The sequence below is a fragment of the Pantoea sp. CCBC3-3-1 genome, assembly GCF_007981265.1.
Taxonomy (GTDB): Bacteria; Pseudomonadota; Gammaproteobacteria; order Enterobacterales; family Enterobacteriaceae; genus Erwinia.
The window spans coordinates 1,090,333-1,148,003 of the sequence record NZ_CP034363.1 but is presented as its reverse complement, the minus strand read 5'-3'; the positions used below and the strand labels follow the sequence as shown (position 1 = coordinate 1,148,003).

Genomic DNA, 57,671 nt, shown 5'->3' with positions numbered 1-57,671 from the left:
ATGCGCGGCTTGAAGAACTGTTCTGGCAGTTTTATCCCGAAATGATGGCGAAAGCCGCCCGGCAGGCACTCTGATTCATTAACAGCAACATCATTACTCTTGCCCTTTTGACAGAAACGGTTATTGTATGAGGCTGCCTTAATAATCATCTACTTTGATAGTTATTACCTATCGGAGTAATTGGCGCTTTGCGCTGGTTCATCCCCGAAGGCCGCTCGTATACTAGCGGCTTATCTCATTAATCTAGCTACCTTTACAGGAGTGACTATGGTCCTGGTAACGCGTCAAGCCCCAGACTTTACCGCTGCAGCCGTTCTCGGCAATGGCGAAATCGTTGAAAACTTCAACTTTAAAAAACACACCGCTGGTAAAGCCACCGTTGTGTTCTTTTGGCCAATGGACTTCACCTTCGTCTGCCCTTCTGAACTGATCGCTTTCGACAAGCGTTATGAAGAGTTCCAGAAGCGCGGTGTGGAAGTGGTTGGTGTTTCTTTTGACTCAGAATTCGTTCACAACGCGTGGCGTAAAACCCCAATCGATAAAGGCGGCATCGGCGAAGTCAAATACGCGATGGTTGCTGATATCAAGCGTGAAGTGCAGAAAGCCTACGGCATTGAGCACCCGGAAGCGGGCGTTGCCCTGCGCGGTTCTTTCCTGATCGACAAAGCCGGTGTGGTTCGCCACCAGGTTGTTAACGATCTGCCGCTGGGTCGTAACGTTGACGAGATGCTGCGTATGGTTGACGCGCTGCAATTCCACGAAGAGCACGGCGAAGTGTGCCCGGCTCAGTGGGAAAAAGGAAAAGAAGGTATGGGCGCCTCTCCGGACGGCGTGGCTAAATACCTGTCTGAGAACGCTGGCAAGCTGTAATTTAGCTTTGCAAAAAAGGCTCGCTTCGGCGGGCCTTTTGTTTTTTCGCACCAGGGCTAAAGTGCTTTTTCGAGCAGGACCTTCACCCGATATATCGGATTACTGCCGGTCAGCAGCAAGCGGTTATCAGCAATCCGTTCATCATCTACCCAAAGCTGGTACTCGCCCGTTCCGCGCAGAAACGTTATTTCATAGCGGCTCTCACCTTCTTTGTAGCTCACCCGCACTTCCGGCCAGTCTGCGGGTAAACAGGGATGGAGCGTCAGATAATCTGCGTGTCGCCCAATACCCAGCAGTGAGCCGATAATCAGCTGATAAGCCCAGCCAGCCGAGCCGGTGTACCAGCTCCAGCCTCCTCGCCCGGCGTGCGGTTCTGCGGCATAGATATCGGCAGCCATGACGTACGGCTCTACCTTGTAGCGGGCCACCGCACTGGCGGTCAGGCTGTGGTTAACCGGATTGATTAATGCGAATAACGACCAGGCGCGTTCTGCTTCCCCCATCTGCGCAAAAGCCATGATTGCCCAGATAGCACCGTGCGTGTATTGCCCGCCATTTTCCCTGACGCCGGGTAAATATCCTCTGATATAGCCAGGGTTAGGTCCGGCACCATCAAATGGCGGCGTTAAAAGCTTGATGATGCCATTTTCCCGATCCACCAGCCGCTCATAAAGCGCCGTCATTGCCGCCTGACGCTTGTCCGTTTCTCCGGCCTGGGAGAGCACTGACCAGCTTTGTGCAATAGCATCAATTTGGCACTCTTTACTGATATGCGAACCAAGAGGCTCGCCCCTGTCGAAAAATCCCCGCAGGAACCATTTGCCATCCCAGCCATGGCTGTTGAGGCTGTCTTTCAGCGTCGTCGCCTGCTGCCGACACAAAAGCGCAATATCATCATCATGCAGCCGCCCGGCCAGCGCGGCATAACGTTCAAGCACCGTATAGAGGAAGAATCCCAGCCAGACGCTTTCGCCTTTCCCCGCTGCCCCCACCGTGTTCATGCCGTCATTCCAGTCGCCAGAACCGATCAGCGGCAGGCCGTGCGGCCCATAGCGCAGCCCGTTTTTGATGGCCCGCACGCCGTGTTGCCAGACCGTTTCCGTCATCTGACTGACGTCAGGGCGCTCATAAACCGACTCTTCGCCCGGTGCCAGCAGCCTGCCCTCAAGATAACTCACCGGCTGCGACAGCAGCGCCATATCGTCAGTCGCGTCGATGTACTGGCAAATCGCAAACGGCAGCCAGAGATAGTCATCAGAGCAACGTGTTCTCACGCCGTTACCGCCAGGCGGATGCCACCAGTGCTGCACATCCCCCTCCACGAATTGCCGTGAAGCACACAGCAGGATCTGCGCGCGCGCCCGTTGCGGTTCAGCATGCAGCAGCGCCAGCGTGTCCTGAAGCTGATCGCGAAAGCCAAAAGCGCCACCGGACTGATAATAACCGCTACGTGCCAGCAGGCGGCTGGCAAGCGTTTGATAAAGCAACCAGCCGTTCGTCAGGAGATTGGTGGCTTTGTCCGGCGTGTCTATTTGAATCTTGTGCAGCACCCGCTGCCAGTTCTGTTTGACCTTTTCTACTTCTTCCTGGGCGGTTTCACCGCTCAGGAAATGGTGAATAAGCGCCTCGGCCGCGACCGAATTTTCACCCACGCCCAGCGCAAAAATGAAGGTACGGCTGTCGCTGTCAATCAGTGTGAAAACTCTTTGCAGCGCGCCGCAGGGATCCAACCCTGCGCCAGTGTGGCCTGACAATCCGCGAATTTGCATCATCTCTGGCTGGCGCGTGGTGCCGTTGCGCCCCAGGCATTCCCGTCGGTTGCCGCTTAAAGATCCATTACTGCCATTAACGGCGAAGAAAGCGGTACGTTCGCTTCCCGCGCTGCCATAGTAGTTTGTTGCCAATATCCCTGCGCCTTGCGAAACCCGTGCCGCAGAAGTCGCAACATGCATCGCAGATTTACTTGTTAATTCCCCCAGCACCCACTCCACATAGCCCGTAACGGAGAGATCCCGGCTACGTCCAGACTGGTTGCGCACGGTCAGCACGGAAAGTTTTACCGGCGCGTCCCCGGCAACAAAAACGGTTAACGACGTGACGATACCGTTTTCGCTATGCTCAAACACGCTGTAGCCAAAACCGTGTCGTGTCAGGTAGCTGCCCTCACCTCTGATCGGCAGCGGCGTCGGTGACCAGAAATGTCCCGTCTCTTCATCCCGTAAATAGAACGCCTCGCCGCCGCTGTCACTCACCGGATCGTTTTCCCAGGGCGTTAAGCGATATTCATGCGCATTTTCATACCAGCTGTAGCCCTGCCCGCTTTCAGAAATCACGCTGCCAAAATTGCTGTTGGCGAGGACGTTGCACCAGGGAGCTGGCGGTATTTTCAGCGGATCCAGCACGATTCGATATTCGCTGCCGTCTTCGTTAAAGCCGCCCGTACCGTTAAAAAACTGCAACGGTGCAACAGGAGGAGAAGAGGCGAACAGCACCAGCCTTGGCGAGACTTTCGAAAAAAGCGCTGGTAACAGATGACGACCGGGCTTGTGCAGCGTCTTAAGCTGACTGGCTAAACTGCCGCGTTTGCCTTCAATCACCACCGTCGCCATGCTCATTAACAGCTGCCGATCTTCGGCGGTGAAGTTTTCGCCTTTGCGCACAAAGATGCCGCCAGGCTGGTCAGCCAGCTTCACGCTTTCTCCCGAATCGATAAATCGCATTATCTGGTTATGCAACGCCTGCTGATAGCCGCCGCGGTCGTTGTTGATAATCACCAAATCAATGCTCAAACCTTTATGGCGCAGGTAAGCATGTGCCTGGATCATTGCTCCAACCAGTTCAAGCTGTCCGGCAAGATCGAGGGTCAGGAGAACGATCGGCAGATCCCCGGAAATCGAATGTCCCCACAGTGCGGCCTGACCAAGGCGATTACGCATCATCGCTTTGTTGTCCCCACGCATTTCCGCGCAGGGGAACAGGATGGCGCTGGCCAGCGTATTAAACGTGCTGGCATCCTCTGCGTGCACATTTAGCTGCCGTAGCGCGACCTGACTGTGCGACCACGCCATCTCAAACACTCGATTGGCGTTAATTTTGTTGCGATATTTTTCAATCAGTTTAACCGTGCTTTCCCGCTGCATCGTCACGCCGTAAATAATGTCAATCACCTGCGGCTCGCCGGGCCTGAGCAGAAAGGTTTGCTGCATCGCCAGAATCGGATCCAGTACCGACCCTTCGCTGTTGGAAAGCCTGCCGAGTGGGCCGAGTGCGTGAGGGTTGGCCGGGGTGTTGCCACGACCAATAAATTTAGCGCGATCGCTTTCCCAGGAGGTTGTTCTCTCAACCGCGCCGTGAATAACCATCGCGTGGAACATCCAGGGCGTCTCTTCATGTTCGTCACGGGGGCGACGATGCGCAAGGATCGCTTCATCATCGGCCAGGATTTCTGTTTGTACAAAGAGATTACTAAAGGCGGGATGGGCCAGATCGCTTGCGGCAGGTGCCAGCACAACCTCAGCATAAGTGGTGATATTCACCCGACGCGGCTGACGTCCGCGATGCGTCAACGTAATGCGCCTGATCTCCACATCATCTTCTGGTGATACCACGATATGCGTATGCATCGTCAGCGCCCCGTCACTACAGCTGAACTCGACGCCGGCATCGTTGAACAGCGTTTTGTAGAGCGGACGCTTGCTTGCGCAAGGCTGAAAGGTGTTACCGATCGTCTCGCCACTATCGCTATCGCTGAGATAACAAAAAGCACCACGGTTATCGCTGGTGGCATCGCTGCGCCAGCGCGTCAGGGCAATACCGTTCCAGACGCTATAGCCGCCACCGGCCTGCGTCACCATCAGATGATAATGTGCATTGGAAAGCAGCTGTACCTGAGGAACAGGGGTATCGGCACCGGTAAACAGCCGCAAATCAGGATTTACCGATGACCGCGCGCGCTCAGAGGCGTCGTCAAAATGCCGCCGTGGGGTATACAGCTCAATGGCATCAGGCATTCTCTCCTGAAGCAGCAGGCGCGATGACTGATTCAACGCGCTGGACATAAAGCGCTGCACCATAGGTGCCTGAAACAGCAGATGACCGATAGCCAGCAGCCCCATCCCCTGATGGTGGGCCATATAGGAACTAATGCGGACACATTTCTGGTCTGGCGGCAGCCGCTCAGGCGTAAAGTCCAGCGCTTCATAAAAGCCATAATCGCCTTTTGCGCCCCACTTGATCAGCGTATTAAGATTCTCAATGGCTTCCTGCGGCAGCACCATTAACGCCAGCAGGGTGGCGTAAGGTGCCACCACACGTTCCTCATTTAATCCCCGCTTCAGCCCAAGTTCAGAAAGTCCGAACGCTTTATATTGATAATTATTATTGGCATCGAAAGCCGCATAGCCCGATTCAGAAACACCCCATGGAATATTTAGCGTCTTGCCCCAGGCAATTTGCCGTTGAACGGCCGAGCGCGCCATCTGTTCCAGCAGGGTGTCGGGAAAGACCGGCATCACCAGTTGCGGCATCAAATATTCGAACATTGAACCGCTCCAGGACATCACCGCGGGCTGATTATCTATCTGCGTAAACAGCCTGCCCAGCGCAAACCAGCTTTTAACCGGCAGCTGATTGGTGGAGATGGCAAAATAGTGAGTCAGGCGGATTTCAGAAGGCAGAAGATCGTATTTACCGTTATCCAGCACCCCGTTTTCGCAGTTATAACCGACGCTGAGCAAAGCGGTTTCCGGATGATAAAGGAAACGGAAATCCATTTTTTGATGCGCATCGAGCCGCTGATCCAGCTCCAGCAAAATGGCCAGCCGCTGGCGTGCCGCCTGCATGACGGGTTCGGCGACCGTCCGGGCCAGGCCGGGCCGATGCTGATTCAGTTCGGCCAGCCACAGCAGAGAGGGGATCGTGTCGGGCAGGCTGTCGGCAGGCGTCAGCCAGCTAAAGAACTGGCACCACTCCTGATGGAAGGCGTCAATTTGCTGGCGGAAAGCGCTAATCCAGCGTTCATCAGGCAATGCGCTGCTTTGTCGCTGCAAGGAAAGCGTCAACATTAAATATGCCAGCGCGCTTAACAGCGACGAGGCGGCACTATTCTGTAACGAGGTAAACAGCTCGCGAATGAGCACCAGCTGCTCGCGGTCTGCTTCATGGGCATGTTCTTCGGCGAGCAGCAGCGTGTCATTAAGCCCTTCCAGCAAACAGGCGATCACCACGACCGGCTGGGATTTCCAGGCATGCAGACCGGCCTGAAGCGTAACCAGATGGCCCGCCATATTGCCGCTGTCGACGCTGGAAATATAACGAGGATTGAGCGGGGCCAGGGTTTGGGTGTCATACCAGTTAAAGAGGTGGCCGCGATAGTGATCCATCCTGTCCAGCGTATCCAGCGTCGCGGTAGTGCGCGTGAGCACCTCATTCTGGGTGACATAACCGAAGTCCCATGCCGTTAAGTTGGCCAGCAGCGACAGACCGATATTGGTCGGCGAGGTGCGATGAGCGACAATCTGCTGCGGGATCTCCTGCATGTTATCAGGTGGCAGCCAGTTATCTTCCGCGCCGGCAAAATCAGTAAAAAATGACCAGGTTTCGCGAGCGGTCCGGCGTAAAAACTGCTGCTGGGTCACGCTCAGCGTTGCCGGTTCTGGCGCAGCCGGCTGGCTGATCCTTTTAATAAGCTCAGGGGTAATCGCCCATAACACGGCCAGCGGCAGGCCTGACAGCAGAAGCTGAGGCGCCAGGCCAGCAATAAGCAGCAGCAACAGGCCGCCCGCAAGCGGATTGATCCACATTTCACGATAGCAAGCCCGACGGGTCAGGCGCGTTGCCGCCAGCGCCCCACCGCTTTTCCATTCATGAAGATAACGATGGCTGACGTTTAGCCGCCACAGCGTGAGGACGATCGCTTTTACTGACCAGTAGCTTTCATGAGGAAGCGTCGCCAGATAAAGGCCAGCCCGGCAAAGGCGCGTGAAACTGCCTGCTGCCACAATTTTCAGATGCTGACGCCAGGCGCGCTGCTTGCCTTTTTTAATCGCATCCAGCGCCAGTGCCAGCGTACCGGGTAATATTAACACCAGCAGGATCGCGCAAATCCAGTAGAGCGGGTTAGGCAAGAGGGTAAAAACAGTAAAAAGCAGCAGCAACAGCGAAGGCGCTACCAGGCTGCGGCGTAGGTTATCCAGCAGTTTCCAGCGGGAAAGGAAACTGAGCGGATTTTTTTGTCGGCTGCCGTCGGCCAGATAAACATTAAGCCGCAGCCAGTTCAGCAACTGCCAGTCCCCCCTTATCCAGCGGAAACGACGTGCCACATCAACAAGATAATTATCGGGGTACTGCTCGTACAAAACGACGTTGCTGATAAACCCCGAGCGGGCATAGCAGCCTTCCAGCAAATCGTGACTAAGCACCAGATTTTCCGGGCAGGTATTACGGGTAGCGCGGGTAAAAGTATCCACTTCGTAGATGCCCTTACCAATGTAAGATCCTTCGCCGAACAGATCCTGATAGATATCCGACGAGATAGCAGAATAGGGATCGTTCCCCGGAATACTGCTGCATAATTTTGCATAACGCCCCTGCCCTGAAACAGGGATCTCCTCCGCCATGCGCGGCTGTAAAATGGCATACCCTTCCACTACCCGGTGAAGGCTTTCGTCAAACACGGGTTTATTAAGCGGGTGAGCCATAATGCCAATCAGCTTACAGGCCGTCTCGCGAGGCAAAATGGTGTCGCTATCAAGCGTAATGACGTAGTTAACTTTGCTCAGCTCGGCCTGGCTCGCGCCTGCCGTGATGCTAAAAACGTCCGCTTCATGGCGAAGCCAGTGGTTGAGGGCGTAGATTTTGCCTCTTTTACGTTCATATCCCATCCACACGCCCTGCGCTTTATTGAGCAGGCTGTCGCGGTGGAGCAGCGAAAAGAGCGCAATATTATCCGTGCCGGAAGGATAACGACGGTTAAGTGCCTCGGTTTTGGTGATGGCGTAACGCAACAGCGCCCGGTTTTCGGCACTGCTTTGTTCTGCGCTGTCGGTAAAATCGGTAAGTAAGGCGAAATAGAGGTTGGGTAAGGCATTCCCCAGATAGCAGACTTCAAGCGATCGCAACAGCGCATCAATACTGCTCTGACTGCCTAGCAGGCAGGGGATCGCCACCAGCGTGCTTTTATCATTGGGTATCGCAGCGGCATAATCCATGCTGGCGAGCGGTTCAGGATGACGACTTCGGGTGGTCAACTCACTTAACAGCTGTAGCGCCAGCTCGCTGGTGACGATAATCACCGGCAACAGCAGCAGCCAGAGCCAGCGGCTTATGCCGGCATCAAAGGTATCGACGAAGAGTTCGGCGCTGAAAGCCGCCGTCAGCAATAACAGGCTCCCCAGCCAGGAGAGCAGCGGCATCTGATGCAGCCTGTGTCGCCACTGGGTGATAACGGAATAACGCGTGGCAAGCCGTTTTTCCAGTTCCGCCCGACCTTTATCCAGTAAATAGTAGCCAACATGTTGCTGACGCCCCTGCTGCTGACCGGCCAGTGTCAGTACCTCATGCGCAACATCCTGTTCGCTAAAATCGCTGTGGCGGGCAAGCGTTTCAACGACGTGACGATAATGGTCACGACTTTCGAACTGCATGAGCGAATAAATGCCTGCCGGATCCTGCCGCAGAGTCTGCTCAACCAGGCTCAGGGATTCAATCATTTCAGGCCAGTCGGTTTCGCCTAACTGTCGCAGGCCGGAAATGCTGTTGCTGACGGAAAGCTGACTGATTGAGAGCTGGCGATTGAAATGTTCAATCACCTGTGAGGTACTCAGCCCGATGCCATGAAGATGCTGCTCAAGCCAGTTTATCGCCAGCATATTGCTTTGCCCGCTCATGCGGCGCATCATTTCGGCGACAAAAGCACCCGACAGAACCGGATTTTTCTTTGCCATTTCCGCCACGACCACAATGACTTTGCCGACATCGCCCTGCACCATCATCAGGATCTTACTGACCCACTTTTCGGCCTTCATCCTCTCCTGATGCGCAACGGCCACTTCCGTAGCAATCCGCGCCAGGTTATCAATTAACGCCAGCCGCAGCATGGCAGGCAAAGCCCACAGCTCCCCCAGCAGCAGAGGCGTAACACGTTGATAAGAGGCGATCAGCGCCCACAGCACGTTACTTTCCAGCCTGCCGTCGCTGTGCCTGACCATCTCCTGAGCAATGACCTGAATGCGCAGAAGCTGCCCGGAATCCAACAGCACCGGCAGCCCTTTACCAAATTTGGCAGGCAGCAACTGACGCACCAGACGAATTTGTTCTTCAATCAGGTAGAAATTATCCAGCAGCCACAGACCGGCAGGCGTCAGGCTTTTTTTATCACCGCCGCTGAGGATTTCTGCACTCTGTGTCAGGAGCCGCTCATCTTCATTCAGCCGACCCGACAGGTGCCAGACGGTTTTCCCGTGAGAAAGCTGATGGCTTCCTGCCAGCTTTTCCCCATAGATCGCCATCTGGTCTGCGGAAAATATTTCCGGCCAGACCTGATTATAAATATTCTTTTCGGCCGCCACGGATTTTTCATGCGGCAGGCTGGCACCGCTTTGCGTGCCGAACCACTCGTTAAAATATTTTTTCACTTTGATATTCCCTAAAGGCACGGAAAAGAGAATCAGCGATTAAAAAGTGCATTACCGCCAGTGTACGCTTTAATGAAATGAATGTTAGGAATTATAATGAAAGCCACAGTTTATTTTTCACCCTCCACCAGGAATACGAATTAAATCATCGACATTAGCGTGAATATATTTTTTCATGACGGTAATTCAGGTAATATTTTCTTTAAAAGCTTATTATGCTTAAAAAGCCGGGCCGTTTCGTTGTCCACCACAGCCATTATGAGAGAGAGAAAATCATGTCATACCTTACCGCAATCATGGCGTTTCTGAAAAAAAGCGAAGCCCGCACCAAATGTCCAGTTTGTAACAAATACTCTTCTCAATCAGTAAGTAAGCGGAGTCACGGACAGACCATGCTTTGCCCCTACTGCAAATCTTTATTTATTAAAGAGAAATAAAAAGGCTAAAAAAATTTTAAAATTATCACTTTTACCCGGCATGAAGCTGATGAAAAACTGCCAGTCAATATGCGTAAAAAGAGTGACTCATACGCGTAATCCTCCCGATTAACTGAATGCCAAAAGAAAGCGGTGATGTTGCGCAAATACATTTAAATTATTTCCCTGAAGCATTTGGTCAGGAATATCTTAAAAAGAGTGTCTGTTTTTTGCGTACGCATTTTTATCCCGAAACTTCTTTCGGAAAAAGGGAGTGATTTATCCAGCGTATGCAAGTGACTGCGCCCGGTGAAAAAGCTATAGTTTAGCCGTAAAAATCAGAAGATTAATATTCAACCGGCTACAGAGATCCCCGCTATGCTCAGGCTTTCCCCACTTTCACTCAGGCTCCTTTTCGCTGCTTTTGTCGCCCTTTTTAGTCAGATTGCGCAGGCAGAATCGCATTATACGCTGGAGAAAGTTGTCGAAATCAGCCGGCATGGCGTACGTCCTCCTTCGCCTGATAATCGCCGGGCTATCGAAGCGGGATCCGCCCGTACCTGGGCCAGCTGGCTGACTCGCGATGGCGATCTTACCGGGCATGGCTATACCGCGGCCTGGCTTAAAGGCCGTTACGAGAGCCAGCGCTATCGGCAACTCGGGTTAATCGGCAACGCCTGCCCGAATAATGCCGAATTCTATCTGTACGCCAGCCCAATGCAGCGCACTAAAATGACGGCGCAGGCGCTGGCCGAGGCCGCCTTTCCCGGCTGCGGCGTTACCGTACAGGCTAAAAAAGGGCCGGATCCTCTGTTTCAATATCCGGCCGGTAAAGCCAGCAAAGCCAGCGCGGCGGCAAGCCGTCAGGAGGCGCTTGCCGCGATGGGTGGCGATCTGGCCGCCGCTCAGCAGCGTTTACAGCCGCAAATTAATGCCCTGAAACGGGCGGTCTGCCAGCCCGCTGCGCCCTGCCCGGTTTTCAGTGAGCCCTGGCAGCTCAGCGTCTGGTCAAATGGCACCATTGGTATTAAAGGATTGGACACGCTGGCCGCTATGGCCGAAACGCTGAGGCTGGAATGGAGTGAAAACAAGCCCTTGTCAGAAGTGGCTTTTGGCAAGGTTCGCAGCGCCGCAGAGATCGCGCAGCTAATGCCGCTGCTGAGTTATAAATATGACTATACCAACGATCTGCCTTCTTCAGCCTCGCGGGGCGCCTCGACGTTAATGGATCAGATTGCCAAAGCGCTCCGTGGCGAACAGCAAAATGCTCTGCCGGATACGCGCTGGCTGCTGATTGTGGCTCACGATATCAATATTTCATGGCTGCGCACCCTGCTGGACTTTCACTGGCAGCAGGGACTTTATCCTCCCGGCAATATCCCGCCGGGCGGCAGCCTGGTGTTTGAACGCTGGCGGGATGAGCGTCAGCAGCAATTTATCCGTATCTATTTTCAGGCGCAGAGCCTGGATCAGCTGCGCCAGCTAACGCCGCTTGACCAGCAAAATCCGCCCTTGCTGACGGAGCTGCATTTCAACGGGTGCAAAACAACGGAAGCGGGCACGCTTTGTCCTTTTACTGCTGCCATGCAGCGTATTGAGAAAAATATTAACCGTTCCGTTATTGTTCCGGACCGTTATTGATTGAATCCTGACAAAATTCACACTATTATGCCGCCCTGCTGAATAAAATTCAGGCAGCAGGCGGTTTTGCCTGCAATAAAATTAACGTAACAATCTTCTCATCGGTTTTGACAAGGACTCGTCAATGCTGGATCTTCGCATCCTTTTACTGTCTCGTGGCTTTTGCACGGTGCTTTTCGGCACTTTTCTGCCGCTACTGGTTATCCCAACGGCGCAGGCCAATAACGACCCGTTAATCCAACAACGGCAGAAAGCGCTGGAACAGCAGCTACTGCCCCCCACACCCGATGTGCGCCTTTCAGCACCCGTTTCCCACGCTGGCCCTCTCGCTTTTCCCGCTGAATCACCCTGCTTTGCTCTTTCACAGATTACGCTGGCGGGCGCGGATACGGTGCCGCACTGGCTGCCCTTGCAGCGCATCGCTAATCAGGCCGCTGGGCACTGCCTCGGTGGCAAAGGCATTAACCTGCTGATGAGCACGTTGCAAAATCGCCTGATTGAGAGCGGCTATATCACCACACGCGTGCTGGCTCCCGCCCAGGATCTGAAAAGCGGTGAGCTGAAACTGACAGTGGTGCCGGGTAAGGTGCGTAACGTCACCCTCACGCCTGACAGCGGGCATCATGTCTCACTGTATGGCGCTTTCCCGGTGCACGCTGGTGCGCTGCTGGATCTACGCGATATCGAACAGGGGCTGGAGAATTTGCAGCGACTGCCGACCGTACAGGCCAGTATGGAAATTGTGCCGGGCGCCCAGCCGGGCGAAAGCGATGTGCTGCTGCGCTGGCAGCAGAGCCGGTTATGGCGCATCGATGCTTCGCTGGATGACTCCGGTACGCGCCCGACCGGACGCTATCAGGGCGGGCTGACGCTCTCGCTGGATAACCCGTTTTCTTTCAGCGACCTGTTTTATATTTCCACCAGCAGCAGCCTTGAAAAGCATCACGATAAAGGCACCCGCAACCTGACCGGCCATTACTCAGTGCCGTTCGGCTGGTGGACTGCCGGACTGACCTTCAACCGCTATGACTATCACCAACGGGTGGCGGGGCTGAATCAAGACTACCGCTACGGTGGCGAAAGCCAGAATCTTGATTTCCAGCTCAGCCGCGTTCTGCACCGCTCCGGCAGCCAGAAAACCATCCTGACTTATGACGTGCTGGCAAAAGCGTCGAAAAATTTTATTAACGATACGGAAGTGGAAGTGCAGCGCCGCCGTACCTCTGCGTGGCGCGTTGGCTTACAGCACCGGCACTTTATTGCGCGGTCCACGCTGGATGCTGGCATAAGCTATCAGCGCGGCACCCGCTGGTTCGGGGCTCTCTCGGCCCCGGAAGAGAACCTGGGTGAAGCCACAGCGCTGTCAAAAATTGTGCAGATCTCCACGCAGTTGAATATCCCCTTTACGCTGGGCATGCAGAAATTCCATTACAACGCCCACTATCAGCGGCAGTACAGCAATACCCCACTGACACCCGACGATCGGTTTGCCATCGGCAGCCGCTGGTCGGTACGCGGCTTCGACGGTGAACGTACGCTAAACGCCAACCGGGGCTGGTTTGTGCGCAGCAATCTTGCCTGGGCTACTCCGTTGCCGCAGCAGGAACTGTACGTGGGTGTTGACTATGGCGAAGTGGGCGGCAAAGGCACGGAAGATCTCGCGGGCAACCATCTTGCCGGTGGTGCGATTGGTCTGCGCGGGCAGGCTTTCAGCATGGGCTATGACCTGTTTGCCGCCGTGCCGTTCTCCAAACCCGATGGATTCAAGACCGATCCGGTCTCGCTGGGCTTCAGCCTCAACTGGCAGTATTAAATAAGGATGCAGCCATGAACAAAAACTTCTACCGTATCGTTTTCAATAAAGCCCGCGGCATGCTGATGGTGGTGGGCGAATTTGCCACTTCCGCGCACGGCACCGCCTCCCCCTCTTCCGTGCCCGGCCCGCAGCAACGCCGGATCAGCAAACTCTCTGCGCTGCAATTTGCACTACTGATTGCGCTCGGCTGCGTCAGCGTCTCTGCCAGCGCAGGCATTGTCGCCGACAGCCAGGCTCCCGGCAATCAGCAGCCGGTCATTGTCAGCGCAGCTAACGGTACACCACAGGTTAATATTCAGACGCCCAGCGCGGCTGGCGTTTCGCGCAACGTCTACAGCCAGTTTGACGTTGATAAACACGGCGTAGTGCTGAATAACAGCCACGCCAGCACGCAAACTCAGCTGGCCGGGATGGTGAACGGCAACGCAAATCTGGCCGGAGGCGAGGCGAGAATCATCCTTAATGAAGTTAATGCGCGTAATGCCAGCCAGCTTAACGGCATGATTGAAGTGGCCGGGCAAAAGGCCCAGGTGGTGATTGCCAACCCATCGGGTATTACCTGTAACGGCTGCGGCTTTATCAACGCACATCGCGCCACCCTGACCACCGGCCAGGTGCAGATGAATAACGGTCTGGTCACCGGATATGAGGTAAATAACGGTGAGATTGTGATTCAGGGCGCGGGTCTGGACAGCAGCCGTCAGGACAGCACCGATCTGATCGCCCGCGCGGTGAAGGTGAATGCCGGGATCTGGGCCAGCGAGCTGAAAGTGACCACCGGACGGAACAGCGTCGATGCCGATCATAACCGGATCACAGCCAAAGCCGCCGATGGCAGTACTGCCCCCGTTCTGGCGATTGATGTCGCCGGGCTGGGCGGCATGTATGCCAACAAAATTCGCCTGCTGGGCACTGAAAAAGGCGTGGGCGTCCACAATGCCGGGAACATCGGCGCCTCTGCCGGCGATGTAGTCGTGAATGCCGATGGCAGCATCGGCAATACCGGCAGCCTCACTGCCTCAAAAAACCTGCACCTGATTTCACAAAGCCAGGTGGAGAACAGCGGTAAGATTTTCGCCACCGGCAACACCGATATCACCGCCAGTGGCTGGCTTAACAACAACGGTGTTATCGCCGCCAGCAATAACACCACGCTGAACGCCGCTTCGGTCGCCAGCAGTTCTGGCGGTGCGCTGGCCGCAGGGATGAACAGCGACGGCACGCTGGGTCTGGCCGGTAATTTAACGGTTACCAGCCAGGGCGAGCTAAAGGTTAACGGCCAGGCTTTCGCCGCCGGCCAGCTCACGGCAACAGGCTCGATGCTGGACCTCAGCGGCAGCCAGACCTTTGGCAGCAACGTCTCGCTTCAGGCCAGTTCAGGGAGCATCAGCACGAAAAAGGCCACCCTGGCCGCTACCCATCAGCTCACAGCGTCAGCCCGTGATGCCATTAACAACGACAGCGGAAAAATCTCGGCTGACAGGCTGAACCTCAAAGCCCGCAGCCTCTCCAGCCAGCAGGGGCTGATACAGCAACTCGGCACTGACGATCTGCAATTATCCTTCGCCGACCTGAATAATGCTGGCGGGCAAATTGCCAGCAATGGTCTGAATCTGCTGCTGAATACGGCCTCATTCAATAACCAGCAGGGTTCGCTATTGCACACTGGCGCGGGTGAGCTGAACATTTTCAGTGAGGAAATGAACAGCTCAGGCGGATCGCTGCTGACTGACGGCAGCCTTGATCTGATTGGCGGACAGCTGGTGCTGAATGAGGCAACGGTACAGGCTAATCAGCTTTCGATAAGGGCAGATGCCCTTTCCCATCGTCGCGGTAACACCGTACAGACCGGAAGCGGCGAGATGTCCGTAACGGTTAAAGGCCTGCTGGATAATCAGGCAGGCCGCCTTGCGGCAAACGGCAATATGCTGCTGACGGCAAAAAGCCTGAATAACCAGCAGGGACATCTGATTGCCGCGCAGAACGGTGCGTTGCAGATCCACTCGCAGGAGAAGCTCAACAACCAGCAGGGTATGATGGCCGCAGCCGGAAACCTGTCGCTGGCGAGCACCGGCCTGAATAACGCCGGAGGCCTGCTACAGTCCGGCGCAAATATGGTGCTGGCTTTAGCGGACGGCGATCTCATCAACCGTGACAGCGGCAGCAATGGCGGTATTCTCAGCCACGGCACCCTGTCGGTTCACAGTGGCAACATTGATAACACTGCCGGGTTTATCGCCGCAGGCGGTGATACCACACTGAGTGGTCAGAGTCTGAGTAACCTGCAAGGCACGCTGGCGAGCGATGCGGGCCTGAGCCTGACGACCGGCACACTGAATAATCAGTCTGGCCGCGTCCAGGCGGGAACCAGCCTGAATTTGAACACCAGAGACAACACGCTGACCAACACCGGCGGCGTGTTCAGCGCGGGTCAAACGCTGACGCTGCTGACGGGCGCACTGCTCAATTCAACGGGACAATTAATCAGCTCCGGTACTCTTCAGCTCAATACTTATGGCCAGCTGCTGGATAACAGCAACGGCACGATTGCCATATCCGGCAACGCGCAGCTGGATACCGGAACGTTGTTAAATATCAGCGGGCAGATGCAGTTAGCCGGCAACGCGCTGATCCACGCAACCGGTGCCGCGCTGGACAACACTTCCGGGCTGATTCGGGGTGGAAAAAGCCTGTCACTGACTGCGAATCAACTGTTTAACCGCAACACCCTCAGCGAAAACACCGGCATTGAAGGCCAGTCGGTTACCCTCGTCAGCGCCACAGTCGATAATACAGGCGGTGCAGTCAGGGCGAACAATCTGCTCGATATCACCAGCAGCGCTGCCCTGAATAACAGTGGTGGCCTGATCTCATCCGCCTCACAGCTCAACTTCAACGGCGGTGACTCGCTGGCCTTCACCAACACCGCAGGCACGCTCATTGGCGGCAGCACCCTGAATCTGAGCGCAAATTCACTGAGTGGCGACGGCCGGGTGCTGTCGCAGGACGCGATGACGCTGGTCTTACAGCAGGCCTTTTTCAATCAGGGCGACGTTATCGCTAACGGGGATATGCATTTCACCACGGCCAGCAGTCTGGTAAATCAGTCGCTGATCCGGGCCGGTGGCGTGCTGAATCTGCATGCTGCCGAACTGGAGAATCAGCAGTCCGCGGAAATCAGCGCCGGAGAAAATCACCTGCTCATTGCCGGCAATGTCACCAACCGGGGCCTGCTTGATGGCGGGCTGACGCATGTCTCCTCCTCTGTCCTGACCAACACCGGCACCGGACGTATCTACGGCGATCGTCTTGCGCTACAAACCGGCACGCTGAATAATCTGACGGAAAACGGCACGGCCGCCACGATTGCCGCCCGTGACCGGCTGGATATCGGCGCAGGCCAGGTAAACAACAGGGCGCACGGGCTGATCTACAGCGCTGGCGATATGACCATCGGCGGCGCGCTGGACGACAGCTGGCGGGCCAGCGGCAGGGCCTCCGTGTTCAATAACCACAGCGCCACGCTGGAATCTGCCGGGAATATGACGCTTAACATCGGCGAGATTAACAATATCAATGACCATCTCATCACCGAAGAAGTGGTGGTTGAGCGGTCTTTTCATCATGAAGCTGTTCTCAGCAGCTCCACCGTTCGCTATGACTGGGACGATGTCGATACCAGTACAAAAAATAAATACAATGTTCATGCGGCCATAATGCCTGACGGCACCCGCGGCCGGACCTTCTACGAATATCAGTACGAACGCACCATCACTGAAACCCGGGTTAAAGAGAGCGATCCGGGCCAGATTATGGCGGGCGGCAATCTGACCATTAGCAGCGACCGGCTAAATAACCATGACAGCCGCATCGTTGCTGGTGGCCTGCTCGGTGGCGTCATCGGCGAGCTGAATAATATCGCCACCCTGGGTGAGCGGATCGTTACCGATATCGGCACGCAAATCCGCTGGTATGCCAAAAAGAGCAGTAATGGTCGGGGAGGCACAAAGACGTCACAGGGCAAGGACCGCAGCGTCTACACCCCTGACGACATTATCCAGACCATCGATCTGCAAACCCTTGCGTGGCAGGGAAATGAAGCCATCAGCGGCAGCGGAACAACGCTTGTTGGGCGCGACACATCCGGCACCGGTGCCACCATCATCCGGGCGGGTGATATTACCGCAGAGACCGCACTAAAACCGGTGACGCCGCCGTCAGGCCAGCAGGTTGAAATCATCCAGCCCGGCAGTGATGGCAACGATACCGCAATCAGAATGATTGTTCCGGTTACTACATTACCGGATAACAGCCTGTATCAGCTGCAGCCCGCCAGCGACGTGCCTGTCCTGATCGAGACCGATCCCCGCTTTACCGATAAAAAGCAGTGGCTGGGCAGCGATTATATGCAGAACCAGTTGACGACGGATCCCGGCAATGTGCTGAAGCGGCTGGGGGATGGTTTTTACGAGCAGCAGCTGATCCGTCAGCAGGTGGTGGCGCTGACCGGAAATCGCTACCTGAACGGCTACAGCAGTGATGAAGCGCAGTTCCGGGCGCTGATGGATACCGGCGTCGCTTTCGGTAAGGACTTTAACCTGAAAATCGGCGTGGCGCTGACGGCGCAACAGATGGCGCTGCTGACCAGCGACATGATCTGGCTGGTAAAGCAGACCGTCACCCTGGCGGACGGCAGCACGCAGGACGTGCTGGTGCCGCAGCTCTATGCGCGGGTTAAATCTGGCGATCTCAACGGCAGTGGCGCGCTGCTGGCGGGCGACAACCTCTCGCTGGACGTCAGCAACGATCTGACCAACAGCGGGCATATCAGCGGCCGCGACGTGACGCAGCTGACGGCGGAAAATCTTAACAACAGTGGCTTTATCGGCGGTAGCCGTGTCGACCTCCGGGCGCGTACTGATATCAATAATATCGGTGGAACGCTTCAGGGTGGCAGCAGCCTGACGGCAGTTGCAGGCCGGGATATCAACAGCATCAGTACCCTGGGTGGCAGCCCGGGCAATATCACTTTTGACCGTCCGGCAGGTATTTACGTGCAGAACGACAGCGGCACGCTGAGCCTGCAGGCAATGAACAACGTTAACCTGACCGCGAGCCAGATTACCAACAGCGGTGAAGGCAGCCAGACGCAAATTATTGCCGGTAACGATCTGAACCTGAATACCCTCACCACCACCAGTAGCGAAAAAGGAAGCTGGGGCAAAAGCAATGACCGCACCCTGACGCAGAGCACGGATACCGGCAGCCAGATCGCCGGCAACGGCGAGGTGATGCTACAGGCGGGCCACGATCTGAATGCCAGAGCGGCAACGGTCAGTGCCGGGGAGAGCCTCAGCGTGGTGGCGGGCAGTGATATCAACATCACTACCGGCAGCGCCTCTTTCCATCTCACCGAGAACAGCCATCAGAGCAGCGGTGGCCTGCTGTCGAAAAAATCGCTCACCACCCATGATGAAATACAAAGCCAGCGCGCAGTCAGCAGCAGCTTCGGTGGCGACAGCGTAACCCTGCTGGCGGGACATGACCTGAATATCACCGGAAGCAACGTGGTGGGCACCGGCGACGTGACGCTGGCGGCGGGAAATAATCTGACCGTCAGCACGGCGGCTGAGACCCGCCAGGAAAACCATCTTCGCCGGGAGAAAAAAAGCGGGCTGTCGGGAACCGGGGGGATTGGCGTGACGGCGGGCAGCAGCACGCTGAAAATCACTGATGATACGGTCACGCACAGCAGCCTGGGCAGCACCGTGGGCAGCACGCAGGGCAGCGTGAGCCTGACTGCGGGCAGCGGCCTGACGGTCAAAGGCTCTGAGGTGCTGGCGGCGAAAGATTTGAGCCTGACCGGCAAGGAAGTGAACATTCTGGCGGCGGAGAACCAGAGCAGCCAGAGCCATAAAGTTGAGCAGAAGCAGAGCGGCCTCACCCTCGCCCTCTCCGGTGCCGCGGGCAGCGCCATTAATTCGGCCGTCACCACCGTAAACGAGGCCACGAAAGAGAGCGACGGTCGCCTCGCGGCCTTACAGGGGGTGAAGGCGGCGCTCAGCGGGGTCAGCGCCACTCAGGCGGCCAGGCTGGATGCGGCCAGAGGTGACGACCCGGACAACAAGACGACCGCCGGCCTCAGCCTCTCTTACGGCAGCCAGTCCTCCAAATCACAAAGCACGCTTAACCAGAAAACGCAGCAGGAAAGCAGCCTGACGGCGGGCAGTAACCTGAGCATCACCGCCACCGGCAGCGGCGTACAGGGGGAAAATGGTGATATCAGCGTGCAGGGAAGCCAGCTTCAGGCGGGTAAAGACATGCTGCTGTCGGCGAACCGCGACGTGAACCTGGTCTCCGCTGAAGAATCATCACAGACGCGCGGCAGCAACAGCAGCAAAGGCGGCAGCGTGGGCGTGGGTATCACCGCCGGCAGCGGCGGGACGGGCTTTAACGTGTCCGCCAGCGTCAGCGCAGGCAAAGGCCACGAGAATGCCGACAGCGTAAGCCACCGGGAAACCACCCTGAACGCAGGAAATCAGGTGACGATAATCAGCGGCCGCGACACCACCCTCACCGGCGCACAGGTCAGCGGCGACACGGTGAAGGCAGAGGTGGGCCGCAACCTGACGCTGACCTCAGAGCAGGACCGCGAAACCTACGACTCGAAGCAGCAGAGCGCCAGCGCGGGTGCCGGCTACACCTTCGGCGCGGGAACGGCGACGGCCAGCGTGAACGCCTCGCGCGATAAAATGAACAGCGACTGGCAGTCGGTGACGGAGCAGACGGGCATTTTTGCCGGAAAAGGCGGCTTCGACGTGACCGTTGGCGAACACACGCAGCTGGACGGTGCGGTTATCGGCTCGACGGCAGCAGCGGAGAAGAATAAACTCGACACCGGCACAATCGGCTGGCGCGATATCCGCAACGAAGCCGCGTATGAGGTTGAGCACCAGAGCGTCGGCGTCAGCACCGGCGGCAGCATCGGCGACCAGTTTAAAGGGAACATGGCCGGCAACCTCCTGGCGGGACTGAACGGTTCGGACAGCGCCAGCTCGACCACCCACTCCGCCGTCAGCGAAGGCACGATAACTGTCCGTGACCGGGAAAAGCAGACACAGGATATTGCGCAGCTGAGTCGTGATGTGGAAAATGCGAATCCGGGTCTGGATAAAATCTTCGACGCGGAAAAGGAACGGAACCGGCTGAAGGCGGCGCAGCTCGTGGCGGAAATCGGGGCGCAGGCAATGGATATCGCCAGCACTGAGGGTCAGATAGCGGGCGAGAAAGCGAAGAGAGATCCGGCGAAACTGTCTGAGGCGAAAGCGCAGCTTGAAAGCAAGGGCAAAGCGTTCACGGATGCGGACGTGGCGAAGCAGGCTTACAATAATGCGATGGCGTCATGGGGAACCGGCAGCGCCATCCAGCAGGGAATAAGCGCGGCCACGGCGGCAATCCAGGGTCTGGCAGGCGGGAATATCGCTCAGGCTGTGAGTGGTGCGGCGGCACCGTATCTGGCGGAGCAGATACATAAACTGACCACGGATGCGAACGGTAAGGTTAATACCGAAGCGAACCTGATGGCGCATGCCGTGGTTGGCGCAGTAACCGCTTACGCAGCAGGAAACAGCGCGCTGGCCGGGGCTTCGGGCGCGGTGATGGGCGAGTATATCGCGCAGCAGATGTATCCGGGAGTTGATCGTAAAGATCTGACGGAGGATCAGAAACAAACCATCAGTGCGCTTGGAACGCTGGCGGCGGGGCTGGCCGGTGGGGTTGCTGGTGACAGCACGGCGGATGCTGTGGCGGGGGCACAGGCTGGGAAGAATGCGGTTGAGAATAATGCGCTATCGGATCTGACGGATGCGCTGGCAGCCGGTAAAACGCCACAGAAACAGGCTCAAGAGCGGGTTGACGAGCAGAACGAGCGGTACAAGGCAGAAAACTGTGCGGGCATAAGCGCAGAAGCCTGCTCGGTGAAAATGTACACAGAGCGGCGTGAGCAGCTGAAGGAAATCCTGTCAGCGGGTGCAGATTTTGTGCCGGTTGTGGGTGATATCAAAAGTTTTGCGGAAGCACATTCAGCTCTTGATTACCTGGCTGCGGCGGTTGGGCTGATACCGGGTGCAGGTGATACAGCAGGCAAGATCATCAAAGCGGCGGAAACTGCGCTGAAGAAAGGTGATGTAGCTGAGGCGTCCAGGCTGATTAATAAGGCCAGCGATGAAGTATCTGCCACTCTCCCAATGGGAAGTAAGCGCAATCCGATGAATCAGCCAGGTAACCCATCTTACCAACCTGTAAGAAATCAGCCGGGTACGATCAGTAATCGAGAATATTCAGGGCACGCCTTAGACAGAATGCAGGATCGAGGAATAACCCCTTCTGTTGTCGAAAATACGATTAAAAATGGTAAATCAACGCCCAGCCGAGGCGGAACAACAGTACATTTTGATCCTGAGAGTAAGGTATCCGTAGTAACGAACGAATCTGGTAGAGTGGTCACGGTTAAATATGGCGATAAATGAGAAGAACGATATCTGTGAGTATGCGCTTAATTCATTAAATGATGTCATCAGCTTTGCGAGGTTCGTCAGTTACGCAGAAGATTTGCCTCAGCTATATGAGCTATTTGAAGATGAGCACAATAGAGATAATTACCAGAAAATATGGTTTGAACTAGAAATTATCAACGCACTTGCTCTGTCTGAATGGGAGAATGAAGGCCGTCCCGCAGACTGGCAAACGCGTTGGGAATCAGAATATAAACACGATGCTTCTGAACTAATGGATGAGTTATTAAAGACGTTGAAGTAAATAAGAAATCCCAGCCCGTGAGGCTGGGATCTTTTTACCCGACAGTCCGATCACCCCTCAGCCAGCCGAATGATCAACTGTCCGCGCTCCATCATAACCTTAACCGGCTGCCTGGTATCAAACCCGGCCTCTTCCAGCCAGTTGCCCTTGAGGCTGATGCTGAGACAGCGGCTGTAATAGGTCGTCATGCCGGTAGAACGTTTTTCGTGACGGATGCTGGTATAACCCACCTTCAGCTGCCGTAACACTTTGGAAATACTCACTTCAGGCCTAATATCGTGCGCAGCCATGATCAACTCCTTGCCAGTCGGTTTTGGTCAGCGGAGTTCCGGTGCTGGTAACACCTTAGCTCCGCGCTAAAAAATCGCTGTCACTCTCTCCTAATCAACAGGCCGCACGGCCGTCTCCACCCGGTGCTTCACAATCACCGCACCAATCAGGCAATGGATATTATGAGCACCGAGGGTCAGATAGCGGGCGAGAAAGCGAAGAGAGATCCGGCGAAACTGTCTGAGGCGAAAGCGCAGCTTGAAAGCAAGGGCAAAGCGTTCACGGATGATGATGTCGCGAAGCAGGCTTACAATAATGCAATGGCGTCATGAGGAACCGGCAGCGCCATCCAGCAGGGAATAAGCGCGGCAACGGCGGTAATCCAGGGCTGGCGGGCGGGAATATCGCTCAGGCTGTGAGTGGTGCTGCTGCACCGTATCTGGCGGAGCAGATACATAAGCTGACCACGGATGCGAACGGTAAGGTTAATACCCAAGCGAACCTGATGAAAATTGTAAGGCCAACCCAGAAAGTGAAATTTTTATTATTGAGAAGTACATTAAAATACTGAAAATAAACACCATGTTATAATTATTTATTAAAATTTAACATCTCCAGTCGCGGGTGGATATCTGGATAAAAACTTCCGTATTTTCTATTATTAAATAAACCCACTACTTTCCAGCACAACAAAAACTCATTCCATTCACAAATAATTTTACTTTATTTAAATTTATTAATTATGCACGTCAGTTCAATTCATTACTTATATAAGTAACCGATAAATAACAAATTATCACGGATGAGATCCACCTCACAATATTATTTTTCCGCGGGCTACTTCATTGCTGATTTATCCGATAAAATCCCATCACCCCACAAAATAACTTTACCGGGGTTAATACCGGCATTCCCCCAGGTATTAAATACGTTTAATAAAATACTTTCATTAAGGATGATGTAATGAAAAAACTGCTGTTAACCAGTCTGTTAATGACCTCTGTTGCTTTTCCCCTGCTCGCCTCTGCGGACAATCACACCGTTTCTTTAGGCTATGCACAGAGCAAGGTACAAGATTTTAAAGATATTAAAGGGGTAAACCTGAAGTATCGCTATGAGTGGGATTCACCTGTCAGCATCATTGGCTCCTTTACTTATATGAGTGGTGATGAGAACTATAATTACAGTGATATTGATGAGCAGTTCGATGCCAAAACAAAAGTGAAATACTATTCGCTTGCTGCAGGTCCGGCTTATCGCGTTAATGACTACATCAGCATTTATGGTCTGATTGGCCTGAATTATAACAAAATTGATTACTCTGAAAGCTGGAGTTTCTACGGTTCCGACGGCAATTATTCAAATAATGAAAATAAATCGTCCTTTATGTATGGTGCCGGGCTGCAAATTAACCCACTGTCAAATGTGGCGATCGATATTGGTTATGAAGGTTCAAGCGTAAGCTCTGGCGGCAAGAGCCATTCTATCAACGGCTTCAATATTGGCGTCGGCTATCGTTTTTAGGGCAGAGCGCCCGGGCATTTTAGCAAAAAAAAGGCCGGAAATCTCCGGCCTTCTCTTTTTATGCTGCTACTTTCTTCTTCACAAACCGCCAGCTGACCAGTAGAAGCGCTATCCAGCCCACGCCGACGTAAAGCGATACGCGGGTATCCGGGAAGTAGCCGATCAGGCCGATGATAAAGACCAGGAACAGAATGCCGACCATCGCGGTAAATACGCCGCCAGGCATAGCAAACTTCAGCTCTTTTGCCTGTTCGGGCGTTAACGAGCGGCGGAAGCCAATCTGCGAAAACAGGATCATAATCCATACCCAGACGGTGGCAAAGGTCGCCAGCGACGCGATCACCAGGAACACTTTTTCCGGCATCAGGTAGTTAAGATAAACCGCGATCAGCATCGCAATCATCATTACCAGCACGGTAACCCACGGGATGCCACGACGTGAAACAGTCGCGAAAATTGCCGGTGCATGGCCCTGTTCAGCCATACCGTGCAGCATACGCCCGACGCCAAACACATCACTATTGATAGCCGACAGCGACGCGGTGATCACCACAAAGTTTAGAATGGCTGCCGCCGCTGCAATGCCCATATGCTGGAAAGTCAGTACAAAAGGACTGCCGTTCGTCCCCACCTGGTTCCAGGGATAAATGGACATGATGACAAACAGCGTGCCGACATAGAACACCAGAATACGCAGCGGTACGGTGTTAATCGCCCGCGGGATCGACGCTGCCGGGTCTTTCGCTTCGCCAGCGGTGATGCCGATAATTTCGATGCCACCATAGGCAAACATCACAATCTGCAACGACAACACCATGCCCATTACGCCATGCGCAAAGAAGCCACCATTGGTCCACAGGTTGCTGATGCCCGTCGGCTGTCCACCGTTACCGATGCCCCAGAAGATAATGCCGATGCCTGCCACGATCATCACGATAATCGTGGCGACCTTAAACAGCGACAGCCAAAACTCGACTTCACCAAACACTTTAACCGTGGCGAGGTTGATCGCACCAATGATGAGCACCACGCTCAGCACCCAAACCCAGTGCGGAACATCCGGGAACCAGACGCCCATATAAATGCCGAACGCCGTCACATCCGCGATGGCGACAATCAGAATTTCAAAACAGTAGGTCCAGCCGGTGATATAGCCTGACAGTGGCCCAAGATAGTCCTGAGCGTAGCGCGAGAAAGAGCTGGCCTGTGGGTTATTAACCGACATTTCACCCAGCGCGCGCATGATGATATAGGCGATGGCACCGCCGATAATATAGGCGAGGATAACGCTCGGCCCGGCCATTTTAATTGCGTCGGCCGAACCATAAAACAGGCCGGTACCGATGGCCGAACCCAGCGCCATAAAACGAATGTGGCGGGTACTCAGTCCCTTTTTGAGCGCATTACTTTTCATCTTACTCTTAATACTCAGTCTGAACTCCTGCCTGAAACAGGCAGGAGAATAGTGATGCATTTCGCCAGTATTGAGGTCAACTGACCTTCTGCCGGAAGCGGGCAGAAGAAGGTATCACAAAAATTACTGCTGGTGGGCACTAACCTGCTGACGACCCAGAGTGCGGTCGTAGATCACCGCCACGACCAGCATAGCCAGCGATGGCGGCAACCACGCAAGACCTTGCTCTGCCAGCGGCATAGTCGTTGCAAAAGCAGGCAGCACATCTTTAAACGCGGTAGTTTTGATGCCGTCAATGATGCCGAAAATCAGGCTTACCAGCATTGTTGGCGCAATAATACGGCTGCTTTTGTTCCACCAGCGCAGCGTAAAGCTCAGCAGGATCAGCACGATACAAGGCGGATAAATCGCAGTCAGTACCGGAATTGAGAACTGGATCAGCTGGCTAAGGCCCAGGTTAGAAACCAGCATGGAGAACAGGCCAAGCACAAAGACCAGCTGACGATAAGTCAGCGGCAGATGCTGCTGGAAGAATTCGGCGCAGGCGCAGGTCAGGCCAACTGCGGTAACCATGCAGGCTACAAAAATCAGCGCTGCCAGGAAGAAACTGCCCATTCCGCCAAAGGTATGCTGAACGTAAGCGTGCAGAATAGCGGCGCCGTTTGCGTTCTGATCGACGATGGACGCGCTGTCAGAACCCAGTTTAAACAGGGTCAGGTAAACCAGCGTCAGGCCGATACCGGCAATCAAACCAGCGATAATAGTATAACGAGTCAGTAAACCCGCTTCGCCCACGCCGCGGGAACGTGCCGCGTTGACGATAACAATACCAAATACCAGCGCGCCAAGCGTATCCATGGTCAGGTAGCCATTGATAAAGCCGCTGGAGAACGCCGCATGCTGATAGCTGTCCGTGGCCGGAGCCAGTCCGCCTGCTGGCCACAGCAGCGCAGCGATACCTAATACGGCCAGCGCGATGATTTTCAGTGGCGCAAGAATGTGGCCAACGGTATCCAGTAATTTACCCGGATAGAGGGAAATACCGATAACCAGCGCGAAGTAGATCAGGCTGTAAACCAGCAGCGGCACAGCACCGTCACCGGTCAGCGGTGCGATCCCGACTTCGAAAGAAACCGTCGCCGTACGCGGCGTTGCGAACAGAGGGCCGACGGCAAGATAGCAGACCGTTGCCAGCACGAGGCCTGCCGCTTTGCCAATTGGCGAGCTGAGTGCGTCAATACCGCCGCCCACGCGGGCCAGCGCGATAATAGTAATCACAGGAAGTCCAACGGCCGTTAGCAGAAAGCCAAGTGCAGCAATCCAAACGTGTTCCCCAGACTGAATACCCACCATCGGTGGAAAAATAATATTGCCGGCACCCACGAACAGGGCAAAAGTCATAAAGCCCAGCGCGAGAATGTCTTTGGAAGTTAAACGATTTGTCATAAGAAACGGCTTCGCCTGTACTGGTGTTAAGTGAAATCGTGATGTCAGCTTTATCGCCCTGCCTGCACTAATACGCCTGGCACTTTAATCAAAACGGATGTTCCTGTTCCAACTTAACCGGCGTATTGCGCTTATTTTGATCTTTTTACAGGGGAATAACGTAAAAACGGCCGTAAGTAAAACGTTTATAGCGGAGAAAGGCAATACGGATCCGATAAAGCAGAGTGATATAGCGCAAAAATCCGCTGTGGCAGTTTATCACTTCAGTTTATTTGCAGGATGCCTTACATGATTTGTACTTTTTTTGCACGGGGTGGGGTTAATTTCTGCATGGATCCGGGTGGGGATGCACAAAAGGCGCGTTTATACGCGCCTTTTGCTCATAATGCCGCCTGAATTACCAAACGTCGTTAGCGATATCGACAACCAAACGCAGTTTCGCCCACTGCTGCTCCTCAGTCAGGCTGTTGCCTTCTTCCGTAGACGCAAAGCCACACTGCGGGCTGAGACAAATTTGATCGAGGCTGACATATTGCGCGGCTTCAGCCAGGCGTTTTCTCACTGAGTCCGGGCTTTCCAGCTCACCGTTTTTGGTGGTGATCAGGCCTAACACCACCTGCTGCTTGCCCGGTTTGATAAAGCGCAGCGGCTCAAAGCCACCTGAACGCTCGTTATCATATTCCAGGAAGAAGGCGTCGATGTTCACCGTACCGAACAGGATTTCCGCTACCGGCTCATAGCCACCTTCAGAGATCCAGGTCGAACGGAAGTTACCGCGGCAAACATGCAGACCGACAACCATATCTTCCGGCTTGCCTTCCAGTGCTTTATTCAGCACCTGTGCATAGATGTTAGCCAGCTCTTCCGGATCGTCGCCACGTTCACGAATTTGACGTTTCTGGTCTTCTGAACACAGGTAAGCCCAAACGGTATCATCCAGCTGCAGGTAACGGCAGCCCGCATCGTAAAAGCCTTTGATCGCGTCACGGTAGGTCAGCGCCAGGTCGTTGAAATAGTCTTTCAGGTCCGGATAGACGTTGGCATCAATAACTTTACGCCCACCACGGAAGTGCAGCACGCTTGGGCTTGGAATCGTCATTTTAGGAATCGCGTCGCCGCAGATACTTTTCAGGTAACGGAAATCTTCCAGCATTGGATGATTGCCAAAACCAAGTTTGCCGGTCACTTTTACGCCACGCGCTTTAGTCTGTACGCCGTTGAACTGAATGCCCTGATCGGCTTCGTAACGTTCCACCCCTTCAAGGCCGTCAAAGAAATCGAAGTGCCACCATGCGCGACGGAATTCGCCATCGGTGACCACTTTCAGACCGCTGGCACGCTGGTGCGTGACCACATCGCGGATGGCTTCGTCTTCAATACGACGCAGCGCAACGGCATCAATTTCACCGGCCTGAAACTGCTCGCGGGCCTGTTTGATCGCTGCCGGACGCAGAAAACTGCCAACCACTTCGGCACGGTACTGGGCTGAATCTCTTTGCATTTCAGGTCACTCCTGTCCTGCGCGCACGGCGCATAATTTACCTGGGAAATAATGACGAATTATCATTATAAGACATCTGGATGTCTAAATGGCTGAAGAGAGCATGTCATGAGAAACATTCAGCGGCAAACGAGGAAATTTCATCTGCCATGAAAAAAATTCATGTTCGCCGTTATCCTCGCCAGGCGCTGACCGTACTTTATTCTTCAATCATCCGTCGGGCCTGCCTGATTTGCTCGTCCGACAGCGGCAAATAGCCCGCCTGCGTTACCAGCGCCTGCCCTTCTGCCGACAAAGCCTGGCTCAGAAAAGCCCGAGTCAACGGCTCCAGTGGTTTCTCCGGTCTTTTATTAACGTAAATATAAAGCGGACGTGCATAAGGATAACGGCCGCTGCGGATATTCTCTGGCGAAGGCGTAACCCAGCTGTTGCCATCACGGGAAACCGGTAACATTTTCACCCCGGTCAGATGTGTGCCCATACTGGCGTAACCGATACCATTGAGCGTGTTGGCGACGGCCTGAATCACCGCAGCCGAGCCTGGGTATTCACCGACATCATTACGAAAATCGCCGTTACACAGCGCCTGCTGTTTAAAGAACCCCCAGGTTCCGGAAGCGGAGTTACGCCCAAAACGCTGCATCGGGCGCGCTTTCCAGCTGGCAGGCATTGAAGGCAAATCACCCCACTTTTTTACGAAAGAGAACGCGCCACAACGGCGTGTCACAGAAAAAATCGCATCCAGTTGCCGATCGTTTAATCCCTGTAGCGGATTATCTTTATTCACCACCACCACCAGGGCGTCCATGGCGACCGGCACCGCCAGCGGCGGATAGCCATAATTTGCCTCAAACAGCTGACGCTCCACGGCCTGCATCGGACGGCTCATCGCGCCAAGCTGGGCCGCGCCCGCTGCCAGAGCCGTCGGTGCAGTGGAAGAACCCGCAGCCTGAATCTGTACGTTAACGCCGGGATACTGACGGTTAAAGCTTTCGCCCCACAGGGTCATCAGGTTGCCCAGCGTATCGGATCCGACGCTCGAAAGATTGCCTGACAGCATGCCTTCCTGCGCCTGAGCAGACAGGTTGAACAGCATGATTACGGCAAAAAACAGCTTTTTCATTGATGGCTATCCGATCGTTCAGTGAACCGCATTCTGGGACAATTCATTGTTTACAATCAACCTTAACGGCAGGGAGAAGCTGAAACAGGTCTCTTTGCCGGGCTGGCTGGTAATCTCGAGCCGGGTATTGTGATGGCTGAGCGCATGCTTGACGATAGCCAACCCCAGCCCACTGCCGCCAGTCTGGCGCGAACGGGCTTTGTCGACGCGATAAAAGCGCTCGGTGAGGCGGGGAATATGTTCGGCGGCAATACCCGGGCCATTATCTTTCACCTTAAATTGCGCACCATGCGGCGTCCTGCGCCAGCTAATATCAATGCGCGTGCCGGCAGGCGTATGGTTTACCGAGTTATAGACCAGATTGGAAATCGCGCTGCGTAACTGCTCATCGTTACCGAATACGCGCAGATCGGGATCGGCGGTGAAATGAATTTCATGCCTGCCCTGACTGAGCGTTTCCGCCTCGCGTTGCAGCAGCCTCAGCATCATCGGCACATCAACTTTTTCCTGCAAATCCAGCGCGGGCGCGGCCTCAATCCTGGAGAGCGTTAACAGCTGCTGCACCAGACCATCCATTCGCCGGGTTTGCTGCTGCATCGTATGTAGGGCTTTATCCCGCTGGCTTCCTTCCAGCACCGAGTCGCTCATCATTTCCAGATAGCCTTGCAGTACGGTCAACGGCGTACGCAGTTCGTGGCTGACGTTAGCAAAGAAGTTTCGTCGCGCGCCTTCCAGCTGATGCATTTGCGTCACATCGCGCGCGACCATCAGCCACTGACCTTCGCTGTAGGGCATTACCCGGAACTCCAGATGACGATGATTATTCAGCACCAGCGTTAACGAACGGGTGAAATCCTGCTCGCGCAGATAACGAGTAAATTCAGGATAACGTAATAAATTGAGGATATTCTGGCCGTTATCTTCTGGCCAGCGCAGGCCCAGAAGCTGTTGAGCCAGGCCGTTACACCAGAAAATCGTGCCTTCTTCGGTAGTGAGCACCACCGCATCCGGCAGCGACTCAGCACCGCTGCGAAAACGCTTAATCAGATGCCCCAACTCACGGCGGCGACGACGGTTACGCGCCTGCATCTGATAAAGGCCATAAAACAGCGGTTCCCAGCTGCCGCGACCGGACGGTGGCGTCATGCTACGATCCACCCACAGCCAGTGGGAAAGCCGCAGTAGATTAGCGAAGTGCCAGCACAGCACCGCCAGCACTGAAATCAGCAGCAGCCAGGGTAAGTAGCCCACCAACAGGCCAATGATAAGAGCAGGAAGGCTGGCCAACGCCAGCTCCAGCAGTAATCTCTTCCAGGAGAGGCGTTCCAGCACGGTAAAGGCTCCGGTTACGATCAGAAACGTGCAGAAAAACGATAACCTGTTCCGCGAACCGTCTGCACCATGCGATCGTGCCCGGTCAGCTCAAGGGCTTTGCGCAAGCGGCGAATATGTACGTCGACGGTGCGATCCTCGACGTAAACGTTAGTGCCCCAGACATGATTAAGCAACTGCTCACGGCTGTAAACCCGTTCGGGATGAGTCATAAAGAAATGCAGCAGTTTGTATTCTGTCGGCCCCATTTCCAACGGCTGCGTTTCAGACATGACGCGGTGTGAAGAGGGATCGAGGCTCAGCCCCTGGATTTCAATGACCTCTTCCACCGCCATCGGTGAAATCCGGCGCATCACGGCTTTGATCCGGGCCACCAGCTCTTTAGGGGAGAAAGGCTTGGTAATATAGTCGTCGGCCCCCACTTCCAGACCGCGAACGCGATCCTCTTCCTCGCCGCGTGCCGTTAGCATCATCACCGGGATATCGCGGGTCATCGCTTCACGTTTAAGATGTTTGATAAACTGGATGCCGGATCCGCCCGGCAACATCCAGTCCAGCAGGATCAAATCGGGCCAGGGTTCGATCAGCAAATTAACGGCGCTGTCATAATCTTCCGCTTCGATCGGCTGGTAGTCATTTTGCTCCAGAACAAAACATAACATCTCACGGATTGGGGCTTCATCTTCGACCACCAGAATGCGCTTAGCCATTATTGCTCCTGCGTTTGTGACGGAATGTCACTGGATATGCGGCGACATTATGCGTCAGTTTTATGACATTTTTATGAAAAAAGCATCGGCTTCCGCCCCGTTTTATAACACTTTATCAACAGTGAAATGCCTTTGCGCTGGGGTTTTGCCCCTGACTGTTTATAATCGCCGTCTTGTCCTGGCGCATTCACAGGGAACTCATGCGAATCATTCATACCGCCGACTGGCATCTGGGCCAGTTCTTCTATACCAAAAGCCGCGCAGCCGAACATCAGGCTTTTCTGGACTGGCTGCTGGCGCAGGCAGAACAGCATCAGGTCGATGCCATTATCGTGGCCGGCGATATTTTTGATACGGGTTCGCCTCCAAGCTATGCGCGCGAGCTGTATAACCGTTTTATCGTCAGGCTCAGTCAAACCGGCTGCCAGCTGGTGATGCTGGCCGGTAATCACGACTCGGTGGCCACGCTTAACGAATCCCGCGAGCTGTTGGCCTGCCTGAACACCCGGGTTATTGCGTCCGCCAGCGACAACCTTAATGAACAGGTTTTGCTGCTAAATCGCCGCGACGGCCAGCCCGGCGCCCTGCTTTGCGCCATCCCTTTTTTGCGTCCTCGCGATATCACCCGTAGCCAGGCAGGCCAGTCAGGACGTGAAAAACAGCAAACGCTGGCCGAAGCGATTACTCATCACTATCAGCGCTGCTGGCACGAAGCCGTGGCGCGGCGCGAGCAGCTGGATTTAACGCTGCCAATCATCGCAACCGGTCATCTGACCACCGTTGGCGTCACCAAAAGCGATGCGGTGCGCGATATCTATATCGGTACGCTGGATGCCTTTCCGGCGCAGGCGTTTCCCGCAGCGGACTACATCGCGCTTGGCCATATTCACCGCGCGCAGCGCATCGCCGGAACCGAGCATATTCGCTACAGCGGCTCCCCCATTCCGCTCAGCTTTGATGAGTTGGGCAAAGAGAAAAGCGTATTTCTGGTCGACTTCCTTGACGGCAAACTGAATCAGGTTGAACCGCTGATCGTTCCCACTTTCCAGCCGATGCAAATGATTAAAGGTTCGCTGGAGGAGATCGAGCGGCAGCTGGCAGCAATACCGCCTCGTGATGATGGTAAAACCGTCTGGCTGGATATTGAGATTGTCACGCAAGGCTGGCTGCACGATTTGCAGCGACGAATTGAAGAGCTGACGCAGGAATTGCCGGTAGAGGTCGTGCTGCTGCGCCGCAGTCGTGAACAGCGTGATCAGGTCATCGCCCGTCAGAACAACGAGACGCTGAGCGAACTCAGCGTGGAAGAGGTATTCAGCCGTCGCCTGGCGCTGGAAGAAGAAGAACCGCAGCGGATTGCCCGCGCCACGCTGCTGTTCCGACAGACGCTGGCGGAGTTGAATGATGAGGAACAGCCATGAAAATCCTGACGCTGCGGTTTAAAAACCTCAACTCGCTGAAGGGCGAATGGAAAATTGATTTTACCGCCGAGCCTTTCGCCAGTAACGGCCTGTTTGCCATCACCGGCCCAACCGGCGCGGGGAAAACCACGCTGCTGGATGCGATCTGTCTCGCGCTTTACCACGAAACGTCTCGTCTGGGAAAACTGTCACAGTCACAAAATGACCTGATGACGCGTGACACGTCGGAATGTCTGGCCGAGGTGGAGTTTGAGGTAAAAGGCGTTGCCTGGCGCGCTTTCTGGAGCCAGAACCGGGCGCGTGGCGCGGTTGAGGGTAATTTACAGGCACCGCGAGTCGAGCTGGCACGCTGCGATGACAATAAAATCGTTGCTGACAAAGTGAAAGACAAGCTGGAGATGCTGACGGCGCTGACCGGACTGGATTTTGAGCGCTTCACTAAATCGATGATGCTCTCTCAGGGGCAGTTTGCCGCTTTTCTTAACGCAGACGCCAACAGCCGCGCCGAGCTGCTGGAGGAGCTGACCGGCACGGAAATCTACGGCCGCCTGTCGGCCAACGTCTTCGAACGGTTTAAAAATAGCAGAGTTGAGCTGGACCAGCTGCGCGCGCAGGCAAGCGGGATGTCGCTGCTGGATGCAGAGCAATTACAGCTGCTTAAAACCCAGCTGGAAAAGTTAACAGAAGCGGAGCAGGCGCTTACTTCGCAACATCAGCGGCAACAGCGTTTGTTGCAGTGGCATCAGCAGCATCTGGCAGCTTGCCAGACTCGTCAGACGGCGATGGCAGAGCAGCAGCAGGCGGAAGCAGCCTGGCAACAGGATCAACCGCAGCTTCAGCGTCTGACGCTGGCCGAACCGGCAGAAAAACTGCGCCCAGGCTGGCAGCTGCGCAACCAGTATCAGCAGGATGCTGAGGCGCTAAAAGCGCAGCTTGATCGTTTAACCCTCCAGCAGCAACAGGCCAGCCAGCAGTTGGAAGGCGTGGCGCGGCAGCTAAAAGAAGCGGAAGCAACACGCCAACACCATGAGGCGTATCGCCAGCAGCAGGAAACGTTAATCAGCGACAGCGTATTACCGCTGGATAACCGCATTGCCTCACTGGCCGCACAGCATGAGCAGCTGGCTAAAGAGGTTAGCGAGTACCAACTTCATATTAATGAGCGTCAGGCTGCATTAATGAAAAACCAGCAGGCTCAGAGCGAAACAGTAAAGCAACAGCAGCGGCAACAGCTGTGGGCCGAGGCGAATGGCCGCTTCTCGCGCTGGGCTGAATTACTGCCTTTCTGGCGGGCGCGTTTCGAGCAGCAGCACCAGAGCGAGCTGGCGCTGAATGCGCACCAACAGCGCATCGCCGGGCAGAAAAAAAGCATTTCGCAGTTGCAGGCGCAAATTGCGGGGCTAAAACAGCAGGCCAAACCACAGCAACAGCAGCTGGAAGAGGCGCAGCAGCGTTTTAGCGAGGCCGAAAAAAGCCTGACCCTGCTCCAGCAGCAGCACCCGGAAGAACAGCTCCAGGCGGCGCTAACCCGGCTGAACGAACAGCGGCCGCTGCGCCAAAAATTAACGCTGCTCGCCGCTCAGTGGCAACAAATAACGTTACTTAGTGAGCGCCAGCTAACCAGCCAGCAAGGAGTACACCAGGCGCTGCAACAGGCTGAACAGCAATTGCACAGCCTGCGCAGCAGCTGGAAAGAGAAAAATCAGCACTATCAGGATCTGGAAAAACGCTGTGAGCTGGAGCAGCGTATTGCCGATTTGGAACAGCACCGCGCCCTGCTGGAACCCGACTCCCCCTGCCCGCTTTGTGGCTCCTGCCAGCATCCTGCCATTCACGAATATCAGGCGCTTAAACCTTCAGAAAATCAGCAGCGCCTGATGCTGTTGAAAGCTGAAGTGGAAAAGCTAAAAGATGAGGGCACCACCCGTCGCGAGCAGGTAAAAAACCTGCAACTCCAGGCAGAAAAGCTGCTACAGGAACGCACGGATAGCGAGCGAGAGTGTGCCCAGCTGCGTGCGCAATGGCAGGCCACGACTGAAGCCCTGACAATTTTATTGACGCCGGAAGAGCCGGAGAAAACCACCGGCTGGCTTGCCGCACAGGAGCAGCAGGAAAGCGAGCTTCAGGCTCAGCTGGTCAATCTGCAACAGCATGCCCGCCAGTTGCAGCAGCTTAAAGATCTGTTGCAGCGTCAGCAGAACGAGAGCGCGGCGCTCCAGCAGCAACAGTTGCTGGCAGCGCAACAGTTACAGACGCTGAACCAGGCGCTGGCCGAGCAGGAACAGCTGCTGCTTCAGGAGCAGCAAAGCGTGGAGAAACAGCGCGAAACCTTACGGGACTCGTTGCAGGAACATGCACTGACGCTGCCTGCGCCAGATGAGCATGAAACCTGGCTCACTGACAGGAAAAAAGAGTCAGAGCAATGGGCACAAGCGGAGCGGGTACTAACTGACCTCGCCTCGCAGCTGACAACTCTGGCAACGCAGCAGCAGGCATTGCAAGAGGAAATTGCCCGTGAGCAGACCGGTCAAAACAGTCGTGAAGCGCGTCTCCGTCATGAACTACAAACGCTAACCGCCTGCCGTCAGGAGCGTCAGCAGCTCTTTGGCGAGCAGCGCACTGCGCAGGTTCAGCAGCAGCTTCGCGAGCTGTCTCAGGCTCACACTGAACGCTGCCAGCACCTGCAACAGCAGTGGCAGCAGCAGCAAAGCCAGTTAAATACTCTGACCGGACAGCATAATTCTCTCACTGAGCAGGAAGAAGCGCTGGAGCGTCGGCTGAAAGCGGCGCAGCAGGCGTTTAGCGAGGCGTTAACGGTTACGCATTTCAGCGATGAAAACGCGTTTGCCGCAGCGCTGCTGGATGAAGAACATACCGCCAGGCTGAAAGCGCTTCAGCAACAGCATGAAAGGCGTCGTCAGCAGGCGGCCGTGCTGGTTGAACAGGCAGAAAAAAATCTTGCTGCATTGCTTTCATCACAGCCGGCAGATTTACCGGTAGAGAGAGAAACGCTGAGCGCCACGGCCGAAAGCCTTCCACGGCAGCTGCGGGACAACGCCAGCCAGCAGGGCGAGGTTCGTCAGCAGATATCCAGCGATGCAGCCCGACGCGAACAACAGCAAGCGCTGCTGGTCAGCATTGAGCAAAAAGCGCGTGACGTCGAGGACTGGAACTACCTCAACCAGTTGATTGGTTCAAAAGAAGGCGATAAGTTCCGTAAATTTGCCCAGGGCTTAACGTTGGATCACCTGGTCTGGCTGGCCAACAACCAGCTGGATCGCCTGCACGGCCGCTATCTGTTGCAGCGTAAATCACAGGAGGCGCTGGAGCTTCAGGTGGTGGATACCTGGCAGGCCGATGCGCAGCGCGATACCCGTACCCTTTCCGGCGGTGAGAGTTTTCTGGTCAGCCTGGCGCTGGCGCTGGCGCTTTCCGATTTGGTCAGTCATAAAACGCGAATTGAATCGCTGTTTCTGGACGAAGGCTTCGGCACGCTGGATGCGGAGACGCTGGACAGCGCACTCGACGCGCTGGATGCGTTAAATGCCAGCGGCAAAACCATCGGCGTCATCAGCCACGTTGAGGCAATGAAAGAACGCATTCCGGTGCAAATTAAGGTACGCAAAATAAACGGGCTGGGTTACAGCAAGCTGGAAACGCCCACGGCCTGACTGGCGCCGCGGGAAAAGTGAATAAAATGGGGCGCAGATAGCAGACAAACTCAAAGCGCGCGGGACACATGCCAGCGCTATGTTAACAGGGCGCCGTCTGGCGCCCTGTCCATCAAGGTTTTACTGCCTTCGCACGAGGCCCGGCCAGGATCCCGCCGTTGGTGTTAGCCGTTAGCAACCGCGTGCTTGCCACACCAGCAATAGTGTGCGCCTCATCGGTCACTTTATTGCTGATTTGCTTCACCACAGCCGCCACGAGGATGCCCAGGCCGCTGTTGGTGCTGCTGTTTTCGTTGTCGGACGCCGACGCCATTCCGCTCCAGATCTGCTTGCCGCTACGCAGATCGACCAGCTTCGCGGTAGCCGTCACGGTGGTCACGCTATCAACAAGCACGTATTTGGTCCCGTAATGGGTGACGTCGATATAGAGCGCCGCATCGGCGTTGAAAATGCTGCGAAGCTTAGCCGTACTGACGCTACGAATATCCGTGGCATTGGTCAGGCCGTTCTGCCTGAAGGTTTCTTCCACCACCGCGACCGGAAACACGTAGTAACCCGATTCGGCCAGCGGCTGCGTCACCATCGACACAAAGCTGTGGGCGGCATTGATATCCGTGGTTTCATTTTGTGCAGGCAGTACCAGAATAGAAGCCGGCTTGCTCTCACGAAAGGCGGTGTAGTCATAGGGCGCTTTTTTCGCGCAGCCGGTCAGTGCCATCACCGAAAAGAAAGCAAAAAAGGCCAAAAAGAGTTTCATTATTGTGCTCCCTGCTTATTACGCATCAGGAAATCCATATAGGAAGAAGATTCAGGGAAGGCCATTTTTTCGGCGCTGAACTGCTGAAAGGCCAGGTCAGTTCTTCCGGTGTTAGCATAAAGTAATCCCAGCTGCGCATGCAGCCCCGGCGCGACAGGCTTATTTTTTGCCTGAGCTTCCTGAATAACTTTATTCAGCGTGTCGATATTTTTTTCCGGCGCCGTTCCCTCTTTATAATAACTGTATAAAGAAGACTGATAGTCGCCCCAGTAATAGATGCTGGTCGTTTTTTGCGCGCAGGCAGTTAACATCAGCATTGTGGCGGCCACAACGCTAAATTTAATAATCTTCATAATATTCCCCGTTATTTAACCGGACGCCAGGCGCCTGAATCAATTGCGCTGACCAGATGATTCACCGCTTCGCGAATGGCCAGATCCATCACCTTGCCATTCAGCGTAGAGTCATAGCTGGCCGTGCCGCCAAAGCCGATAACTTCACGGTTAGATAACTGATATTCCCCTGCGCCCTGCACGCTATAAACCACTTCTGACGTCGCCACATCCACCACGTTCAGATTGACTTTCGCGTAGGCGACCTGGGTTTTTCCGCTGCCGAGAATGCCCCACAGCTGCTGGTCGCCAACTTCTTTACGGCCAAATTCGGTGATGTCGCCGGTTACAACATAATCGCCGCCTTTGATTGACTGCGTGCTGTGCTTATAGCCTGCTTCGGCCTTCAGCTCATCCAGGTTGGCGCGATCCAGCACGTTAAAACGGCCGGTTTGCTGGAGATGGGTAATAAGAATGGTTTTAGACTGATTACCAAGACGATCCACACCGTCAGAGAAAATACCGTTCATATAAGCCGAACGATTATCAAATTTACCGACGGCAATCGGACTTTTTATTCCCTGATAGGCAGGCTGGCTGGCTGCGGTCACCTGAGGTGCTTCGATAGTCCGGGAAGATTCGCTGGCACAACCGCTGAGAACAGCACAGTTAATTAACGCCAAAGCAACAAGATTAAAATAAGGTTTCATTCGTTTTCTTTTCCATGAATAAAGTTAGAGCATCCGGCATTCCGCGCTGGAGAATACAATAAGAAAACAGAAAAGTCCTGGAGTATATAACGTGCCACTGCGAATTAATGACTTTCCCTGTTTCAACGCTGCAGGCGAAAAATCTGTAAATCACCTGTTTATGCCGGAATAACCTGTCAGCGGAAAGCTAACGAGGTAGACTATCGGCAGCATTAAGAAATTCTTTAGTTTTCAGGGGTAAAAATGATAGCCGATGCGATAAAGACCAGCCTGGCAGGCGGCACGATACTGCTCACGCTTCTGCTGGCGGGCTGCCAGAGCAGCTCGCCGCCCCGAACCGGCACCGCGCCGCCCACGCAGCAGGAATTGCAGCAGGTGGCAGATAAACAGTGTGCCAGCGCCAAATCAGACCAGCAGGAAACCTGTCGTTATCTGGCGAAAATGCAGTACGGCGTTATCAGAAACTTTTATGACGCCAACAAATATAAGGGGCGTGAATGTGCGGCGACCATCAGTTACGGTCAGCAAGGTCGCTACAACGTGCAGAGCACTGCCGGCGACGAACGGCTCTGTCTGAAAGTCTGGGGCGTTATCAGCAGCGCCACCTGGCTTCCTGCCCCGCCGAAAAATCTGCCGCGTCGTACGGTGATAGATTTTAAACCGCTCTAGCCTCATCCTGTCGCCACTGCCTTGGGCTGATGCCGAACCAGCGGCGGAAAGCCCGGGAAAAAGCACTGACCTCGGAGTAGCCCAGCAGCAGCGCCATTTCCGATATCGGTAGCTGCTTTTGCTGTAAATAGTGCGTGGCCATCTCGCAGCGCACTTTATCCACCAGCGCGCTGAAACTCAGGTTTTCATCACGCAGACGACGCTGTAGCGACCAGCTGGACATGCCCATTTTTTCCGCGACATCTTCCAGCACCGGTTCGCCTTTCATCAGCATCAGATGCACCTGAGCACGCGCCTGATCGACAAGACTTTGCTGAGGCGTCGCGCTGTTCAGACGACGAATCGCGTCCTGCATCACCATCAGCAGCAGAGGATCGCTGTCCGGCATGGTTCGCATCAGATCGCGTTTGGGGATCAGTAAAGAGTTATAAGGCTGATCGAACCAGACCGGCGCGTCAAAAACTTTGCAGTGCTCGTGCCACTGCGACGGTCGCGGATGTTCAAAATGAACCTCTCGCGGTGCCCAGTTCTTTCCCGCTACGTGGCGGATCAGGTTCAAAAACATCCCTAACGTCAGTTCAGCATCCTGCCGCCGACTGAGGATTGCACCATGTCGAACCTGATAATCGAGCCGCCAGCAGTCGCCTTTGTCGGTCAGCCGTGTCAGGGTATCGTGCTGATGCCAGGGAAAAGCGTTAACCACGTTATGCAGTGCCTGCTCAAGCGTGGCGGAACAGAGGCCAATATAGCCGATCAGACCTAATGACTGCGGTTTAAACTGCCTGCCGTAGTGCAAACCGAAGTTATCAAAACCCGAGAAACGTGCCGCTTCTTCCATGACCCGACAGTAGTTGATCAATCCCAAACTTAGCGTTGGACTGCTTAGCTGCTCGGGATCGATGCCACTGACGCCATAAATGCGGTCGATATCGCCGCCTTTATCACAGATAAATTCACTCAGCCCGCTGGCGGCGGCGGCCAGTACACCATGATTGCAGGCAAAGCTGGCTGTCAGCGCTGCCGCCATATCGGGCTGTTTGAGTAGTCCGGTTTCCATCATCATCGCCTCAGCTACAGAGAATATCCTGTAACCCAGCAATTTCCGTACCAGTTCAGACACCCACTGGCAGTTCAGTGGTTTCAAGGTAGCGATGACACAGACGAACCGAATGATCCGCCCACTGCGGCCCAAGACTTTGCGCCATCTCGGTTTGCGCATGGGAACCTACCCATGCCAGCAGCTGGATGCGGCGCTGGATCAGTAGCGTTGGCACCATTGCCATCTCTTCGTCACTGATGTGCGCGACCTGCTCATAGCCTTTGATCCAGTTATCAACCCAATCCGCTGCACGAGGATGGTGCTCCACAAAACTGATCGCTGCCGCAAGATCGTGCAGATACCAGCCCATGCCGCAATCGTCAAAATCGATCACCCGGGTTTCGCCCTTGTGCAGCAGCAAATTTGTCAGACGCAGATCGGCATGGATCAAGCCGTAGCGAGCAGGATCCTTGCCGAACGTCGCCAGCTCGTGCCCAACGCGTGCAATAACGTCTTCAACCGTGTGATGATCTCGCGCTAACAGGCCCGGTGCATCCCGCCAGTCGCCCCAGTGGCTTTGCGGGCTGACCATGGAGTGATGATCCCAGATAATGCGCTGAAATCCTGCGGGTTTCTGCCAGCTTTTGCTGTGCTGATGCAGCCGGGCGGTAATGTGGCCAAGCTGCTGAAACGCCCGCGGATCGACGTCGGTGGTTGGCATATCACCTTCAATCCAGTCAAACAATACGGCGTACCGGACGCTGCCATCCGCCAGCGTAAGATTCTGTACCGCCTGCCCGTCGCAATCAGTAATTGCCTGAGGCACGACAATACCGGTCTCACGCAGGGCATTCAGCCAGTGCAGTTCGCTTTCAATATCGGCACGCTGATGATAGTTGCCGCGATGCAGGCGCAGCGCAAAACGTTTTCCTGCGGCTTCCAGTAAAAAGGTGGCGTTTTCCGAGCGGCAAAGCAGGCTCAGTTTGCCCTCTGCTGCAAAGGGATAGCGGCTCAGCGCGCGCCGGGCAAGCTGCATCAGCGCACTGTTGTCTAAATCGTCATATTGCCTGGCGGTCATAGTCTGGCTCCTGATGGATTGGCGTTAGCCGTCATGGTGATACCAGCATGGCTTCGCCCGCGCAGACTCGCTTGACCGCAGACGACCCTCTTTTGACTTTAGCGTACATCCGGCACTTTTTTTGCTTCTGAGTTGACAGCAGAGCACAAAAATCATTACCGCCGCGTCAAGTTTCACCCCGACACCGGCTGCATTATCGACTGACAATATTTGAACGGGGATATCAGTATGACAAGCAAGCTAAAGCCCACGCTGGGCACAATACATCTGTGGGGCATTGCGGTAGGTCTGGTGATTTCCGGCGAGTACTTTGGCTGGAGTTACGGCTGGGGCGTAGCCGGCACCCTGGGCTTTCTCGTCACTACCGCGCTGATCGCGACGATGTATACCTGTTTTATCTTTAGCTTCACCGAACTGACCACGGCGATCCCGCACGCTGGCGGCCCGTTTGCTTACAGCCGCCGCGCCTTTGGCGAAACGGGCGGGCTGATTGCCGGGATGGCAACGCTGATTGAATTTGTCTTTGCGCCACCGGCGATCGCCATGGCCATCGGTGCCTACCTGAACGTGCAGTATCCGGGCCTCAATCCCAAATACGCTGCCGTCGGCGCTTACCTTGTGTTTATGACCTTAAATATTTTAGGCGTGAAGCTGGCCGCCATGTTTGAACTGGTGGTGACAATCCTGGCGGTTGTGGAGCTGCTGGTGTTTATGGGCGTGGTTGCACCGGGCTTCAGCATGACTAACTTTGTCGCGCACGGCTGGTCTGGCGGCGATCGTTTTGGTATGCCGGCCGTCTCCGGGATTTTTGCCGCAATCCCGTTTGCTATCTGGTTCTTCCTGGCGATTGAAGGGGCTGCGATGGCGGCGGAAGAAGCGAAAGATCCGAAGCGCACCATTCCAAAAGCCTATATCGCCGGGATCCTGACGCTGGTGGTGCTGGCAATCGGCGTGATGCTGTTGGCCGGTGGCGCAGGCGACTGGCGCAAGCTGTCGGATATTAACGACCCGCTGCCGCAGGCGATGAAAATGATTGTTGGCGAGCACTCTAACTGGATGCATATGCTGGTATGGATTGGGCTGTTCGGCCTGATCGCCAGCTTCCACGGCATCATCCTTGGCTATTCGCGTCAGTTCTTTGCGCTGTCCCGCGCCGGTTATCTGCCCGCTGGCCTGGCTAAACTTTCCCGTTTTCAAACCCCGCATCGGGCAATTATTGCCGGCGGCATCATTGGCATTGCGGCTATCTTCAGCGATGGCTGGATTAATTTGCAGGGCATGACGCTGACGGCCGCGATGATCACTATGGCGGTTTTCGGCGCTATCGTGATGTATCTGATGAGTATGCTGAGTTTATTCCGCCTGCGTCGTACCGCACCGGAGCTGGATCGCTCGTTTCGCGCGCCGGGCTACCCGATTGTGCCCGGCATCGCGCTGGTGCTGGCGCTGGTGTGCCTGATTGCCATGCTGTGGTTTAACCCGGTCATCGGCGGCCTGTTCCTGGTATTTATGGTGGCAGGATATCTCTATTTTCTGATGACCAAAAGCCAGCGCGACAGCGCTCCGCGTGATGCAATGCTGGTGGGAGAATAGCGTTTTGGCTATTGCTGGTGCGGCCACAGCCAGGCCGCACCGCGTACCCCGCTGGAGTCGCCATGCATCGCCTTTCGGATTGGCGTGGCGAACTCTCCACCCAGCACCCAGGGCTTAATCAGCTGTGGCAGCGTCTGGTAAAGGCGCTCCACGTTACTCATTCCGCCGCCGAGAACAATCACCTCCGGATCGAGAATATTTACGACGTGTGCCAGCGATTTTGCCAGTCGGGTTTCGTAACGACTCAACGCCAGTTCTGCCAGCGGATCCTGTTTCTCCACCAGCCCGACGATTGCCGGTCCCTGCTGCTCAATGCCGCTCAAACGATGGTAATCGGTAGCAAAACCGGTGCCGGAAACAAAGGTTTCGATGCAGCCCGCTTTGCCGCAGTAGCAGGGCACTTCCTGACTGAAACGCACTTCGTCCTCATCCATCCACGGCAGCGGATTATGTCCCCATTCGCCCGCATTCCCATTGCTGCCATTGTGCGACAGGCCGTTTAGCGCCACGCCAGCCCCACAGCCGGTGCCAATAATGACGGCGAACACCGTCTGGAACCCGGCTGCTGCCCCGTCCTGAGCTTCGGAAACCGCCAGGCAATTAGCGTCGTTGGCGACACGCACTTCACGGCCTAACATTTTTTGCAGATCCTCTCTCAGCGGCTGGCCGTTCAGCCAGGCTGAATTGGCGTTTTTGACCCGCTGCGTCAGGCGAGAAAGCGAACCTGGAATGCCAATGCCGACGCTACCCTGCTGGCCCGTTTTTTCTTCAACCAGCCGAACCAGCTCCGTCACCGCGCGCATTGTCTGATGATAATCGCCTTTCGGGGTTGCCACACGATGACGGAACAGCGTGGCGCCCTGCTTATCCAGCGCGATCGCTTCAATTTTCGTGCCGCCTAAATCTATGCCGATACGCACTTGTTATTCCTCATTATTTAAAAGCCTGACATTTACCTTAGAAGGGGTCTGGCGGAAACACAATGAAACCCCGCCGCCGATTCGCTATCATGCGCGCTGACTTTGTATTAGCGCGCACGAAGCGCCGGAGAGGGAAAGCACAATGCTGTGGTTTAAAAATTTGATGGTATATCGTCTGAATCGCGAGATCCCGCTGGCGGTGGACGAGATGGAAAAACAACTTGAGGCATTCTCTTTCACTCCTTGCGGCAGCCAGGATATGGCAAAAACCGGTTGGGTTTCTCCGATGGGTTCCAGGGGCGAGGCGCTGACTCACGTCAATAACGGACAAATTCTGATCTGCGCTCGCAAAGAAGAAAAAATCCTGCCTTCGCCGGTGATTAAGCAGGCGCTGGAAGCCAAAATCAGCAAGCTGGAAGCGGAACAACAGCGCAAGCTGAAAAAGACCGAAAAGGATTCACTGAAGGATGAAGTGCTGCACAGCCTGCTGCCACGCGCCTTTAGCCGTTTCAGCCAGACCTTTTTATGGATTGATACCGTCAACAACATGATCATGGTTGACTGCGCGAGCGCTAAAAAAGCGGAAGATACGCTGGCGCTGCTGCGTAAAAGCCTGGGATCGCTGCCGGTGGTGCCGCTGACGCTGGAAAGCCCTATCGAGCTGACCCTGACCGAATGGGTGCGTTCTGGCGATACGCCAGCAGGCTTTGCGCTGATGGATGAAGCGGAGCTGAAGGCGCTGCTGGAAGATGGCGGCGTAATCCGCTGTAAGAAGCAGGATCTGGTTTGCGATGAAATTGCGAATCATATTGAAGCGGGCAAGCTGGTGACGAAACTGGCGCTGGACTGGCAGGAGCGTGTACAGCTGGTGCTGTCGGATGACGGCTCTCTGAAACGCCTGAAGTTTGCCGATACGCTACGTGAACAGAATGACGATATCGATCGTGAAGATGTGGCGGCGCGATTTGATGCGGACTTTATTCTGATGACCAGCGAGCTGACGGCGCTGATCGGTAACACCATTGAAGCACTGGGCGGCGAAGCTCAGCGTTAAGGGTTTTCTGCCAGCGCTGCTTATTCAGCGCTGGCAAATACCGTGACGTTAGTCTTTCAGATAACGGCAAAGGTAGGCCGAAGGCTCGGCAACTTGCAGATGAAACTCGCTATGACCCGGCACGTTAAAAACCTCGCCCGGGCCAACGTGTTGCCACTCTGTGTCGCCAGGCAACAGCACAGCCAGCGAGCCGCTTACCACGGTCATCTCTTCAGGCTGACCCGTGCCAAACGTATATTCCCCTTCCACCATCACCCCGACGCTGGCGCGTCCGGTACTGGCGCTGTCAAACCCGATCGATTTCACTTTTCCTTCAAAGTACTCACTGACATTGAGCATAGAAATATCCTTAGAATCAGAGACAAAGGTAAGTAACGTGCCATCCCCGGACCGTGTTGGTTTATGCCACCAGTTCCGCTGCCAGTTTAGCAATCAGCGTATTGGATAACAGCACGGGAATGCCCAACATTTTCTGTAGAAAATCACGATGGCGTTGATGAAAGCCCAGGCAATCCAGCACCACGACATCCGCGCCCTGCTCCTGAAGCTGCAATGCGGCCTCAGTCAGTTCATGATCCGTTGGCTGCCAGGGATTTGCCACCACATAATGGGGCTTCTGCGCCAGGCTTTGCCATTTATAGGCCTGCTCGTCGAGATACTCCTCGCGCGCTACCATAATCCCAACCTGATGCCCACCGGTAATAGCATTTACCAGCGGCGGCAAAATGCTGTAGGGCTCAAGCAGAACGGCATTCTCGGCAACCAGGTTTTTATATTCGCCGCTACAGAGCAGCAAAAAGGTTTCAAAACCCTGGTCTTCCAGTTTCTTGATCAGTTCTTGCAACGCGATTTCAACTCGCGCGGCTGAGAGCACGACATAGGATCCGTCTTCCATATGCGTCATCGTCACTTTCTCACCCGGCTGCGGCGCATAGCGCTGTTCGATTTCAGCCGCTGACAAACCGTCCAGCAGGCCAAAATGGGCAATTCTGTCTTCCGGCAGATGTTCCAGCAGCAAAGGCTGAAGATCGCGGCGAGGTGCCTGTCCCAAGGTTAAAGTGGCGAGCGTTTGTTTCATTCTATTTCTTTCCGCAATATTCACTGTATCGGCGGTCTGATGCTTACTGGTACCACAATCGGCTGTTTCAAAGAATGAAAACGCAGCTTCTGCCTCGGAACGGATCAGTGTTTCACTTGGTGTAAGGGTGTCTGTCAAAAAGTCGATCAATGCTTTATCCAGTTTGGCTTTAGAAAAGCTTGCGGTCAGGGACAATGATTAGTTGCAGCGAAAATATGATGCCGCCCGGCCGGGGTCAAGCTTTAATCCCACTGCCAGAACAAAATTACGCAGTGAGATCTGTTGAAAATAAAGGCTTTTATTAAAAATGAATGACCAGAATAAGCAAACAGATGAGCGTTGCCCCTCGCTGGCCCTGATTTACAGTAGAATGTGCTGAATTTAACGGGACAAAAAGGCCGGCCCCGGCTGTACAGCAACTGAACACAATACTATCAGTTGGTTATACGGCATCCCTGCCGGTCTGGATCATTCTTTCTCTTTGTCTTCATAACGCGCTTTCGCGTCCAGCGCTTCCTGCTCGGTTTCATGCTCGCTAATCAACGTATCGGGTTTAGGGTGATCGGCACGGAGTTCATACCACGTGACAGTTTTGTCTGAGGACCCTTTTTCTACCGGTACGATATGCGATTCTCGTGGATACGGCGGTCTGCCTGGCATACGATTTCCCTCTTGTTTAAGAACTTTCACTCTGGCTGGCAACGTTGGCCTGCACAGCGTCTCCGTGCTTTAAGTATAGACAAGGGTTGATAATTCTCTGCCTTCCGGTAAGAAGTTGAGACAATTCGCAGCAAATACAGAGGTCAGAAGAGGTAAATCAGGCACGCATCCACGCCGGCGGCGTGTTCAGCAGCTACAGCACGCCTGAGCTAAAGGCGATGGTGGCAGAAGCGAATTTTAACTGGCTCGCGCCAGCGCGAGCGCGGAAATAATACTTTCCACTACCTTGTCAGGGTGCTGCATGGCGTTGATAACCACATGACAGGTTTCCTGATAAAGCGCGTCGCGCGCGGCCAGCACTTCAACCATTTCTTCAGCAATGGGACGGCCAGTAAGGGTAGGACGCTGCTCCTGTTCCGGGTACGCTTCCAGACGCGCCGCCAGAACGCCAGCCTCGGCATTCAGATAGATAACCTGCCCGTGCTCACGCATAAAGGCACGATTTTCCGGCGCCAGCACCATGCCGCCCCCCGTCGCGATAACGGCGCCCGGTTGCGTAACGGCGTGCAGTGAATGCGTTTCACGCTGTCGAAAGCCTTGCCATCCTTCCGCTGCGACAATGTCCGTAACCGTCCGGCCAGTAGTGTTTTGCAGATGACGATCGGTATCGCTGAAGGCATAGCCCAGCGCACAAGCCAGAGCCTGACCTACGGTCGTTTTTCCACAGCCACGCGCGCCGATCAGATAAATGGGTAAAGGCATAACTGGTCCTTCCTCAGCTTGTTCGTCGTCGCGATCCAGGCGGCGATTACGGATGATGATTAATGCACCGCATCATACCGATTATTTTCTGCCGTCACCAGTAGTCACTATTTCTTTACACCCCCAAAAGGCATTTTTGTTGATATTACGTTGATTTAACAACATAAAGAGGGTGTGAATTAATCTTTACACAATTAAAAGATGGTCGTAACGCGCGGCAACATTTCCTTACCCGAACCCCATTTACTTTCTGCTGTTCTGACCCAATATAAGGTAATTATCCGTCATTGAGGGATCCCTTATGCAGAGCGAAGAACAAAAGCTAATTGAAAGCCTGTTTAGCCGACTAAAACAGGCCGAAACCCAGTCAGGTCCGCGCGATGCCGCAGCTGAAAAACTGATCCAGCAGCAGCTACAGCAGCAGCCCGGCGCACCTTATTATATGGCGCAGGCGATCCTGATTCAGGAAGCGGCAATGAAGCAGCTTAATAACCGTGTTAACGAGCTGGAAGCCAAACTGGCGCAGGCGCAGCAGCAGCAACCGCAGCAGAGTAGCGGCGGCTTCCTGTCCGGCTTGTTTGGTGGCGGTAACAAGCCGCAGCCAGCTCAGCCTCAGCAATCCCCCTGGGGTAATGCGCCACAGCAGCAACAGGGCTATGCGCCACCCCAGCAGCAGGGCTATGCGCCTGCGCCCGCAGCGCCTTCAGCAACCCGAGGCTTTTTAGGCGGCGCGCTGCAAACGGCCGTCGGTGTGGCGGGTGGTGTGGTAATGGCAGATATGCTTACCAGCATGTTCCATCATTCTCAGCCGGAAGAGATCGTCAATATTATCAACGAGCCTGCGATGCCGCAGGAGAGCTTCGATAACAATCTTGATACCTTTAATCACGGCGACGGTCAGTTCCTGAATCAGGATGCCGGACTACAGCAGGACTACGCCAATGATTATAGCGATTTCGGCAGCGACGGCTTCGACAGCGATGACTTTGGCGACGACGACAGCTTTGTTTAAAGCGTAGCGGGCGGGATTACCCCCTTTTCTGCCACCTCGTTAAAAACGCTAATCCTGGATTAGCGTTTTTTTTGCGCCTGTAGCCACTTGTCCAGCTCGTTGGCAAACTGCTGCCGGTCACGCTGGTTCAGCGTGCTGGGGCCACCGGTTTGTATGCCGCTCGCCCGCATCGTGTCCATGAAGTCGCGCATAGTCAGCCGTTCACGAATGGTCGCCTCGCTGTAGCGTTCACCGCGCGGGTTTAGCGCAATCGCACCCTTTTCCATCACTTCAGCCGCCAGGGGAATATCGGCGGTAATCACCAGATCGCCAGCCTGAGCTCTTTGCACAATTTCATTGTCGGCTACGTCAAAGCCAGCCGGTACGCGCAGCGTTTTTAAAAAACGCGAAGGCGGTACGCTCAAGGGCTGATTCGCCACCAGCGTCACCATCATCTGTTCGCGGTCAGCCGCGCGATACAACACTTCTTTAATCACTTTTGGACACGCGTCGGCATCCACCCAAATCGGCATAGCAGGTTCCCTTTAACCAGGTAAGGCATTGTCAGCCAGAAGCCGGTTACTGGCTGTCTGGAATAATGCTGATCTTACCGTTTTTCTCCAGGATGGCGAATTTGATCTGATCCAACCGCTCCAGACCCGCGCTGCTGCGGGCTGTATTGAGGATATCGTCTTCAGAAATCCCGGCGCGGCGGGCACGTTCCGGCAGCAGGCGCCCATGTTCTACCAGGATCAGCGCCGTGCCGTCAATTAACCTGTCCAGCCGGGGAAAGCGTGCTTTCATCATGCCGAACAGGATATCAACCACAATGAGCGTAATAATGGTCAGCGAAGCACCCGTCACGGAAAAATCATTCCCCAACAGCGCCTGCTGGGTCGCCTCACTGATAATCAACAGTAAAATCAGATCGAACGAGGTCATCTCCAGCAGCGTACGACGCCCGGCAATTTTCAAAACAATCATCAGCAGCAGATACATACTTGCTGCGCGCAATACGGTTTCCATCAGCGGCTCCTAAGGGTAAATCCATTGGGTAAAATGCACGCTGGTGGCGTTATCCAGAGTAATCGTCACCGGAAAACGTCCCGGATTTTGTGCCTGAGCGCCAATCCAAACCGTTGCGCCATCACGAAATCGTGGAGAAGCCCAGCTAAGCTCAAGACTGTTTTTTGTACTGGTCGCCTGTTGCGGCTGCGGCTGAAGCGATTGGATTTGAAAATTTTCCATCTCCTCACCGCTGATACTCAGCGTAAAACGATCGCCATGCTGAGGTTTAACGCGGACCGTCATCACCATATCGCTGTCAAGCAGGCCAAAGCGCTCATACTGAACCTGTAATGCCCCCTCCTTTGAGGTCGCCACGCCCTTGCTCAGTATGCCTTTGGAAAACAGCCCACAGGCCCCCAGAATCACTATCGTGAACAGGAAAAAATAGCCGATATGCTGGATCCGCCATTCCACGCGTTGCCAAAACATGTGTTCCTGGATGGGATAATGTCGGCTGCGTTCTTCGTCTTGTGAATTACTGTCCATTGCAGGCTCCTTGTCGATGCTTAAGCGTAGCCGAAGCTGGATTAAGGTGGGAAATGACGTAAGCTGGAGGCAGTGAAAACCAAAACAGGATGCAGTGTAATGGAGAAAAAAATTGGCTTTATTGGCTGCGGCAACATGTCGAAAGCCATCATCGGCGGGCTGGTCTCTTCCGGCCTGGTGAAAGCAGAAAACATCTGGGTCTACGATCGTAAGGCCGCCACCAATCATGAGATGCAGCAGCAGCATGGCATTACGCCAGCCGACAGCGCCCAGGAAGTGGCAAAGCAGGCAGATATCCTGTTTGGTGCAGTAAAACCCAACGTCATCCTGAACGTGTTGAAAGAGGTCTCCGGTAGTCTCAATAAGGATACCGTCGTGGTCTCCATTGCCGCAGGCGTCACGCTGGACTCTCTGGCAAACGTGCTGGGACATGACCGCAAGCTGGTGCGCGTGATGCCCAATACACCAGCGCTGGTGAACGAAGGAATGACGTCCGTGACGCCAAACGTGCTGGTAACAAAAGAAGAGGCAGACGAGATCCTGCAAATCTTTAACGGTTTCGGTAAAGCGGAGCTGGTACCGGAATACCTGATCCACTCCGTGGTCGGCGTGAGCGGCTCAGCGCCAGCCTACGTATTTATGTTTATCGAAGCGATGGCCGATGCGGCTGTGCTGGGCGGAATGCCGCGCGCGCAGGCGTATCAGTTTGCCGCTCAGGCGGTGAAAGGTTCGGCGCAAATGGTGCTGGAAACCGGCAGGCATCCTGGCGAGCTGAAAGATATGGTGTGCTCGCCAGGCGGCACCACGATTGAGGCGGTACGCGTGCTGGAAGAAAAAGGTTTCCGTTCCGCGGTGATTGAGGCGATGCAGCAGTGTATGGCCAAATCGAAAAGCATGAGCGACGCGTAAAAAGTCTGGTGATCTTTTCCTCAAACAAACAACGCGTTTGCCAAAGCGAAAGGGACACGGGCCGGTAATAAAGCGACACGGGCCACGGACGACCCGTATCGAGTGGGCAGTGACGCCGCTTTTTGCGTCTTTATGGAGGGTCCGTGTCCCTTTCGCTACCGCCCTTGCACTGTTACTTCAGATATCGCTTGAAAAAGAGGTCTCAGTAAATCATCAGCCCAGCGCTTTCTGCGCCAGCGCGGACGCTTCGGCCATCGTCATCGGCTTTTGCATTCTGCGGATCAGTTCGGCGGTAAAGGTGTACATGCCGCAGGAAACCACCGCAGCAAGCTGACCTCTCTGGCCGTATAGCGCCACAAACGTCTTCTCTTTCAGTGACCCCACCAGCCGATAGTCGTCCCACTCTTTGGCATGACCAAGATACTCATAGCGCGTGCCAAACTGCGCGGTCCAGAAAAAAGGCACCCGGTCAAATTCCTCGCCCTGACCTAACATATTTTTTGCCGCAATCCGTCCCTGCTGCTGCGCCACTCGCCAGTGCTCAATGCGCAGTGAGCCAGATGCCGACGGGAACGTGGCGATATCGCCTGCTGCCCAGACCTCGCTGGCAACCTCCAGATAATCGTTAGTGGTGATGCTGCCATCATCATTAAGGGGAATATCGTGGATAAAGCCGGTGCCCGGAGCCACCCCCGTAGCCAGTAAGACCTGATTTGCAGGGATCGTTTGTCCGCTTTTTAGCTGCACCGCGCTCACATGGCCATTATCGCCTTTCAGATCCGCCAGTTCGCCTTCGATAAACTCAACGCCCTTTTCCTCATGCAAATCGCGGAAGTATTGTGCTATCTGCTCACCAAACTGCTTTTTAAACGGCAGCGGATCGCGAGCGATCACCTGGACTTTGACTTTTTTTGCTCGTAAGGCCGAGGCAAGCTCCATCCCGATAAAGCTGTTACCGATAATCACCAGCTGGCTGCTGTCATCCACCTCTTTCAGCAACGTATCCGCCTGTTCAATGCTCCTGAGCACGTGAACGCCAAACAGCGCAGGCAAATCCGGACGCTGAGGGATACCGCCAGTAGCAATCAGCAGCTTGTCATAATGCAGCGTCGATCCATCGGCAAAACGTAACGTCTTCGCTTTGCTATCCAGCTGCTCCACGTCGCCGTGCTTGCGTTCAGCAAACTGCATGAAATCATCCTGTAAAAGCGGCGGTACTTCACTGATTTTCATGTTGCCGGACGGCACAAATTTAGTCAGCACCGTGCGATCGTAAGGTGCTTCGGTTTCACGATCGACCAGGATCAATTTACCTGCAAAACCTTCGCGACGCAGCGTCCATGCTGCCGCCGCACCCGCCGCGCCCGATCCTAAAATGACGAATACCGGCTCCTGACGATCGGCAGCAAACGAATACGCGGGCAGCGGTTGGGGGTTCACCTGCACCATTCCGTTTTCGACCCGCACTGGATAGCGTTTCAGATCGCTTAAGGCCAGCGGTTCACAAAGGCTGCCATCCTTGATGTCAAAATTCGCTTTGTGCCAGGGGCAAACCAGCTTTCCGTCGTAAATAGCGCCCTGCTCTAATGGCGCGCCGGAATGGGGACATTTTGCCTGAAAGGCTTTCACCTCTTGCTGGTCACGGATGAGCAAAATTTCTTCGTCACCGACAGGCACTCTGACAGGTTTTAACGAGGGTAAGTCCTGGAGGACAATGGCATTTTGATAGCTCACGACAGGCTCCTTTCTTCTTATGTTGTGACACGTTGAGAAGTAATAAGCCTGGCATTAACAGGGAGATCGACCACGCCAGGAGGCCGAAACCGCGGGGATTTTAAAATTAATTAGATGATTTTCATGAATTATTTTTTTTGTTAGAAATGTTAATTACGCGGGTGAGTAAGCAGACGCTGGATATAATTATTCAGCATAGAACTGTCATGGCTGTTGACGTTTTGCGAATCTGAAGCGCTTTGCATCGCCTGACTGATATTATCGGTAATCTGCTGTAACTGGCCGACTTCCAGTTTGCGCAGAATGGCGGTCACTACGATTTCCAATGCCTCAACCTGAGCCACCAGTTCTTTTGATTCTTCTTCTTTTTCCGCCAGTCTGACTAACAGTTCAGCGATAAGATTTTTCATGGAAGGTCTCAGTTATTGTTGAACGAGACGAATGTCTCATCTGAGGCGAGACGGTAACATCGGGCAGGTAAAAAGAAAACAGATAATCGCGTTAATTATTCGTGAGTTAAGCCAAATTATCCCGCTATCGCTCGCATATTACTTTGCAGAACAGAAAGTAAAGCGATAAAAGATCAGGAGCCAGAGTATCCGCTCTGGCTCCTGTCATTATTAGTGGCCTGGGCCTTGTGAGAAGCCGCCGCGAGGGCCGCCGCCACCGCCCCAGCCACCACCACCGCCACCACCGCCGCCCGGAGGTGGGAACAGACAACCGCTCAGGGCTGTTACCAGCGCAATGACACTTACTGCTTTGATCAATCGACTCATCGTTATTTCCTCGTGGTAACGTTGGCGCTGATAGTAAGCGCCGTTTTAGTTGCCGACAATGCAGAAGATTCCTGTTCGGGGCGGTTTTTACGGTGGGTAACAGCGCTTAACGGTTTCATTGCGGTAATCCGTATTAATACTAACCCTTGTCAGGCATTACCGGAAAAAGCTCAGGGTAATTTGCTGCGAGCCAGCTCGCAGGATCGCTGTTTACGACTTTACAGCGCCCCACTTCCTCGTCAATGTGAGCGCATAACATTTTCGGGGTATCGCCATGACATTCGCTCGTTCGTTAACGCTGCCGCAGCTGCTCATCCGTCGTGACTGGGAAAATCCAGCCATCACTCAACTTTATCGCCTGCCTTCGCATCCCCCTTTTGCAAGCTGGCGCTCGCTTCAGGATGCAAAAGATGACGTGCCCAGCGCCAGCGTTCAGTTACTGAATGGTGAATGGACATTCAGCTATTTTTCTCAGCCGGAACAGGTACCGGAGCACTGGCTGGAAGCGGATCTTAGCGATGCCGGGCGGCTAACCGTTCCCGCCAACTGGCAGCTGGCGGGCTTCGATCGTCCCATTTATACCAATGTGCAGTATCCGATCCCGGTCGATCCGCCCTTTGTTCCCGTCACAAATCCGACCGGCTGCTACTCCCGCACCTTCTACTGTGCCGATGACTGGCTGGCGGATGGACAGGTTCGTATTCAGTTTGAAGGCGTAAACTCCGCCTTTTATCTCTGGTGTAATGCGCATTTTATCGGTTATTCGCAAGACAGCCGCCTGACCGCAGAATTTGATCTGACGCCTGCGTTACAGGCTGGCGAAAACCGGCTTGCGGTGCTGGTACTGCGCTGGAGCGATGGCAGCTACCTGGAAGATCAGGATATGTGGCGTATGAGCGGAATTTTCCGCGATGTCAGCCTGTTGCATAAGCCCAGCGTGCGGCTTGAAGATATTCAGATTGAAACGCATCTCAGCCCGGAATTTCACTCCGCCCGTTTACAGGTGCTGGCCGTTTGCTCGCACATTGAGGCCAGCGATTACCAGGTCGAGGTCGCGCTATGGCACAACGATCGCTGCGTCGCCGCACAGCGTCAGGCGTTGATCAGCCAGACCGTTGATGAGCGTGGGTGCTATCACGACCGCACCACTGTGAATCTGCATGTTGAACGGCCGCTGCTCTGGAGTGCCGAAACCCCTCATCTCTATCGTGCCACTCTTTCTCTGCTGGATCGGTCGGGTCATCTGCTGGAAGTCGAAGCGTATGATGTGGGTTTTCGCAAAATAGAAATTCATCAGGGACTGCTGAAACTCAACGGCAAAGCGCTACTGATTCGGGGCACTAACCGCCACGAACATCATCCTGAAAACGGCCAGGTCATGGACGAGGCGACGATGATTAAGGATATCCGGCTGATGAAACAGCATAATTTCAATGCGGTACGCTGCTCGCATTATCCCAATCATCCTTTGTGGTATCGGCTGTGCGACCGTTATGGTCTGTATGTGGTGGATGAAGCCAACATCGAAACGCACGGCATGCAGCCCATGAACCGCCTGTCTGACGATCCGCAGTGGTTCAATGCTTTTAGCGAACGCGTTACCCGCATGGTGCAGCGGGATCGCAATCATGCCTGCATCATTATCTGGTCGCTGGGCAACGAGTCCGGCCATGGCAGTACGCATGATGCGCTTTATCGCTGGGTTAAAAGCAGCGATACCACTCGTCCTGTGCAATATGAAGGGGGCGGCGCGAATACGGCGGCAACCGACATTATTTGCCCAATGTATGCGCGAGTCGATCAGGACCAGCCGTTTGCCGCCGTGCCCAAGTGGTCGCTAAAAAAATGGATTGGCTTGCCGGAGGAAAACCGGCCATTGATCCTGTGTGAATATGCTCATGCCATGGGCAACAGTCTCGGAGGTTTTGCCCGCTACTGGCAGGCGTTTCGCCAATTTCCTCGTTTGCAGGGCGGCTTCGTGTGGGACTGGGTGGACCAGAGCCTGACGCGTTACGATGAGCAGGGCCAGCCCTGGCAAGCCTACGGCGGTGATTTTGGCGACAAGCCTAACGATCGTCAGTTCTGCATGAATGGCCTGGTTTTTGCCGATCGCACGCCGCACCCTTCCCTGTTTGAAGCGCAGCGCGCGCAGCAGTTCTTCCAGTTTACGCTGGAGGAGACGGTACCGCTAACCATAGCTATCCGCAGCGAATATCTGTTTCGCTTCAGCGATAACGAGCAGCTGCACTGGCACATTGAACACAACGGCAAACGCGTAGCCGGTGGCGAACAAAGGCTTGAGCTGGCACCTGAAGCCAGCGTTTCACTGGTGCTGGGCGACATTCCTGCTCTGAGCGGTGAGCTTTGGCTAAACGTTGCCGTTATACAAACGCAGGCCACGCCCTGGTCTGATGCCGGACGGCGCGTTGCCTGGGATCAATGGCGACTCCCGTCACAGCTGGTACAGCCTGAGAAAATAAATGATAGTTCAGCGGTCGTTTTGCTGGAAAACGCCGACGAAATAGCGTTTTTGCATCATAACCAGCGCTGGCAGTTTTCGCCCCACAGCGGTGAATTAGTGCAGTGGCTAATCGACGACCAGCCCCAGCTGCTCTCTCCTCTGCGCGACTGCTTTGTCCGTGCACCGCTGGACAACGATATTGGGATCAGCGAAGTGAGTAAGGTCGATCCTAATGCCTGGATTGAGCGCTGGCACCGCGCGGGCTTTGACCAGTTAGAGGGGGAATTACTGGAGCTGCACTGCGATCGTCTCCAGCATGGCGCACAGCTGGCAACCGTTCACGCCTGGCGTTTTCAGGGCGACATTCGCTTTATCAGCCGGAAGCTTTATCAGTTAACCCATACCGGCGAAATGAGCCTTCATGTAGAGGTGAAAATTGCGGCCGGTCTTCCGGCACCCGCCAGGATTGGCCTGCGCTGTCAGCTGAGCCAGCCGGCAGAACAGGTGAGCTGGCTGGGTTTGGGACCGCATGAAAACTATCCCGATCGCCAGCTGGCCGCGCAATTTTCCCGCTGGACTTTATCCCCCGATGAACTTTACACGCCCTATGTTTTTCCTTGTGAAAATGGGCTGCGAGGCGGAACCAGAGAACTGGAATTTGGCAGGCTGCACGTCAGCGGCGACTTCCATTTTTCATTAAGCCCTTACAGCCTCGAACAGCTACGTGACGTCTCGCATCGCCATTTATTGCAGCCGGAAGAAGGTCGCTGGCTGCATATTGATGGTTATCATATGGGCGTGGGCGGCGATGACTCCTGGAGCCCCAGCGTCAGCCCGGATTTTCTGCTCTCTGCACAGACTTACCCATACAGCATCGTGCTGAGGGCGAAGTAACGCCTGAAAATCCGGCCCGGGATGCTTCTCTCAGGCCGGTTTATCGGCAGGCGGCTGGTCAGGCTGCCTGCGACGCCACATCATCATTAGCTGAACGGTATTTGCCAACACCACCACTGCCGTTGCCGCAAAAACCCAGCGGAAGCCACCGATAGCGGAAATCCCCGATCCCAGCAGCGGGCCAACGACATTCCCCAGATACATAAACGACTGGTTATAACCGAATATTCTTCCGGTGATGCGGTCGCTGGAGTAACGCAGCAGCAGAGTCTGCACCGCTGGCATCATCGCCCCTTCGGCAAAGCCAAGCAGGAAACGTAATGCCCCGAGCTGGAGTGCACTGTCTGCCCACGACATGGCCATAAACAGGATGATGGTCAGCATTAATGCTGCAAAAAGAATGCGCTGCGCGCCAATCCGGTCACCCAGCTTCCCCAACTTCGGCGCGGAAAACAGCGCTGAAACGCCAGGGATCGCCGCCACCACGCCGCTAATAAAGGCAATGTTCTGCACATCAGGTTCCAGTTGCCGTACAAACAGCGTCAGGATTGGGCTGATGGAACCATTGCAGAGCTGAATAACCAGCGTGGTAATAAACAGACTGACGATAAGCCCAGGATGACTAAGCGAGCGAAAAACCATACTGCCGCTGAGCTTCTCGCCTTTTTTCGCCTGCCGCAGACCTGTTTCTTTAATCAGAAACAGCGTAATCAGAAAACTGGTTAGCAGCAGACAAGAAGTAATCAGGAAAACGGCGCGCAATCCCACCCAATCGGCCAGAAAGCCGCCCATTAGCGGTCCCATAATCACCCCACATATCTGCGCGGTTGACACCATACTCAGCGCCCAGCCGCTGCGCTCACGCGGCACCTGTGACGCGACAAGCGCCATGGCATTGGGGATATAGCCGGAGGTGAGTCCCATCAGCGCCCGCAGCAGCAAGAGCTGCCAAACGTTACTGACAAAGGCCTGCAAAAAGATGACTACGCCCATGCCCAGCGAAGCGCGTAGCAGCATTAGTTTGCGGCCTTTACGATCGGCAAGGCTGCCCCACATCGGCGAGACGATGGCGGAAATCATAAACGTGATGCTGAA

General features: G+C 54.7%; 41 protein-coding genes and 1 pseudogene (2 of these 42 only partly in view). 17 read left to right on the top strand and 25 right to left on the bottom strand.

What is annotated here, in order from left to right; translation table 11 throughout:
- Together EHV07_RS05195 and EHV07_RS05190 are read left to right on the top strand one after the other, a co-directional pair.
- Positions 1 to 74, top strand: the 3' portion of a protein-coding gene (locus tag EHV07_RS05195) for an ACP phosphodiesterase (RefSeq protein WP_147195734.1). It extends 508 nt beyond the left edge of the window; 74 of the gene's 582 nt are visible here — the last part of the coding sequence; its start codon lies off the left edge, out of view; it ends in the stop codon at positions 72 to 74.
- Positions 75 to 267: 193 nt separating this feature from the next.
- Complete coding sequence (locus EHV07_RS05190) at positions 268 to 870, top strand: peroxiredoxin C (RefSeq protein WP_147195732.1); 603 nt, start codon at positions 268 to 270, stop codon at positions 868 to 870.
- A 56-nt stretch (positions 871 to 926) separates the two neighbouring features.
- On the opposite strand, the gene EHV07_RS05185 is transcribed toward EHV07_RS05190, so the two are convergent.
- Positions 927 to 9,503, bottom strand: a complete 8,577-nt coding sequence (locus EHV07_RS05185; RefSeq protein WP_254446308.1) for a GH36-type glycosyl hydrolase domain-containing protein — start codon at positions 9,501 to 9,503, stop codon at positions 927 to 929.
- A 215-nt stretch (positions 9,504 to 9,718) separates the two neighbouring features.
- Here EHV07_RS05185 and EHV07_RS25140 point away from each other — a divergent pair, with 215 nt between their 5' ends.
- The 5 genes from EHV07_RS25140 (at position 9,719) to EHV07_RS05165 (ending at position 22,193) form a co-directional block, all read left to right on the top strand.
- Positions 9,719 to 9,940, top strand: coding sequence for a YnfU family zinc-binding protein (locus EHV07_RS25140; RefSeq protein ID WP_371419666.1), 222 nt, complete (start codon positions 9,719 to 9,721; stop codon positions 9,938 to 9,940).
- Positions 9,941 to 10,297: 357 nt separating this feature from the next.
- Positions 10,298 to 11,560 carry a histidine-type phosphatase gene (locus tag EHV07_RS05180; RefSeq protein ID WP_147195731.1) on the top strand — a complete coding sequence of 421 codons (1,263 nt, stop codon included), beginning with the start codon at positions 10,298 to 10,300 and terminating at the stop codon, positions 11,558 to 11,560.
- Positions 11,561 to 11,684: 124 nt separating this feature from the next.
- Positions 11,685 to 13,373 carry a ShlB/FhaC/HecB family hemolysin secretion/activation protein gene (locus tag EHV07_RS05175; RefSeq protein ID WP_147195730.1) on the top strand — a complete coding sequence of 563 codons (1,689 nt, stop codon included), beginning with the start codon at positions 11,685 to 11,687 and terminating at the stop codon, positions 13,371 to 13,373.
- Positions 13,374 to 13,387: 14 nt separating this feature from the next.
- A complete protein-coding gene (locus EHV07_RS05170) occupies positions 13,388 to 21,904 on the top strand; it encodes a hemagglutinin repeat-containing protein (RefSeq protein ID WP_147195728.1) in 8,517 nt (2,838 codons plus the stop codon).
- A complete protein-coding gene (locus EHV07_RS05165; RefSeq protein WP_147195726.1) occupies positions 21,891 to 22,193 on the top strand; it encodes a hypothetical protein in 303 nt (100 codons plus the stop codon). Before EHV07_RS05170 ends, EHV07_RS05165 begins: the two co-directional genes overlap by 14 nt.
- A gap of 50 nt (positions 22,194 to 22,243) precedes the next feature.
- On the opposite strand, the gene EHV07_RS05160 is transcribed toward EHV07_RS05165, so the two are convergent.
- Positions 22,244 to 22,483 (bottom strand): SymE family type I addiction module toxin, encoded by a 240-nt coding sequence (locus EHV07_RS05160; protein ID WP_147195724.1) that lies wholly within the window; start codon positions 22,481 to 22,483, stop codon positions 22,244 to 22,246.
- 144 nt (positions 22,484 to 22,627) lie between these two features.
- On the opposite strand from EHV07_RS05160, the pseudogene EHV07_RS25135 reads away from it, so the two are divergent.
- Together EHV07_RS25135 and EHV07_RS05150 are read left to right on the top strand one after the other, a co-directional pair.
- Positions 22,628 to 22,968, top strand: a pseudogene (locus EHV07_RS25135) (hemagglutination protein); the annotation flags it as partial.
- A gap of 458 nt (positions 22,969 to 23,426) precedes the next feature.
- A complete protein-coding gene (locus EHV07_RS05150) occupies positions 23,427 to 23,987 on the top strand; it encodes an Ail/Lom family outer membrane beta-barrel protein (RefSeq protein ID WP_147195720.1) in 561 nt (186 codons plus the stop codon).
- A gap of 58 nt (positions 23,988 to 24,045) precedes the next feature.
- Here the strand turns inward: EHV07_RS05150 and proY are convergent, their stop codons facing one another.
- The 6 genes from proY to phoB all read right to left on the bottom strand — a co-directional run bounded on the left by proY (position 24,046) and on the right by phoB (position 31,513).
- Complete coding sequence (gene proY, locus EHV07_RS05145; protein WP_147195718.1) at positions 24,046 to 25,401, bottom strand: proline-specific permease ProY; 1,356 nt, start codon at positions 25,399 to 25,401, stop codon at positions 24,046 to 24,048.
- A 123-nt stretch (positions 25,402 to 25,524) separates the two neighbouring features.
- Complete coding sequence (gene brnQ / locus EHV07_RS05140; RefSeq protein WP_147195716.1) at positions 25,525 to 26,847, bottom strand: branched-chain amino acid transport system II carrier protein; 1,323 nt, start codon at positions 26,845 to 26,847, stop codon at positions 25,525 to 25,527.
- Between the two features lie 397 nt (positions 26,848 to 27,244).
- Entirely contained in the window at positions 27,245 to 28,348 is a 1,104-nt protein-coding gene (locus EHV07_RS05135; RefSeq protein ID WP_147195714.1) for a cobalamin-independent methionine synthase II family protein, read from the bottom strand.
- A 199-nt stretch (positions 28,349 to 28,547) separates the two neighbouring features.
- Entirely contained in the window at positions 28,548 to 29,471 is a 924-nt protein-coding gene (locus EHV07_RS05130) for a PstS family phosphate ABC transporter substrate-binding protein (RefSeq protein WP_147195711.1), read from the bottom strand.
- Between the two features lie 18 nt (positions 29,472 to 29,489).
- Positions 29,490 to 30,803: a phosphate regulon sensor histidine kinase PhoR gene (gene phoR / locus EHV07_RS05125; protein WP_147195708.1), complete on the bottom strand. Its 1,314-nt coding sequence runs from the start codon at positions 30,801 to 30,803 to the stop codon at positions 29,490 to 29,492.
- Between the two features lie 20 nt (positions 30,804 to 30,823).
- Positions 30,824 to 31,513: a phosphate response regulator transcription factor PhoB gene (phoB, locus tag EHV07_RS05120; protein WP_147195706.1), complete on the bottom strand. Its 690-nt coding sequence runs from the start codon at positions 31,511 to 31,513 to the stop codon at positions 30,824 to 30,826.
- A 200-nt stretch (positions 31,514 to 31,713) separates the two neighbouring features.
- On the opposite strand from phoB, the gene sbcD reads away from it, so the two are divergent.
- Together sbcD and EHV07_RS05110 are read left to right on the top strand one after the other, a co-directional pair.
- Positions 31,714 to 32,934, top strand: coding sequence for an exonuclease subunit SbcD (sbcD, locus tag EHV07_RS05115; protein ID WP_147195704.1), 1,221 nt, complete (start codon positions 31,714 to 31,716; stop codon positions 32,932 to 32,934).
- Positions 32,931 to 36,605, top strand: coding sequence for an AAA family ATPase (locus EHV07_RS05110; RefSeq protein WP_147195702.1), 3,675 nt, complete (start codon positions 32,931 to 32,933; stop codon positions 36,603 to 36,605). The genes sbcD and EHV07_RS05110 overlap by 4 nt, the downstream gene beginning before the upstream one ends.
- A 112-nt stretch (positions 36,606 to 36,717) precedes the next feature.
- Here the strand turns inward: EHV07_RS05110 and EHV07_RS05105 are convergent, their stop codons facing one another.
- Genes EHV07_RS05105 through EHV07_RS05095 form a run of 3 tightly spaced genes read right to left on the bottom strand, consistent with a single transcriptional unit; the run spans position 36,718 to position 38,404 of the window.
- Complete coding sequence (locus EHV07_RS05105) at positions 36,718 to 37,362, bottom strand: DUF799 domain-containing protein (RefSeq protein ID WP_147195700.1); 645 nt, start codon at positions 37,360 to 37,362, stop codon at positions 36,718 to 36,720.
- The gene (locus EHV07_RS05100; protein ID WP_147195698.1) at positions 37,362 to 37,715 is read right to left on the bottom strand and encodes a DUF4810 domain-containing protein; all 354 of its coding nucleotides are present in this window, start codon (positions 37,713 to 37,715) and stop codon (positions 37,362 to 37,364) included. Before EHV07_RS05100 ends, EHV07_RS05105 begins: the two co-directional genes overlap by 1 nt.
- An 11-nt stretch (positions 37,716 to 37,726) precedes the next feature.
- Entirely contained in the window at positions 37,727 to 38,404 is a 678-nt protein-coding gene (locus EHV07_RS05095; protein ID WP_147195696.1) for a CsgG/HfaB family protein, read from the bottom strand.
- Positions 38,405 to 38,647: 243 nt separating this feature from the next.
- Here EHV07_RS05095 and EHV07_RS05090 point away from each other — a divergent pair, with 243 nt between their 5' ends.
- Positions 38,648 to 39,073: a cell envelope integrity TolA C-terminal domain-containing protein gene (locus EHV07_RS05090; protein WP_147195693.1), complete on the top strand. Its 426-nt coding sequence runs from the start codon at positions 38,648 to 38,650 to the stop codon at positions 39,071 to 39,073.
- Here EHV07_RS05090 and EHV07_RS05085 read toward each other — a convergent pair.
- Both EHV07_RS05085 and EHV07_RS05080 read right to left on the bottom strand, forming a co-directional pair.
- A complete protein-coding gene (locus EHV07_RS05085) occupies positions 39,060 to 40,100 on the bottom strand; it encodes an AraC family transcriptional regulator (RefSeq protein ID WP_371419679.1) in 1,041 nt (346 codons plus the stop codon). The genes EHV07_RS05090 and EHV07_RS05085 overlap by 14 nt on opposite strands.
- Before the next feature lie 85 nt (positions 40,101 to 40,185).
- Positions 40,186 to 41,190: a phosphotransferase enzyme family protein gene (locus EHV07_RS05080; RefSeq protein WP_147195691.1), complete on the bottom strand. Its 1,005-nt coding sequence runs from the start codon at positions 41,188 to 41,190 to the stop codon at positions 40,186 to 40,188.
- A gap of 228 nt (positions 41,191 to 41,418) precedes the next feature.
- Here EHV07_RS05080 and eat point away from each other — a divergent pair, with 228 nt between their 5' ends.
- The gene (gene eat / locus EHV07_RS05075) at positions 41,419 to 42,783 is read left to right on the top strand and encodes an ethanolamine permease (protein ID WP_147195689.1); all 1,365 of its coding nucleotides are present in this window, start codon (positions 41,419 to 41,421) and stop codon (positions 42,781 to 42,783) included.
- 8 nt (positions 42,784 to 42,791) lie between these two features.
- On the opposite strand, the gene mak is transcribed toward eat, so the two are convergent.
- Entirely contained in the window at positions 42,792 to 43,703 is a 912-nt protein-coding gene (gene mak, locus EHV07_RS05070; protein WP_147195687.1) for a fructokinase, read from the bottom strand.
- Between the two features lie 142 nt (positions 43,704 to 43,845).
- Between mak and rdgC the strand changes: the two genes are divergently transcribed.
- The gene (rdgC, locus tag EHV07_RS05065; protein WP_147195686.1) at positions 43,846 to 44,757 is read left to right on the top strand and encodes a recombination-associated protein RdgC; all 912 of its coding nucleotides are present in this window, start codon (positions 43,846 to 43,848) and stop codon (positions 44,755 to 44,757) included.
- Between the two features lie 48 nt (positions 44,758 to 44,805).
- Here rdgC and ppnP read toward each other — a convergent pair whose 3' ends face one another.
- The 4 genes from ppnP to aroL form a co-directional block, all read right to left on the bottom strand.
- Positions 44,806 to 45,096 carry a pyrimidine/purine nucleoside phosphorylase gene (ppnP, locus tag EHV07_RS05060; RefSeq protein ID WP_147195684.1) on the bottom strand — a complete coding sequence of 97 codons (291 nt, stop codon included), beginning with the start codon at positions 45,094 to 45,096 and terminating at the stop codon, positions 44,806 to 44,808.
- A 61-nt stretch (positions 45,097 to 45,157) separates the two neighbouring features.
- Positions 45,158 to 45,835 carry an AroM family protein gene (locus EHV07_RS05055; RefSeq protein ID WP_147195683.1) on the bottom strand — a complete coding sequence of 226 codons (678 nt, stop codon included), beginning with the start codon at positions 45,833 to 45,835 and terminating at the stop codon, positions 45,158 to 45,160.
- 468 nt (positions 45,836 to 46,303) lie between these two features.
- Entirely contained in the window at positions 46,304 to 46,495 is a 192-nt protein-coding gene (locus EHV07_RS05050) for a YaiA family protein (protein WP_147195681.1), read from the bottom strand.
- Between the two features lie 237 nt (positions 46,496 to 46,732).
- Positions 46,733 to 47,257, bottom strand: coding sequence for a shikimate kinase AroL (gene aroL, locus EHV07_RS05045; RefSeq protein ID WP_147195680.1), 525 nt, complete (start codon positions 47,255 to 47,257; stop codon positions 46,733 to 46,735).
- Positions 47,258 to 47,558: 301 nt separating this feature from the next.
- Here aroL and EHV07_RS05040 point away from each other — a divergent pair, with 301 nt between their 5' ends.
- A complete protein-coding gene (locus tag EHV07_RS05040; protein WP_147195678.1) occupies positions 47,559 to 48,269 on the top strand; it encodes a DUF2076 domain-containing protein in 711 nt (236 codons plus the stop codon).
- A gap of 59 nt (positions 48,270 to 48,328) precedes the next feature.
- On the opposite strand, the gene EHV07_RS05035 is transcribed toward EHV07_RS05040, so the two are convergent.
- The 3 genes from EHV07_RS05035 to EHV07_RS05025 are packed head-to-tail and all read right to left on the bottom strand — an operon-like array spanning position 48,329 to position 49,802.
- Entirely contained in the window at positions 48,329 to 48,781 is a 453-nt protein-coding gene (locus EHV07_RS05035) for a YaiI/YqxD family protein (protein WP_147195676.1), read from the bottom strand.
- A 46-nt stretch (positions 48,782 to 48,827) separates the two neighbouring features.
- Entirely contained in the window at positions 48,828 to 49,274 is a 447-nt protein-coding gene (locus EHV07_RS05030) for a DUF421 domain-containing protein (RefSeq protein ID WP_147195675.1), read from the bottom strand.
- Positions 49,275 to 49,283: 9 nt separating this feature from the next.
- The gene (locus tag EHV07_RS05025) at positions 49,284 to 49,802 is read right to left on the bottom strand and encodes a hypothetical protein (RefSeq protein WP_147195673.1); all 519 of its coding nucleotides are present in this window, start codon (positions 49,800 to 49,802) and stop codon (positions 49,284 to 49,286) included.
- 99 nt (positions 49,803 to 49,901) lie between these two features.
- Between EHV07_RS05025 and proC the strand changes: the two genes are divergently transcribed.
- On the top strand, positions 49,902 to 50,711 hold the full coding sequence (gene proC, locus EHV07_RS05020) for a pyrroline-5-carboxylate reductase (RefSeq protein WP_147195672.1): 810 nt from the start codon (positions 49,902 to 49,904) through the stop codon (positions 50,709 to 50,711).
- Between the two features lie 213 nt (positions 50,712 to 50,924).
- On the opposite strand, the gene EHV07_RS05015 is transcribed toward proC, so the two are convergent.
- The 3 genes from EHV07_RS05015 to EHV07_RS24455 all read right to left on the bottom strand — a co-directional run bounded on the left by EHV07_RS05015 (position 50,925) and on the right by EHV07_RS24455 (position 53,221).
- Positions 50,925 to 52,445 (bottom strand): FAD-dependent oxidoreductase, encoded by a 1,521-nt coding sequence (locus tag EHV07_RS05015; RefSeq protein ID WP_147195670.1) that lies wholly within the window; start codon positions 52,443 to 52,445, stop codon positions 50,925 to 50,927.
- 149 nt (positions 52,446 to 52,594) lie between these two features.
- Complete coding sequence (gene iraP, locus EHV07_RS05010; protein ID WP_147195668.1) at positions 52,595 to 52,855, bottom strand: anti-adapter protein IraP; 261 nt, start codon at positions 52,853 to 52,855, stop codon at positions 52,595 to 52,597.
- Between the two features lie 210 nt (positions 52,856 to 53,065).
- Positions 53,066 to 53,221 (bottom strand): hypothetical protein, encoded by a 156-nt coding sequence (locus EHV07_RS24455; RefSeq protein ID WP_168199594.1) that lies wholly within the window; start codon positions 53,219 to 53,221, stop codon positions 53,066 to 53,068.
- Between the two features lie 274 nt (positions 53,222 to 53,495).
- Here EHV07_RS24455 and EHV07_RS05005 point away from each other — a divergent pair, with 274 nt between their 5' ends.
- Positions 53,496 to 56,576, top strand: coding sequence for a beta-galactosidase (locus EHV07_RS05005; protein ID WP_147195666.1), 3,081 nt, complete (start codon positions 53,496 to 53,498; stop codon positions 56,574 to 56,576).
- Between the two features lie 30 nt (positions 56,577 to 56,606).
- Here EHV07_RS05005 and EHV07_RS05000 read toward each other — a convergent pair whose 3' ends face one another.
- On the bottom strand, positions 56,607 to 57,671 hold the 3' portion of the coding sequence (locus EHV07_RS05000; protein WP_147195664.1) for a multidrug efflux MFS transporter. 153 nt of this gene lie beyond the right edge of the window; 1,065 of the gene's 1,218 nt are visible here — the last part of the coding sequence; the start codon falls outside the window, past its right edge; its stop codon occupies positions 56,607 to 56,609.

Coding starts and splice junctions, on each gene's coding strand:
- EHV07_RS05170 (WP_147195728.1), top strand. CDS start 13,388: ATGAACAAAAACTTCTACCGTATCGTTTTCAATAAAGCCCGCGGCATG.
- EHV07_RS05085 (WP_371419679.1), bottom strand. CDS start 40,100: ATGGCGGCAGCGCTGACAGCCAGCTTTGCCTGCAATCATGGTGTACTG.
- EHV07_RS05100 (WP_147195698.1), bottom strand. CDS start 37,715: ATGAAGATTATTAAATTTAGCGTTGTGGCCGCCACAATGCTGATGTTA.
- EHV07_RS05095 (WP_147195696.1), bottom strand. CDS start 38,404: ATGAAACCTTATTTTAATCTTGTTGCTTTGGCGTTAATTAACTGTGCT.
- EHV07_RS05110 (WP_147195702.1), top strand. CDS start 32,931: ATGAAAATCCTGACGCTGCGGTTTAAAAACCTCAACTCGCTGAAGGGC.
- EHV07_RS25140 (WP_371419666.1), top strand. CDS start 9,719: ATGCTTAAAAAGCCGGGCCGTTTCGTTGTCCACCACAGCCATTATGAG.
- EHV07_RS05160 (WP_147195724.1), bottom strand. CDS start 22,483: ATGGCTGCGCACGATATTAGGCCTGAAGTGAGTATTTCCAAAGTGTTA.
- EHV07_RS05165 (WP_147195726.1), top strand. CDS start 21,891: ATGGCGATAAATGAGAAGAACGATATCTGTGAGTATGCGCTTAATTCA.
- EHV07_RS05040 (WP_147195678.1), top strand. CDS start 47,559: ATGCAGAGCGAAGAACAAAAGCTAATTGAAAGCCTGTTTAGCCGACTA.
- EHV07_RS05150 (WP_147195720.1), top strand. CDS start 23,427: ATGAAAAAACTGCTGTTAACCAGTCTGTTAATGACCTCTGTTGCTTTT.
- ppnP (WP_147195684.1), bottom strand. CDS start 45,096: ATGCTCAATGTCAGTGAGTACTTTGAAGGAAAAGTGAAATCGATCGGG.
- EHV07_RS05180 (WP_147195731.1), top strand. CDS start 10,298: ATGCTCAGGCTTTCCCCACTTTCACTCAGGCTCCTTTTCGCTGCTTTT.
- EHV07_RS05025 (WP_147195673.1), bottom strand. CDS start 49,802: ATGGACAGTAATTCACAAGACGAAGAACGCAGCCGACATTATCCCATC.
- EHV07_RS05105 (WP_147195700.1), bottom strand. CDS start 37,362: ATGAAACTCTTTTTGGCCTTTTTTGCTTTCTTTTCGGTGATGGCACTG.
- iraP (WP_147195668.1), bottom strand. CDS start 52,855: ATGAAAAATCTTATCGCTGAACTGTTAGTCAGACTGGCGGAAAAAGAA.
- brnQ (WP_147195716.1), bottom strand. CDS start 26,847: ATGACAAATCGTTTAACTTCCAAAGACATTCTCGCGCTGGGCTTTATG.
- EHV07_RS05005 (WP_147195666.1), top strand. CDS start 53,496: ATGACATTCGCTCGTTCGTTAACGCTGCCGCAGCTGCTCATCCGTCGT.
- rdgC (WP_147195686.1), top strand. CDS start 43,846: ATGCTGTGGTTTAAAAATTTGATGGTATATCGTCTGAATCGCGAGATC.
- proC (WP_147195672.1), top strand. CDS start 49,902: ATGGAGAAAAAAATTGGCTTTATTGGCTGCGGCAACATGTCGAAAGCC.
- EHV07_RS05190 (WP_147195732.1), top strand. CDS start 268: ATGGTCCTGGTAACGCGTCAAGCCCCAGACTTTACCGCTGCAGCCGTT.
- sbcD (WP_147195704.1), top strand. CDS start 31,714: ATGCGAATCATTCATACCGCCGACTGGCATCTGGGCCAGTTCTTCTAT.
- EHV07_RS05090 (WP_147195693.1), top strand. CDS start 38,648: ATGATAGCCGATGCGATAAAGACCAGCCTGGCAGGCGGCACGATACTG.
- EHV07_RS05135 (WP_147195714.1), bottom strand. CDS start 28,348: ATGCAAAGAGATTCAGCCCAGTACCGTGCCGAAGTGGTTGGCAGTTTT.
- EHV07_RS05030 (WP_147195675.1), bottom strand. CDS start 49,274: ATGGAAACCGTATTGCGCGCAGCAAGTATGTATCTGCTGCTGATGATT.
- EHV07_RS05130 (WP_147195711.1), bottom strand. CDS start 29,471: ATGAAAAAGCTGTTTTTTGCCGTAATCATGCTGTTCAACCTGTCTGCT.
- EHV07_RS05080 (WP_147195691.1), bottom strand. CDS start 41,190: ATGACCGCCAGGCAATATGACGATTTAGACAACAGTGCGCTGATGCAG.
- phoB (WP_147195706.1), bottom strand. CDS start 31,513: ATGGCTAAGCGCATTCTGGTGGTCGAAGATGAAGCCCCAATCCGTGAG.
- proY (WP_147195718.1), bottom strand. CDS start 25,401: ATGAAAAGTAATGCGCTCAAAAAGGGACTGAGTACCCGCCACATTCGT.
- aroL (WP_147195680.1), bottom strand. CDS start 47,257: ATGCCTTTACCCATTTATCTGATCGGCGCGCGTGGCTGTGGAAAAACG.
- eat (WP_147195689.1), top strand. CDS start 41,419: ATGACAAGCAAGCTAAAGCCCACGCTGGGCACAATACATCTGTGGGGC.
- EHV07_RS05050 (WP_147195681.1), bottom strand. CDS start 46,495: ATGCCAGGCAGACCGCCGTATCCACGAGAATCGCATATCGTACCGGTA.
- EHV07_RS05035 (WP_147195676.1), bottom strand. CDS start 48,781: ATGCCGATTTGGGTGGATGCCGACGCGTGTCCAAAAGTGATTAAAGAA.
- EHV07_RS24455 (WP_168199594.1), bottom strand. CDS start 53,221: ATGAGTCGATTGATCAAAGCAGTAAGTGTCATTGCGCTGGTAACAGCC.
- EHV07_RS05055 (WP_147195683.1), bottom strand. CDS start 45,835: ATGAAACAAACGCTCGCCACTTTAACCTTGGGACAGGCACCTCGCCGC.
- EHV07_RS05175 (WP_147195730.1), top strand. CDS start 11,685: ATGCTGGATCTTCGCATCCTTTTACTGTCTCGTGGCTTTTGCACGGTG.